47 protein-coding genes, 7 tRNA genes, 1 riboswitch and 1 other annotated feature (2 of these 56 cut by a window edge) are annotated in these 57,671 nt (G+C 28.6%); of the genes, 48 read left to right on the forward strand and 6 right to left on the reverse strand.

The window, feature by feature from the left end:
- The 9 genes from QP548_RS13130 to QP548_RS13170 form a co-directional block, all read left to right on the forward strand.
- A protein-coding gene (locus tag QP548_RS13130) for a TIM-barrel domain-containing protein (protein ID WP_061429215.1) crosses the window boundary here: on the forward strand, positions 1-1,821 show its 3' portion. It extends 327 nt beyond the left edge of the window; the window shows 1,821 of its 2,148 coding nt (coding positions 328-2,148); the start codon falls outside the window, past its left edge; its stop codon occupies positions 1,819-1,821.
- Between the two features lie 21 nt (positions 1,822-1,842).
- Positions 1,843-3,336 carry a 4-alpha-glucanotransferase gene (gene malQ / locus QP548_RS13135; protein ID WP_061429214.1) on the forward strand — a complete coding sequence of 498 codons (1,494 nt, stop codon included), beginning with the start codon at positions 1,843-1,845 and terminating at the stop codon, positions 3,334-3,336.
- Positions 3,329-5,692 carry a glycogen/starch/alpha-glucan phosphorylase gene (locus QP548_RS13140; RefSeq protein ID WP_061429213.1) on the forward strand — a complete coding sequence of 788 codons (2,364 nt, stop codon included), beginning with the start codon at positions 3,329-3,331 and terminating at the stop codon, positions 5,690-5,692. Before malQ ends, QP548_RS13140 begins: the two co-directional genes overlap by 8 nt.
- 343 nt (positions 5,693-6,035) lie before the next feature.
- Positions 6,036-8,054 carry an amylo-alpha-1,6-glucosidase gene (locus tag QP548_RS13145; RefSeq protein WP_061429212.1) on the forward strand — a complete coding sequence of 673 codons (2,019 nt, stop codon included), beginning with the start codon at positions 6,036-6,038 and terminating at the stop codon, positions 8,052-8,054.
- A 116-nt stretch (positions 8,055-8,170) separates the two neighbouring features.
- The gene (locus tag QP548_RS13150) at positions 8,171-9,010 is read left to right on the forward strand and encodes an AIM24 family protein (protein ID WP_061429211.1); all 840 of its coding nucleotides are present in this window, start codon (positions 8,171-8,173) and stop codon (positions 9,008-9,010) included.
- Between the two features lie 140 nt (positions 9,011-9,150).
- Positions 9,151-9,450, forward strand: a complete 300-nt coding sequence (locus QP548_RS13155; protein ID WP_003454163.1) for a YerC/YecD family TrpR-related protein — start codon at positions 9,151-9,153, stop codon at positions 9,448-9,450.
- A 65-nt stretch (positions 9,451-9,515) separates the two neighbouring features.
- Complete coding sequence (locus QP548_RS13160) at positions 9,516-9,833, forward strand: DUF1540 domain-containing protein (RefSeq protein WP_061429210.1); 318 nt, start codon at positions 9,516-9,518, stop codon at positions 9,831-9,833.
- 169 nt (positions 9,834-10,002) lie between these two features.
- The gene (locus QP548_RS13165; protein WP_061429209.1) at positions 10,003-10,695 is read left to right on the forward strand and encodes a response regulator transcription factor; all 693 of its coding nucleotides are present in this window, start codon (positions 10,003-10,005) and stop codon (positions 10,693-10,695) included.
- Positions 10,676-12,079: a sensor histidine kinase gene (locus QP548_RS13170; RefSeq protein ID WP_061429208.1), complete on the forward strand. Its 1,404-nt coding sequence runs from the start codon at positions 10,676-10,678 to the stop codon at positions 12,077-12,079. Before QP548_RS13165 ends, QP548_RS13170 begins: the two co-directional genes overlap by 20 nt.
- A gap of 261 nt (positions 12,080-12,340) precedes the next feature.
- Here QP548_RS13170 and QP548_RS13175 read toward each other — a convergent pair whose 3' ends face one another.
- A complete protein-coding gene (locus QP548_RS13175; RefSeq protein ID WP_061429207.1) occupies positions 12,341-13,633 on the reverse strand; it encodes a DUF349 domain-containing protein in 1,293 nt (430 codons plus the stop codon).
- A gap of 472 nt (positions 13,634-14,105) precedes the next feature.
- Between QP548_RS13175 and glmM the strand changes: the two genes are divergently transcribed.
- Entirely contained in the window at positions 14,106-15,452 is a 1,347-nt protein-coding gene (glmM, locus tag QP548_RS13180; RefSeq protein WP_061429206.1) for a phosphoglucosamine mutase, read from the forward strand.
- A gap of 153 nt (positions 15,453-15,605) precedes the next feature.
- Here glmM and QP548_RS13185 read toward each other — a convergent pair whose 3' ends face one another.
- Entirely contained in the window at positions 15,606-16,124 is a 519-nt protein-coding gene (locus tag QP548_RS13185) for a ferritin family protein (protein WP_061429205.1), read from the reverse strand.
- Between the two features lie 789 nt (positions 16,125-16,913).
- On the opposite strand from QP548_RS13185, the gene glmS reads away from it, so the two are divergent.
- From glmS to QP548_RS13210, 5 genes are all read left to right on the forward strand, one after another.
- Positions 16,914-18,746 carry a glutamine--fructose-6-phosphate transaminase (isomerizing) gene (glmS, locus tag QP548_RS13190; protein ID WP_003482332.1) on the forward strand — a complete coding sequence of 611 codons (1,833 nt, stop codon included), beginning with the start codon at positions 16,914-16,916 and terminating at the stop codon, positions 18,744-18,746.
- 19 nt (positions 18,747-18,765) lie between these two features.
- Complete coding sequence (locus QP548_RS13195) at positions 18,766-18,936, forward strand: hypothetical protein (RefSeq protein ID WP_003454473.1); 171 nt, start codon at positions 18,766-18,768, stop codon at positions 18,934-18,936.
- Positions 18,937-19,149: 213 nt separating this feature from the next.
- A complete protein-coding gene (locus tag QP548_RS13200) occupies positions 19,150-19,962 on the forward strand; it encodes a class I SAM-dependent methyltransferase (RefSeq protein WP_061429204.1) in 813 nt (270 codons plus the stop codon).
- 225 nt (positions 19,963-20,187) lie between these two features.
- The gene (locus tag QP548_RS13205) at positions 20,188-20,766 is read left to right on the forward strand and encodes a 5-formyltetrahydrofolate cyclo-ligase (RefSeq protein ID WP_061429203.1); all 579 of its coding nucleotides are present in this window, start codon (positions 20,188-20,190) and stop codon (positions 20,764-20,766) included.
- 95 nt (positions 20,767-20,861) lie between these two features.
- Positions 20,862-22,556 (forward strand): M3 family oligoendopeptidase, encoded by a 1,695-nt coding sequence (locus QP548_RS13210; RefSeq protein ID WP_061429202.1) that lies wholly within the window; start codon positions 20,862-20,864, stop codon positions 22,554-22,556.
- Between the two features lie 465 nt (positions 22,557-23,021).
- On the opposite strand, the gene thrS is transcribed toward QP548_RS13210, so the two are convergent.
- On the reverse strand, positions 23,022-24,953 hold the full coding sequence (gene thrS, locus QP548_RS13215) for a threonine--tRNA ligase (protein WP_061429201.1): 1,932 nt from the start codon (positions 24,951-24,953) through the stop codon (positions 23,022-23,024).
- Positions 24,954-25,034: 81 nt separating this feature from the next.
- Positions 25,035-25,254, reverse strand: a binding site (T-box leader).
- A 238-nt stretch (positions 25,255-25,492) separates the two neighbouring features.
- Between thrS and QP548_RS13220 the strand changes: the two genes are divergently transcribed.
- The 4 genes from QP548_RS13220 to QP548_RS13235 all read left to right on the forward strand — a co-directional run bounded on the left by QP548_RS13220 (position 25,493) and on the right by QP548_RS13235 (position 27,487).
- Positions 25,493-25,576: transfer RNA gene (locus QP548_RS13220), tRNA-Leu, on the forward strand.
- 4 nt (positions 25,577-25,580) lie between these two features.
- Positions 25,581-25,654, forward strand: a tRNA-Gly gene (locus QP548_RS13225).
- Positions 25,655-25,698: 44 nt separating this feature from the next.
- A tRNA-Lys gene (locus QP548_RS13230) sits at positions 25,699-25,774 on the forward strand.
- A 303-nt stretch (positions 25,775-26,077) separates the two neighbouring features.
- Positions 26,078-27,487 carry an SGNH/GDSL hydrolase family protein gene (locus QP548_RS13235; RefSeq protein WP_061429200.1) on the forward strand — a complete coding sequence of 470 codons (1,410 nt, stop codon included), beginning with the start codon at positions 26,078-26,080 and terminating at the stop codon, positions 27,485-27,487.
- 67 nt (positions 27,488-27,554) lie between these two features.
- Here the strand turns inward: QP548_RS13235 and QP548_RS13240 are convergent, their stop codons facing one another.
- A complete protein-coding gene (locus tag QP548_RS13240) occupies positions 27,555-27,959 on the reverse strand; it encodes an HNH endonuclease signature motif containing protein (protein WP_061429199.1) in 405 nt (134 codons plus the stop codon).
- 189 nt (positions 27,960-28,148) lie between these two features.
- Between QP548_RS13240 and QP548_RS13245 the strand changes: the two genes are divergently transcribed.
- The 7 genes from QP548_RS13245 to QP548_RS13275 all read left to right on the forward strand — a co-directional run bounded on the left by QP548_RS13245 (position 28,149) and on the right by QP548_RS13275 (position 32,005).
- Entirely contained in the window at positions 28,149-28,841 is a 693-nt protein-coding gene (locus QP548_RS13245; protein WP_061429198.1) for a hypothetical protein, read from the forward strand.
- 125 nt (positions 28,842-28,966) lie between these two features.
- A tRNA-Arg gene (locus QP548_RS13250) sits at positions 28,967-29,043 on the forward strand.
- A gap of 3 nt (positions 29,044-29,046) precedes the next feature.
- A tRNA-Gln gene (locus QP548_RS13255) sits at positions 29,047-29,121 on the forward strand.
- Between the two features lie 63 nt (positions 29,122-29,184).
- Positions 29,185-29,258, forward strand: a tRNA-Gly gene (locus QP548_RS13260).
- Between the two features lie 44 nt (positions 29,259-29,302).
- Positions 29,303-29,378: transfer RNA gene (locus QP548_RS13265), tRNA-Lys, on the forward strand.
- A gap of 134 nt (positions 29,379-29,512) precedes the next feature.
- Complete coding sequence (locus QP548_RS13270; protein WP_061429197.1) at positions 29,513-30,355, forward strand: pyridoxamine kinase; 843 nt, start codon at positions 29,513-29,515, stop codon at positions 30,353-30,355.
- Between the two features lie 73 nt (positions 30,356-30,428).
- A riboswitch (SAM riboswitch) is annotated at positions 30,429-30,592 on the forward strand.
- Between the two features lie 99 nt (positions 30,593-30,691).
- On the forward strand, positions 30,692-32,005 hold the full coding sequence (locus QP548_RS13275) for a Na+/H+ antiporter NhaC family protein (RefSeq protein ID WP_060671097.1): 1,314 nt from the start codon (positions 30,692-30,694) through the stop codon (positions 32,003-32,005).
- Between the two features lie 454 nt (positions 32,006-32,459).
- Here QP548_RS13275 and ispF read toward each other — a convergent pair whose 3' ends face one another.
- Entirely contained in the window at positions 32,460-32,930 is a 471-nt protein-coding gene (ispF, locus tag QP548_RS13280; RefSeq protein ID WP_003454443.1) for a 2-C-methyl-D-erythritol 2,4-cyclodiphosphate synthase, read from the reverse strand.
- Between the two features lie 349 nt (positions 32,931-33,279).
- Between ispF and QP548_RS13285 the strand changes: the two genes are divergently transcribed.
- From QP548_RS13285 to rluF, 3 genes are read left to right on the forward strand one after another with little or no spacing between them, the layout of a single operon-like run.
- Positions 33,280-33,945, forward strand: coding sequence for a class D sortase (locus QP548_RS13285; RefSeq protein WP_061429196.1), 666 nt, complete (start codon positions 33,280-33,282; stop codon positions 33,943-33,945).
- Positions 33,946-34,005: 60 nt separating this feature from the next.
- On the forward strand, positions 34,006-35,019 hold the full coding sequence (locus tag QP548_RS13290) for an anti-sigma factor domain-containing protein (protein ID WP_061429195.1): 1,014 nt from the start codon (positions 34,006-34,008) through the stop codon (positions 35,017-35,019).
- A gap of 21 nt (positions 35,020-35,040) precedes the next feature.
- Positions 35,041-35,946 (forward strand): 23S rRNA pseudouridine(2604) synthase RluF, encoded by a 906-nt coding sequence (gene rluF / locus QP548_RS13295; RefSeq protein WP_061429194.1) that lies wholly within the window; start codon positions 35,041-35,043, stop codon positions 35,944-35,946.
- A gap of 263 nt (positions 35,947-36,209) precedes the next feature.
- On the opposite strand, the gene QP548_RS13300 is transcribed toward rluF, so the two are convergent.
- Complete coding sequence (locus QP548_RS13300; RefSeq protein WP_061429193.1) at positions 36,210-37,151, reverse strand: alpha/beta hydrolase; 942 nt, start codon at positions 37,149-37,151, stop codon at positions 36,210-36,212.
- Between the two features lie 108 nt (positions 37,152-37,259).
- Between QP548_RS13300 and QP548_RS13305 the strand changes: the two genes are divergently transcribed.
- The 19 genes from QP548_RS13305 to QP548_RS13395 form a co-directional block, all read left to right on the forward strand.
- Entirely contained in the window at positions 37,260-37,970 is a 711-nt protein-coding gene (locus tag QP548_RS13305) for a DUF3298 and DUF4163 domain-containing protein (RefSeq protein ID WP_061429192.1), read from the forward strand.
- Positions 37,971-38,119: 149 nt separating this feature from the next.
- A complete protein-coding gene (locus QP548_RS13310; RefSeq protein WP_061429191.1) occupies positions 38,120-39,496 on the forward strand; it encodes an aldehyde dehydrogenase in 1,377 nt (458 codons plus the stop codon).
- 698 nt (positions 39,497-40,194) lie between these two features.
- A complete protein-coding gene (locus QP548_RS13315) occupies positions 40,195-41,574 on the forward strand; it encodes a glycoside hydrolase family 1 protein (RefSeq protein ID WP_061429190.1) in 1,380 nt (459 codons plus the stop codon).
- A 239-nt stretch (positions 41,575-41,813) separates the two neighbouring features.
- Complete coding sequence (locus QP548_RS13320; protein ID WP_061429189.1) at positions 41,814-42,884, forward strand: mannose-1-phosphate guanylyltransferase; 1,071 nt, start codon at positions 41,814-41,816, stop codon at positions 42,882-42,884.
- A gap of 228 nt (positions 42,885-43,112) precedes the next feature.
- Complete coding sequence (locus tag QP548_RS13325; RefSeq protein ID WP_061429188.1) at positions 43,113-43,679, forward strand: DUF3867 domain-containing protein; 567 nt, start codon at positions 43,113-43,115, stop codon at positions 43,677-43,679.
- A gap of 388 nt (positions 43,680-44,067) precedes the next feature.
- A complete protein-coding gene (locus QP548_RS13330; RefSeq protein ID WP_061429187.1) occupies positions 44,068-44,646 on the forward strand; it encodes a zinc dependent phospholipase C family protein in 579 nt (192 codons plus the stop codon).
- An 87-nt stretch (positions 44,647-44,733) separates the two neighbouring features.
- A complete protein-coding gene (locus tag QP548_RS13335) occupies positions 44,734-45,354 on the forward strand; it encodes a TrkA C-terminal domain-containing protein (RefSeq protein ID WP_061429186.1) in 621 nt (206 codons plus the stop codon).
- Between the two features lie 134 nt (positions 45,355-45,488).
- On the forward strand, positions 45,489-45,848 hold the full coding sequence (locus QP548_RS13340) for an ArsR/SmtB family transcription factor (RefSeq protein WP_061429185.1): 360 nt from the start codon (positions 45,489-45,491) through the stop codon (positions 45,846-45,848).
- 15 nt (positions 45,849-45,863) lie between these two features.
- A complete protein-coding gene (locus QP548_RS13345; RefSeq protein WP_061429184.1) occupies positions 45,864-48,080 on the forward strand; it encodes a heavy metal translocating P-type ATPase in 2,217 nt (738 codons plus the stop codon).
- A 465-nt stretch (positions 48,081-48,545) separates the two neighbouring features.
- Positions 48,546-49,184, forward strand: coding sequence for a redox-sensing transcriptional repressor Rex (locus QP548_RS13350; RefSeq protein WP_003454253.1), 639 nt, complete (start codon positions 48,546-48,548; stop codon positions 49,182-49,184).
- Positions 49,185-49,446: 262 nt separating this feature from the next.
- Positions 49,447-50,229 carry a short-chain-enoyl-CoA hydratase gene (locus QP548_RS13355; RefSeq protein WP_061429183.1) on the forward strand — a complete coding sequence of 261 codons (783 nt, stop codon included), beginning with the start codon at positions 49,447-49,449 and terminating at the stop codon, positions 50,227-50,229.
- 45 nt (positions 50,230-50,274) lie between these two features.
- Positions 50,275-51,414 (forward strand): acyl-CoA dehydrogenase, encoded by a 1,140-nt coding sequence (locus tag QP548_RS13360; protein ID WP_061429182.1) that lies wholly within the window; start codon positions 50,275-50,277, stop codon positions 51,412-51,414.
- Between the two features lie 18 nt (positions 51,415-51,432).
- Complete coding sequence (locus tag QP548_RS13365) at positions 51,433-52,212, forward strand: electron transfer flavoprotein subunit beta/FixA family protein (protein ID WP_003460115.1); 780 nt, start codon at positions 51,433-51,435, stop codon at positions 52,210-52,212.
- Between the two features lie 21 nt (positions 52,213-52,233).
- On the forward strand, positions 52,234-53,241 hold the full coding sequence (locus QP548_RS13370; RefSeq protein WP_061429181.1) for an electron transfer flavoprotein subunit alpha/FixB family protein: 1,008 nt from the start codon (positions 52,234-52,236) through the stop codon (positions 53,239-53,241).
- Positions 53,242-53,354: 113 nt separating this feature from the next.
- Positions 53,355-54,203 (forward strand): 3-hydroxybutyryl-CoA dehydrogenase, encoded by an 849-nt coding sequence (locus QP548_RS13375; protein ID WP_003454476.1) that lies wholly within the window; start codon positions 53,355-53,357, stop codon positions 54,201-54,203.
- A gap of 249 nt (positions 54,204-54,452) precedes the next feature.
- Positions 54,453-56,153, forward strand: a complete 1,701-nt coding sequence (locus QP548_RS13380; protein WP_061429180.1) for an ABC transporter ATP-binding protein — start codon at positions 54,453-54,455, stop codon at positions 56,151-56,153.
- A 141-nt stretch (positions 56,154-56,294) separates the two neighbouring features.
- A complete protein-coding gene (locus QP548_RS13385) occupies positions 56,295-56,795 on the forward strand; it encodes a signal peptidase I (RefSeq protein ID WP_061429179.1) in 501 nt (166 codons plus the stop codon).
- Between the two features lie 251 nt (positions 56,796-57,046).
- Positions 57,047-57,451 carry a C-GCAxxG-C-C family protein gene (locus QP548_RS13390; RefSeq protein WP_061429178.1) on the forward strand — a complete coding sequence of 135 codons (405 nt, stop codon included), beginning with the start codon at positions 57,047-57,049 and terminating at the stop codon, positions 57,449-57,451.
- 9 nt (positions 57,452-57,460) lie between these two features.
- Positions 57,461-57,671, forward strand: the 5' end (the start) of a protein-coding gene (locus QP548_RS13395; RefSeq protein ID WP_061429463.1) for a DNA-3-methyladenine glycosylase family protein. It continues 728 nt past the right edge of the window; only the first 211 of its 939 coding nucleotides appear in the window; its start codon is at positions 57,461-57,463; the stop codon falls past the right edge of the window.

Genomic DNA, 57,671 nt, shown 5'->3' on the forward strand with positions numbered 1-57,671 from the left:
ATAGATTATCCTGGAAGAGTAAAGTTTGATGTTGGATACACAAGAAGAGATGAATTAAAGATAGAAATTGATGATGAAAATTTTGCTTTATATATTATTGAAGGAGATACTTTAAAGGAAATAGCAAAAAGCTTTAGAGAGCTTATAGGTGAAAGTTACATAGCTCCTAAATGGGCCTTTGGTGCTCAACAAAGTAGATGGAGTTATAAGGATAGTAAAGAGGCTCTTGAAGTCCTAGATAATTTTAATAAATCAGAACTTCCTCTTGATTGTATATATCTTGATATAGATTATATGGAGGATTTCAAGAACTTTACCATAAATAAAGAAGCCTTCCCTGATTTTGAAAACTTTGTGAAGGAAGTTAAAGAAAGAGGAGTCAGACTTATTCCAATAATCGATGCTGGATGCAAAATTGAAGAGGGATATGATGTTTATGAGGAAGGTGTTAAAAATGGTTATTACTGTTTAGATGAGGAAGGAAAACCTTTTGTAGCAGCAGTTTGGCCAGGGAGAGTTCATTTTCCAGACTTTTTAAATAAGGATGCAAGATTATGGTTTGGAAATAAATATAAAGTACTTACTGATAAAGGAATAGAAGGCTTTTGGAATGATATGAATGAGCCTGCAATATTCTATTCTGAAAAAAGATTAAATGAAGCTTTTGAAAAAATATCAGAAGCAAAAGGAAAAAATTTAGGTATATATGATTATTTTGATGTTAAGGATACATTCCCAAGACTTCAAAATAGTATGGAAGATTATCAAAGTTTCTATCATAGAGTAGGAAATGAAAGAATAAGACATGACAAGGTTCATAATCTTTTTGGATTTAATATGACAAGAGCAGCAGCTGAAGGCCTTGAAAATATAGATGAAAATAAGAGATTTTTACTATTTTCTAGAGCGTCAACAGTTGGTATGCATAGATATGGAGGAATATGGACTGGAGACAACATGTCTTGGTGGGAACACATTAAGTTAAACCTTCAAATGATGCCAAATATTAATATGTGTGGATTTATCTATACAGGAGCTGATACTGGAGGATTTGGAGGCGACGCAACAGAAGATTTAGTTATAAGATGGTCACAATTTAGTATGTTTACACCTTTATTTAGAAATCACTCAGCTTTAGGTACAAGACATCAAGAACCATATTCATTTAGAGGTGAAAGTGTCAAAGTATTAAAAAATATATTGGAGTTAAGATATGTTATGGTTCCATATCTTTATAGTGAGTATATGAAAGCTGTTTTAAATAATGAAATGTATTTTAAACCATTAACATTTGAATATAATGATAACTTTGTAAAAAGAGTAGAAGATCAAATGCTTTTAGGAGATAGCTTAATGGTAGCACCTATATATGAGCAAAATGCTTTAGGAAGATATGTATATCTTCCAGAGGAAATGCTTTTATGGAGAGCTAAAAAATATGATGATGGAGATTATGAGGTTTTAGAAAAAGGACATCATTATGTTGAAGCTAAGTTAAATGAAATTCCTATATTTATAAGAAAAAATAAAATAGTAATAATGGCAAGTAAGCCAAGAAAAAGGGTAGAAGAAATAGATACTAGTGAATTAAATCTAATTGCTTTTGTTTGTGATGAAGCTGAGTATATTTATTACAATGATGATGGTATCACTAAAAATTATAAGAATGGTGAGTATGAAGAGCTAAAAATTAAGATTACAAAAGCACAATCAGATTATGATGTATTAGTAGAAAATAAAAATTCAAGGGTTAAAAAGTTAAATATAAAAATATTTGATTTAAATAAAAATATGATTGAAAAAGAGATATTAATTCAATAATAGTAACTAGGGGGAAGTAATATGAGAAGAGCAAGTGGAATAATAATGCATATTGCTTCCTTACCTGGAAAGTATGGAATAGGTACTTTTGGTAAGGAAGCATTTGAGTTTGTAGATTTTTTAAAGAAAGCTGGACAAGGATATTGGCAAATATTGCCCTTAGGTCCTACAAGTTATGGTGATTCACCATATCAATCATTTTCAGCATTTGCAGGAAATCCATATTTTATAGATTTTGATATTTTAAATAAAGAAGGATTACTTGATAAAAAAGATTACCAAGGAATTAATTTTGGAAATGATCCAGAAAAAATAGATTATGCTTTATTATTTGACAAGAAGATGAGAGTGTTAAGAATAGCATATGAAAAATCTTTAGATAAAAACAAAGAAGAAATTGAAAAGTTTAGAGAGGAAAATAAACTTTGGATTGAAGATTATGCTTTATATATGGCAATCAAAAATGAAAACGAATTAGTAAGTTGGCAAGAATGGGATGAAAAATTAAGATTAAGAGATAAAAAGACTTTAGAAGAATGTAAAGTTAAGTTAGAAAAAGAAATAAACTATTGGACATTCTTACAATATCATTTCTTTAAGCAATGGAATAAATTAAAAGAGTATGCAAATAGTTTTGGAATTAAGATAATTGGAGATATGCCTATATATGTTGCAGAGGATAGTGCAGATGTTTGGGCAAATCCAAAAGCATTTTTATTAGATGAAAATAATATTCCTAAAAAGGTTGCTGGATGTCCACCAGATGCTTTTTCAGAAACAGGTCAATTATGGGGAAATCCTATATATGATTGGAGCTACATGGATGACACAGGTTATAGTTGGTGGATTGATAGAGTAAGAGAAAGCTTTAAGCTTTATGACATATTAAGAATAGATCACTTTAGAGGGTTTGAAGCTTACTGGCAAATACCATATGGAGATGAAACTGCTGTAAATGGTGAATGGGTTAAAGGACCAGGAATAAAATTATTTAATGCAATTAAAGAAGAGTTAGGTGAGGTTAACGTAATAGCAGAAGACCTTGGTTATTTAACTCAAGAAGTTATAGATTTTAGAGATGAAACTGGATTCCCAGGAATGAAGGTTTTACAATTTGCATTTGATTCTAGAGAAGAAAGTGATTATCTTCCACATAATTATCCAGTTAACTCAATAGCTTATACAGGTACTCATGATAATGATACATTTAGAGGTTGGTTTGAAGTAACAGGAAATAGAGAAGATGTGGAATATTCTAAAAAATATTTAAAACTTACTGAAGAGGAAGGGTATAACTGGGGATTTATCAGAGGAGTTTGGAGCAGTGTATCACATACAGCTATAGCTCTAATGCAAGATTTCTTAAATTTAGGAAATGAGGCAAGAATAAACTATCCATCTACTCTTGGTGGCAACTGGCAATGGAGAGTTAAATATGATGCTCTAACTGATGAATTAGCAGAGAAGATATATGATATAACAAAATTATATGGAAGGGTGAATATTAATGAATAAAGAACAAATAAAGAGAGGAATCGAGAGATATCTAAAAGTAAAGTATGGTAAAAGTTCAATTAAAGATGCTAAGGATTTTGAAATTTTCAATGCATTATCACTAACTCTTTTAGAGGGAATTGTTGACGATTGGAATCATACAGAAGAACTTTATGAGAAAGAAAAGAATGCATATTATTTTTCAGCTGAATATTTAATGGGTAGAGCTTTAGGAAATAACTTAATAAGTTTAGGACTTTATAATGAAGTAAAAGAAGTTTTAGATGAACTTGGCTTTGATTTAAATAGAATTGAGGAAATAGAAGAGGATGCTGGTTTAGGAAATGGTGGATTAGGTAGATTAGCAGCTTGTTTTATGGATTCAGGAGCTTCATTAGAAGTACCTTTAAAGGGTTATGGAATTAGATATAATAATGGTTTATTCTCTCAATATTTTGAGGATGGATTTCAAAAAGAAGATGTAGATAGCTGGTTAAAATATGGAGAACCTTGGAGCATAAGAAAAGAGGATGAATTTGTAACTGTTGATTTTGATGATATGACAGTTAAAGCAATTCCATATGATACTCCAATTATAGGATACGCTAGTAAAAATATAAATACTTTAAGACTATGGAAATGTGAGCCTGTAAAAGAATTTGATTTTAAATTATTCAATGAACAAAAATATGATGAGGCATTAGAGCTTAAAAATAGAGCAGAAGACATATCAAGAGTTTTATATCCAAATGACTCAAATAGAGAAGGTAAATTATTAAGATTAAGACAACAATATTTCTTAGTAAGTGCTTCATTAAAAGATATAATAAGAAAGCATAAAGAGGTTTTTGGAAACGTTACTGAAGATTTTGCAAAGATGCATGCTGTTCAATTAAATGATACTCATCCAGTTTTAGCAATTCCAGAGCTTATAAGACTTCTTGTGGATGAAGAAGGATTTACTTTTGAAGAAGCTTACAATGTAGCTTCAAAAACTTTTGCTTATACAAACCATACTATATTAGCAGAAGCTTTAGAAAAATGGGATGTTGACTTAATAGAAGAATTATTCCCAAGAATATTAGAAATAATTGAAAAGATAGATGCTGAGTTCATAGTTAGCCTTGAAGAAAAAGGATACTCAGAGGAAGAGATAGAAGAGTTTAGAATAGTTAATGATGGAAAAGTTAGAATGGCTAACTTAGCAATACATGTAGGGTTTGCTGTTAATGGTGTTGCTAAGTTACACACAGATATATTAAAAAATATTGAGCTTAAAAACTGGTATGAATTATATCCAGAGAAGTTCCAAAACAAAACAAATGGAATAACTCCAAGAAGATGGTTAAGACTATGTAATCAAGAGCTATCAGCTTTAATCACTGAACTTTTAGGAAGTGAGGATTGGGTTAAAAATCTTGATTTATTAAAAGGATTAGAAAAATATAAAGATGATGAAGAAGTTTTAAAGAGATTTATGGATATTAAGCACACTAAAAAAGAGCAATTAGCTGCATATATTAAAGAACATGAAGGTGTTCAGTTAGATCCAAATTCAATATTTGATATACAAATTAAGAGATTACATGAGTATAAGAGACAATTATTAAATACTCTATATATCTTAGATTTATATTATAGATTAAAAGAAAATCCAGATATGGATATACCAAAGGTAACATTTATATATGGAGCAAAGGCTTTCCCAGGATATAAGAGAGCAAAATCAATAGTTAAATTAACAAATGAAGTTGCTAAACTTATAAATAATGATGAATCTATAAAAGGAAAAATAAAGGTTGTATTTGTAGAAAACTACAGAGTTTCTTATGCAGAAAAATTATTCCCAGCAGCAGATGTATCAAAACAAATATCAACAGCTGGTAAAGAAGCATCAGGAACAGGAAACATGAAATTCATGTTAAATGGTGCACCAACTTTCGGAACTAATGATGGAGCTAATGTAGAAATTGTTAGAGAAAGTGGAGCAGATAATAACTTTATCTTTGGATTAGAAGTAGAAGAGATAGAAGAATTAAAAGGAAAATATAATCCAGTTGCTTACTATGAAGCAGATGCAGATTTAAAGAGAGTTTTAGATTCATTAGTAGATGGTACTTTTGATGATGGTGGTACTGGTGACTTTGAGGATCTTTATAATTCATTATTAGAAGAAGGAGATCAATACTTCTTATTAGCAGACTTTAAAGCATTTAAAGATACTGAAGATAAGGTCTTTGAAGCTTATAAAGATAAATTAGGATGGGCTAAAAAAGCCTTTGAAAATACTTGTAATGCAGGTATGTTCTCAAGTGACAGAACAATACAAGAATATTGTGATGACATTTGGGGAATTGAAAAATGTACTAATAAATAATAGGGAAAATAACTTTATAAAAACATAATAAAGCTTACAAACATATTGAGAAAATTGCTAGATATTTTCTTCATATTGTTTGTAAGTTTTATGAAAAGTTGTTTTTATATATAACTAGGAAATATAAAAGTAATCAGAGGAATGGTTTTGCTAAAACTTGAAACTTAGTAGAAATTCAAATTATATTTGGATGTTAGGAATTTATGTTTTTATTAAAGTGTAAATTTTAAGTTTGGTTTTGAGTTTTTTTGCAAGGCCTTTTCTAAATTTATGTACAAGCTTAAAATTCATGAAATTTATTGTTAAAAGGGTACTTTAGTATTGAATTAAGGAGTGTCAATTTATGAAGTTTGGAAAAAAAGATTGGACTAGTTATGACAGAGGGATAGAAAAAGAGTGGATGCTTACTAATGGCATAAGTGGATTTTGTGGAGGAACTGCTATAGGAGCAAACTGTAGAAAATATCAAGGGTTATTAGTAGCATGTACTAATTCTCCAGAAGAGAGATACATGATTCTTTCAAATTTAAATGAGGAAATAAATATTAATGGAAAGCTTCACCAGTTGAGTTCTTGTAAATATACAGATAAAATAGTGGATGGCTTTAAAAATCTTCAAGGATTTTATTATGATGGACTACCTTATTTTAGATTTTTTGTAGATGGAGTAGTTATAAATAAAAAGATTGCTATGGAATATGGAAAGAACACTGTAGTAATAGAATATGACATATTAAATGGAAGTAAAGAATCAAAAATAAATATTGAACCATTATTTACTTTTAGAAATCCAGGAGTATGTAGTGGAAAAGAAAATTTAAAGTTTTCAAAAACTGTGGATAAAAATAAAATTCAACTTATTCCACAGCTAAATGAGGATATAAATATAAGATTTTTTACTTATGGTGGAAAAATAGTAGATAAATCTGAGAAAATTGTGGATAAAATTTATTATGATGTGGATAAAAGTACAGGTGATAAGTTTGTGGATAAATGTTACATTCCAGGAACTGTTGAAATAAATTTAAATCCTAAGGAAAGAAAAAAGGTTTATTTACTTTGTACTATAGAAAATCAAGAGAATTTTGAATGTGAAAAAATAATAGAAAATGAAGAGAAAAGAATAAATAATCTTAAAAATACCTTTGATGATTCAAGAATTTTAGCTAAATATCTTCCTATTGCAGGGGATCAATTTATAGTAAATAGAGAATCTATAAAGGGAAAAACAATTTTAGCTGGCTACCCTTGGTTTTTAGATTGGGGAAGAGATGCTATGATTGCTATTAATGGATTAACTTTATCAACTGGAAGATTAGAAGATGCTAAAGATATTATAAGAAGTTTTAGCCTTTATGAGAAAGATGGATTAATACCAAATATGTTCCCTGGAAAAGGACAAGAGCCACTTTATAATACAGTAGATGCTTCACTATGGTTTATAAATGCAGTTTATAATTATTTGCTTTATGCTAATAGTTGCGAATCTTTAGAATTTGTTGAGAAAGAAGTTTATAAAACTATAAAAAATATAATAAAGGCTTATAAAGAAGGTACTAAATTCTCAATAAAAATGGATGAAGAGGACTCTTTAATAAATGCTGGATCAGGATTAGACCAGGTAACTTGGATGGATGTTAGAGTAAATGGTATAGTGGTTACTCCTAGACATGGTAAACCAGTTGAAATAAATGCTTTATGGTATAATGCCTTAAAAATAGCAGCCTTATTAAAAGATAAGTTTGAAAAAGAAGAAAAGAATGAGTATGAAGAATTAGCTAAAAAGGTTAAAGATTCATTTAATAAGGCCTTTTGGAATGAGGATGGAAAATATCTTTACGATGTTGTAAATGATAATGAGAAGGATGATAGTTTAAGACCTAATCAGATTTGGGCAGTATCATTACCATTTACAATGTTAGATAGAGAAAAAGAAACGTATATTGTTCAAAAGGTTTTTGAAGAATTATACACTCCTTATGGATTAAGAAGTTTAAGTAGAGACAATAAGGATTATCATGGAATTTATATAGGAAAGCTTTTTGATAGAGATATGGCCTATCATCAAGGAACAACATGGGCATTTCCTCTTGGAGGATTTTTCACAGCTTATTGTAAGGTAAATGATTATTCTAAAGAAGCTGTAGATTTAGTTGATTCTTTAATGAGCGATATGAAAGATCATATTAAAGATCAATGCTTAGGAAGTATTGCTGAAATTTTTGATGGTGATAATCCTTATAAAGCTAGGGGATGTTATGCTCAAGCTTGGAGTGTTGGAGAAATGCTTAGAGTTTATTATGAGGATATTCTAGGAAACCACAAAAAATTAAAAAAAGTCCACAAAGATATATTTATATAAATGTTTTGCTAGAGATTAATTTAATGATCTCTAGCTTTTTTTAATTTTTGTAATTATTAAGTTTGTAATTTTAGGATATAATTAAAGGAAGAACTTAGCATAAAGGGGCGATGGATGTGAGAACATCATTAAATATAGAAAATAAAATTAATATGATAACTGAAATGAGAGGAGATTCTGTATTTCAGGTTTTAGAGTATGATAGTTTAAAGGGAGGAAATTCCTTAGAGCTTGCAGTTAAACTAAATCAAATGAAGGAAGCTAATATAAAGCTTAGACAAGTAAGAATTATTTTAGAAGATAGCTCTGTAAATATAGAAAAGGGAGCCTTAAGCTATATGAGAGGTCCAATATCTATGAAAAATAAGATTGGTGGGCCAATAGGCTTAGGTAAAAAACTTTTTTCTAGTAAAGTTACAGGAGAGAGTACATTTAAACCTAAATATGAAGGAACAGGGGATATATTTTTAGAACCTTCTTTTGGTCATTATGCCTTAATTGAATTAGAGGATGATGAAATAATAGTTGATGATGGATTATTTTATGCTTGCGAGAGTAGTGTAGAAATAACTGCTCACATGAATAAGTCTTTATCCTCTATGGTTTTAGGAAATGAGGGAGTATTTCAAACTAAGCTTTCAGGGGAAGGAATAGTGGTTTTAGAAATACCAGTGCCTGAGGAAGAAGTATTTAAATGTAAAATAAATAATGATGTGTTAAAGGTTGATGGAAATTTTGCCATATTGAGAACTGGAGATATTGAGTTTACAGTTGAAAAGTCATCAAAATCATTAGTATCTACGGCTACTGGAGGAGAAGGTCTTTTAAATGTGTTTAGGGGGACTGGAGAAGTATGGCTAATACCAACTAAATCTGTTTATGAAAAGCTTGAACATGGATGGAATTCCTTAAGACCATTAACAGATCCAAAGGGTAGCTCTAATACTAAGGTATAATTTATCAAGATTAAATTAGTTCTAATATAAGTATTATTTTATTTATTATGATAAAGATATATAATTAACTTATTAAAGAAAAAAATATTTAATTATTATAGAGTTATATTAATATACCAGTAGTTGAAGGAGAAGATTATATGAATGGAGTACAGTCTAAACTAAAAGGTAAGGATTTAGATTTTTTATTTGAGGCTATATTAAAGTTAGAAGATATAAATGAATGTTACAATTTTTTTGAAGATATATGCACTATTTCAGAATTGAAAGCATTAGCGCAAAGATTACATGTTGCAAAAATGCTTAGGGAGAAAAAAACATATACTGAAATTGCAGAGGAGACTAAGGCTTCAACAGCTACTATAAGTAGAGTAAATAGATGTTTAAACTATGGAGCAGATGGTTACAACAATATCTTAAATAGATTAGATGAGAAATAATTAGGAGAATAATTATTTTAAAAAGAGGCATACTACAATCATTAATATTTAAGGAGGGATATAGTATGCCAAATTTAAGTTGTGGTGTAGATAACTGTGCATATAATCAAAATGATATGTGTTCATTAAATTCAATAAAAGTAAATGGTTCATTTGCTAATCACTCAGAAGCTACTTGTTGTGGAAGCTTTGTTGAGAAAGGTGGATTTACTAACGCTGCTGTTGATATGGGGCCTGCAGAGCCATCAACTAGCGTTGAATGTGAAGCTGAGAAATGCTGTTACAATAAAAATTGTAAATGTCATGCTGAAAGCATAGATATTTCAGGTGATTATGCACAACACCAAGACAATACAGAATGTTCAACTTTTAGACAAGAATAATAAAATATTGATTTTACTAATTTAGAAGGAAGACTATATGATTTAGTCTTCTTTTTAAATAAATATATTTATTTTATTGGACAAGCTTATAATTCTACATATTATTTATATAGTTTTTAGTTTAAATATAACTAATGAAAATTCTAATTATTTATAAGAGGTGGAAAATTTGAATATATTATTAGTTGATGATGAAGAAAAAATCATTGAGGTATTAGAAGCTTATTTAAAAAAAGAAGGTTTCAATGTTTTTTCCTGTAGTAATGGAGAAGAGGCTTTAAAAATATTTGATAACAATAAAATAGATTTAATTCTTTTAGATCTTATGCTTCCAGATTTAAGTGGAGAAGAGGTCTGTAAGGTTATTAGAGCAAAGAGTTGTGTTCCAATAATAATGATAACAGCTAAGACTGAGGAAGAGGATTTATTAGAAGGCTTTGACATTGGAGCCGATGATTATGTTACAAAACCTTTTAGTGTGAAACAACTGATTGCTAGGATAAAAGCTATTATTAGAAGAAGCACACCATGTCCTAATGAGGGAAGTGATGTTTTAGTCTTTAATAATGGGGAGTTAAAAATTAATGTAGACACAAGAGAAGTATGGGTTAGAGGCGAATTAATAACTCTCACATCAACAGAGTTTAATATACTTCTTTGCTTAAGTAGCTATCCAAAGAAAATATTTACTAGAGACGAAATAATAGAGTTAGTATTAGGGGATAAAAGTGATAGCTTTGATAGAGTTATAGATTCTCACATAAAAAATTTAAGAGGTAAAATAGAAGAAAACACTAGAAAACCTAAGTTCATAGTAACTGTATATGGGGTGGGATATAAATTTGAAGGTAAAAAAATATAAAAGTTTAAATTTTAAGGTTATAGTTCCATCTATAGTTATTATAATAATTGTAACTTTACTTACTGTGGTTATATCTAAATTTTATTTTGATAAAAAATTTGGTGACTATATTATGATTAAAAATCAAAATACAGTACAAAATATTTTGATGGAGCTAAGTGAACAATATTCCGATAATGAGTGGAATTATAAGAATATAGAGAAGATAACTTATAATTCCTTAGATAAAGGGATTATAGTTGCTTTATATGATAAAGAAGATAAGGAAATAATGAACATAGAAAAAAACTCTAAGGATAAATGCAATAGAATTATGAATTTTATAAAAAGTTCTATGGAAGGAAAATATGGCTCTACAACAAGTCAGTTTGAACCTGTGTATTATCCTTTAATAAAGGGTGGAGAAAAAATTGGCGAGGTTAGGGTAAAATTTTATGGTCCTATATTTTATATGCAGAATGAATTAGTTTTTCTGGATATAGTAAATAAGATAATATTAGGTATTGGAGTTTTACTTATTTTAGCATCTACAATAATGGGATTTATAATTTCAAGGTCAATAACAAGACCAATAAATAAGCTCATGACAAAGGCAAAGTATATTTCTAAAGGAGAGTATGACAAGAAAATTGAGATAAATACAGATATTTTAGAGATAAATGATTTGATAAATTCCATAAATAATCTTTCACAAAGTATAAAAGAGCAAGAGAATATAAGAAAAAGACTTACTGGAGATATTTCTCATGAATTAAAAACTCCTTTAACCAATATACAGTCTCACTTAGAGGCCATGATAGATGGAATATGGGAACCTACAGAGGAAAGGTTACTAAGTGTTAAGGAAGAGGCAGAAAGATTATCATCCTTAGTAAGTGATATGCAAAAGTTAAATAAGTATGATGAGTCTTCTATTAAACTTAAAAAGGATAATGTGAATATAAGTGATATAATTTGCTTTGTAATATTTCAATTTTCTAATTTAGCAAAGAGCAAAAATATAAAGATAGAATATGAAAAAAAGAATATTAATTTGTATTGTGATAAGGATAAAATAACACAGGCTTTAGTAAATATTCTTTCAAATGCTATTAGATATTCAAATGAGGGAAGTACTATTTTTATAGAAGAAAAATTAAAAGATAACAAGGTTATAATATCCATAGAAGATCAAGGTATAGGTATTTCAGAAGAGGATTTAAAATATGTCTTTGAAAGATTCTATAGGGCAGATAAATCTAGAACTAGAGCTACTGGAGGAACAGGAATAGGACTAACCATAGTTAAATCCATAGTATCTTCTCATGGAGGAGAGGTTAAGTTAGAAAGTAAACTAGGTGAGGGAAGTAAGTTTACTATAATATTACCTAAGGAATATATATGATTATTTTATGAAAAAGTGATTTTATTTATAATTCTATATAAATAAGGAAGATACTTAGAAACTATATAATTTAATATGAAAATTTGAATTATATGATTATAAAAGTTTAAATTATATAGTTTATTAAAAAAATATACCCCTTAAGTAGATTTTAAAAGGTGGTTTTCTTGAATCTACTTAAGGGGTATTTTAAATATTTATAAGTTAATAACATAGAGAATAATATACAAAATATATTTTCCTATATCATAACCTATATTTTTATTTTAAATTGTTTAGTTCATTTCTTATTTCATGCATTTCATTTTGAACTTCTTTAACTTTAGCTTTATTGCTTTCAATTCTACCTTTGATATCTTCAACTATTTCTTGGTATTTTTCAATAGTTTCTAAAGAATTGTTTCCAGGTCTAACATTAAATAATCTGTTAGTAAAGTCAGAAAGTCTTTCTTCATCTTGGTTAATATATTTTTTTAGCTTTTTAACAAACTCATCTTTATTTTTTAGTAAAGAGTTTAAGAAATCTTTTTGTTTATTAGCTCTAGCAGCATTTATCTTATCAAAATATTCTTGTCTAGCAGCGTAGAAACCATCTCTTATTTCTTTAAACTCGTTTATAAGTTTTTCATTTTCTTCTTTTCCGCAAAATCCTATTTTAAAGAATTCATCACTTATTTCTTTAACCTTAGCAGAAGCTTCTTTCCAACTATCATTTTCATATAGTTTCTTTAAGTCTTCTATAAGAGCTTTTCTTTTTTCTATATTAACTTTGTTCTCAGCTTTTAGTGCATCAAAAAATTCTTGTCTCTTAGCAAAGAAAGCATCCTTAGCTTCTTTATATCCTAGAGAAATTTCTTCATTTCCTTCTTTTCCAGAGAAACCTATACCTTTGAATTCATCGCAAAGAGCATTGAACTTTTCAGTAGCTTCTTTCCAGTTTTCATTATTAACTAAAGCTTTAAGTTCTGAGATAATTTCTCTTTTTCTATCAGCTTTATTTCCGAATTCTTCTCTTAAGCTTTCCATAGCAGCTTTTCTAGTTTCTTGAGCTGCATTTCTAGCCTTTTTAAATCTATCATATAATTCAGTGTTTAATTCTTTACCAGCAAAGCCTATAGCATAGAATTCTTCAGATAAAGATTTAGCTAACATATCGCCAGCTTTTATATCACTTGTATATACTAAAGCTTCAAGTCTTTTTATAACATCTTCTTTCTTTTCAGCATTTTCTTTGAAACCTTCATTTGCTTTTTCAAAGAATTCTTTTCTAGCAGTATAGAATTCATTTTTAGCTTCTCTTAATTCACTTTTTAGTGTGTTCTCAGTTTCTTGGTCATAGTAATAAATATTGTTAAACTCTTCAAGAAGAGCGTTGAATTCTTTATTAGCTTCTTTCCAATTTTGAGCACTTTTTGCTAAGCTCTTTATTTTCTCAATTACTTCTTTTTTTCTCTTACAAGAATTTTTTTCTTCAGCAGCTAAAGCTTTAGCAAAATCTTCAGTTTCTATAGGATTTTTATTTTCATCTATGTAATTAGATTCATTAGTTGTCATGTAAATTATCCCCTTTCTTTTATATCACTCAATTAATATTTTAAGGCGTAACGAGACTTATGTCCATAATTAAAATGTTTTCACCAATATTTATGTAGGATATATAGAAATATAAAATTTATAGCTCTTTAAATAGACATAAATTTATTACCTTTATAGTTTCAAGTATATGCTAATATTGATGATATATTATATTAATATAAATAAATCTATGTAATAATTAGTGAAAATAATGTTAACTAAAACAAGCTAAAAATAATATTTTAGTAATAAATATATTTTATTCATGTGGTAACATAAAAAATGACTATAAAATATAAAGAAAATTTAAATTTTTAATAACTAATATTTGACAAATAGCATTACATACAGTATTCTTTGAAAGTGTAAAAAGTATTAATTAAGTAGCAAAATTATAGGTATTTTAATTAAATATAAGTATAATATAAATTTATTAGAGGGGTGACATAAATTGTCAAGATTATTTGGAACAGATGGAGTTAGAGGAATAGCAAATACTGAATTAACAGCAGAATTAGCATATAACTTAGGTAGAGCTGGAGCTTATGTTTTAACAGAGGGAACTCATAAACCTAAGATATTAGTAGCAAAAGATACTAGAATATCAGGAGATATGCTAGAGGCTGCTTTAGTTGCAGGTATATTATCAGTTGGAGCAGAGGCAGTATGCTTAGGAGTAGTTCCAACACCAGCGGTAGCTCATTTAACAAGAGTATATGGAGCAGACGCTGGAGTTATGATATCAGCTTCACACAATCCAGTTGAATATAATGGAATAAAATTCTTTGATGATAAAGGATATAAATTATCAGATGATTTAGAAGATGAAATACAAAGAGTTATAGAAAGTGGTTTTGAAAATGTACCTTCACCAACAGGAGCTAATTTAGGAAGAGAAATAATAGAAAAAGCTGCTTTAGAAGATTATATAAGCTTTGCTAAAGATACAATAGGAATATCTTTAGAAGGATTAAGAATAGCTTTAGATTGTGCAAATGGTGCGTCTCACGAAGCTGCTGTTAGAGCTTTCAGAGAATTAGGAGCAGAAATATTTGTAATAAATGATAATCCAGATGGAACTAATATAAATGAAAATTGTGGATCAACTCATCCAGAAGAATTAATGGAGTATGTTGTTAAGAAAAAATGTCATATGGGATTTGCTTTTGATGGAGATGCAGATAGATGCTTAGCTGTTGATGAGCAAGGAAACTTAGTTGATGGAGATTTCATCTTAACAATATGTGCTAAATACTTAAAAGAATTAGGTAGATTAAAAGATGATACATTAGTTGTAACTGTAATGAGTAACTTAGGATTAATGATAGCTTGTAAGAATGAAAAAATAAACACTGCAGTTACAAAAGTTGGAGATAGATATGTATTAGAAGAAATGTTAGCTAAAGGATATTCTTTAGGTGGAGAGCAATCAGGACATATCATATTCTTAGATCATAACTCAACTGGAGATGGACTTGTTACTGCACTTCAAGTAGCTAGCATAGTTAAGAGAACTGGAAAATCTTTATTTGAATTAAAAAATGTAATGAAGGTATTACCACAAGTTTTAGTTAACGCAAAAGTACCTAATAACATGAAAAATATTCATGAAGAAGATGAAGAAATAATAGCTGAAATTAAGAAAATGGAAGCTGCTTTAGATGGTTGCGGAAGAGTATTAATAAGACCATCAGGTACAGAACCATTAGTAAGAGTTATGCTTGAAGGTGAAAATCAAGCTGAAATAGATGAAATGGCTCATAACTTAGCAAAAATGATAGAAGCAAAATGTAATTAATATATTATATTTATTGAGATATAAAAATAATATATAAAGTGGTGAATTTATAAAAGCTATAAATACATGATAATTTTATTTAAAACTATTCATGTTATTTATAGCTTTTTATGATTTAAAATAGTCTTATTTGTTTGATTATAAAAAGTTATATTATTCAATTGGTCCATATTTATCTGAATCAAGTCTCATTAATGCAAGGGTAAGTTCTTCAACATGTTCTTTTTCATCCTTTGTTATATCTCTTATCATTTTAACAAGGCATTTATCTTCTATTTTATTTATTAAATCATCATAGAGTAATATGGCCTCGTATTCTCCTTTAATATTATCTCGTATTTTATTTAAAATACTATAAGCAGTTAATTTTTTATTTTCATGATATGTTTTCTTTAAAGGTTTATCTTTTATTTCTACATGATCAACTGATTCTACATAGACTTCAAATTCCTCTTTATCGTATCTTCTAAGAGCTTCTAAAAATTGGCCATAGTGTCTTTTTTCATCTTCCATTATGTGATGTAGTAATTCCTTTATCTCAACTAAAGCAATTTCGTCTATATGTTTACTGTAACCATTGATGGCAACTAATTCTGATATTAAAGCTTCCCTCAAAAATCCTTTTATGTCTAAAGCTTTTCCTTGAGGTTGCTTTTCTGTAGTATAGCTCATAAAAAATCTCCTAAATTATTTTTATAGTATTCATAATATGATTTTCACTAGGAAAAGGAACTATTAAAGGCAGATATTTACTTGTTCCAAGCTTTTTCATAAAAATAAAAGTATAAAAATTAATTGCTGTAAATAAGATAAACTTTTAAATGAGAAATTTTAATCAATTGAAAGCATTTAGATATAGGTGATACTTTAAAGTTAAAAATGAAAGAAATAAATATAAAAATTTCTTTTGTAATATGGAATTTAAAAAGTTAATTTAAAAATTAAATACTATAGATGTCTATACAACTATACATTAATATATTAAACGAAAGAAATATAGAGGTATAGACAGATAAATAAAAATATTTCTTAAAAATAAATGAAAATAACTAAAAATGAACTAAAATAAGCTTTAAAAGCTTGAATTTTTTTAAAAAAGTGTTAGAATAAGTTTGTGGCTTTTTAGAAAGATGATGCATAGAATATATTAACTTTCAAAATAATAGATCAAAGCGCCAGAACTTAAAGTTTTATTGATAGATTAATAAGTAATTTAACTTTAGTAGATTAAAATACTTATTAGGATTCTTAATAAATTTAAGTTGACGAGGTTGGGGAGTATCGAATTTTCGGCGGATGCCCCACGGTAAAGCACTACCGTAAAAGATTGGTTAAAGCTTAAAAGTGATTTTAAGGACAAAGCCAATTGGGTGTTTCAAACCTTCTATGCAGTAAGAAGTTATATAAAGCTTATTTTGAAAGTTAGAATATAATTTTACAAAAGGGAAGGAAGAAAACAATATGTGCGGAATAGTTGGATACGTAGGACAGAAAAAGGCAACAGATATATTAGTTGAAGGATTATCAAAATTAGAGTATAGAGGATATGACTCAGCTGGAGTTGCAGTTTTAGAAGATAATAAGATAAAAGCTGAAAAGCATAAAGGAAGATTAGCAAACCTAGAAGGAATGTTAAATGAAAATCCAATAGAGGGTGGAATCGGAATAGGACATACTAGATGGGCTACACATGGAGAACCATCAGATGTTAACTCACATCCTCATTTAAATAATAAAGAAACAATAGCTGTAGTTCACAATGGAATCATTGAAAACTACAATGAATTAAGAAACTGGTTAATGGAAAAAGGATATGAATTCAAATCAGAAACTGATACAGAAGTTATTCCAAACTTAGTAGATTTCTACTATAAAGGTGATTTATTAGATGCAGTTATGGAAGCTACTAAACACATGGAAGGTTCATATGCTATTGGAGTTATATGTAATGATGAGCCAGAAAAATTAGTAGCTGTAAGAAAAGATAGTCCATTAATAGTTGGATTAGGAGAAAAAGAATATTTCATAGCTTCTGATATCCCAGCAGTTTTAAATCATACAAGAGAAGTTTATCTTTTAGAAGATAAAGAGTTTGTAGTATTAACAAATGATGGAGTTACTCTTTTTGATGAAGAAAAAAATCCAGTTGAAAAAGAAGTTTACCACATAACATGGAATGTTGATGCTGCTGAAAAAGGTGGATATGAAGATTTCATGTTAAAAGAAATTAACGAGCAACCAAAAGCTATAAAAGATACAATGACTTCAAGAATAATGGAAGGAAAAGAAGTAACTTTAGATGATATATCAATAACTAAAGAATATTTAGATAATGTTGATAGAGTATATATAGTTGCTTGTGGAACAGCTTACCATGCTGGAGTAATTGGAAAATACGCTATAGAAAAATTAGTTAGAATACCAGTAGAAGTTGATATAGCTTCAGAATTTAGATATAGAGATGCTGTTATTACAGATAAAACTTTAATAATAGTATTAAGCCAATCAGGAGAAACTGCAGATACCTTAGCAGTTTTAAGAGATGGACAAGCAAAAGGTGCAAGAGTGTTAGCTGTAACTAACGTAGTAGGAAGCTCAGTTTCAAGAGAAGCTAACGATGTATTATATACATGGGCTGGTCCAGAGATAGCTGTTGCATCAACAAAGGCATATGTAACTCAATTAATTGCTATGTACACATTAGCATTACACTTTGCTGAATTAAAGGGAAGCAAATCAGTAGAAGAAATTGAGGAAATCAAAAAAGCAATGCTTGAATTACCAGAAAAAGTTGAAGAAATCCTTAAAAATACAGATTTAATAAAAGAGTTTGCAGTTAAAGCATCTACAGAAAAAGATTTATACTTCTTAGGAAGAGGTATGGATTATGGAGTTGCAATGGAAGGATCATTAAAACTTAAAGAAATCTCTTACATTCACTCAGAGGCTTATGCAGGTGGAGAACTTAAACATGGACCAATAGCTCTTATAGAAAAAGATATTCCAGTAATATCATTATTAACTCAAAGAGAGCTTATGGATAAAATGATAAGTAATGTTCAAGAAGTTGTTACAAGAGGAGCTAACGTTTTAGGTGTTTGCTTTAAAGGTGACATGGAAGAAAGTAAGAGAAAAATGTTTGAAGGATTAATAGAAATACCAGAAACATTAAGCTTATTATCACCAGTTTTAAGTGTTGTACCATTACAATTATTCTCATACTATGTAGCTAAAGCTAAAGGATTTGATGTTGATAAACCACGTAACTTAGCTAAATCAGTAACTGTTGAATAAAAAAAGGGGGATTTTGAATATGAATAATGAGAGTTTATTAAAATTATTAGCAGAGTATAAGGAAACTAAAAAGTGCCTTGAAACAGGATTAAACTGGTTAGAAGAGAAAGACTATGCTAAAGGTAAGTTAGATATAGTAAATGTAATAATAAGAGATTTAGAAGCAGCAATTGGTGCTGAAAGAATTTAATATAAAATTAGCTTAAAATTTTAACCTTATTTATATGTGTTAGGGGTGTTTAAATCATTAAAATAGTATTTAAAATGCTATAAAGTGATTTTAAACACTCCTTATTTTTAGTGAAAAATATATTGAAAAATGCTTTTTATTGAAGTATAATACTTTCGCTAAAACCTCATAATTCTGAGGAATAAGCTAATATTAATTAATGAGGTATTTACAGTGGAAAAATTTCAAGAAAATAATATTTTAGAATATAAAAAAGTATGTATAAATGAAAATGAAGAGGCTTGGAATAAAGAGACATATAATGCTTGGGTAAAGAGATTTGGAACTGCTAAGGAAGCCGCAGAGAAAATTAAATCTATGCCTGAGAAAAAATTAAATGTTTTATTAGATAAATTTGGAGATGTTAAAGGAAAGAAGATATTTAATCTTATGGGCTCTAATGGAAATAAGGCTGTTGCATTAGCTTTATTAGGGGCAGATGTTACTGTAGTGGATTTCTCAGAAGGAAATAGAAGATATGCTTTAGATTTAGCTGAGGCTTGCGGAGTAAAGATTAACTTCATTCTAAGTGATGTTTTAAAAATGCCTAAAGAAGTTATGAGTGGAGATTATGATATAGTATTTGCAGAGATGGGAATACTTCATTATTTCTCAGATTTATCTCCTTTTATGAATGTTATACATAGCTTGTTAAAGGATGAAGGAAAAGCTGTATTAAGAGATTTTCATCCTGTATCAACTAAACTAATAACTTCAAGGGGTTCTACAGCAAAGGTAAGAAAGCATAAGGTTACAGGAGATTACTTTGATACTTCATTAGAAGAGAAAGAAGTTGCTTACTCAAAATACTTAGAAGAAGGAGAAGTAGAAAAAGTATTTTTACGTAAGTGGAATTTAGGAGAAATAGTAACTGCTGTTGCCAATACTGGACTTAAGATAGAAAGTTTAACAGAGGAGCCTAATTTATCAAGTGATGTCTTTGATAAAGGGATTCCAAAGACTTTTACAATAGTAGCTAGAAAATAATTTAATAGACTTGGTCGTGTATCAAAATAGATTTTTATAAAACTTACAAACAGTATGAAGAAGTAATTCTCGGAATATGTTTGTAAGTTTTATTATTATATTTTAATACAGCACATTATTTTTTATTATGATGTATTTATACGAAAAGAATATTAAGTGTATTTATATAGTATTGCAATACAGAATATGGTAAAATTATTAAAAGTCTATGAGGAGGAATTTCATATGGATAAGGGAGAGTTAAGAAAAGAAATTAAGCTAAAAAGAGAAAATATAGATAGAAATACTAAGTTAAGGGCTGATGAAAAAATAAGAAAAACTCTTTTGGAAAGTGATATATATAAGAATAGTAAGGTTGTATTTATATATGTAAATATGGACTCTGAAGTAAATACAGTTGAGATAATAAAAGAATTATTATCTTCAGATAAAAAAGTTGCAGTTCCTAAAGTTATTCCTGTTAGTTTAAAAGAAAGACAAATGAAGGCTTTGAAAATAGAATCTTTACTTCAATTAAATGAAAGTGGTGCCTTTGGAATATTAGAACCAAGCATTGAATGTGAAGATATAAGTGAGGAAGTTGATTTAATTATAATACCTGGTTTAGCCTTTGATTTAAAGGGAAATAGATTAGGCTATGGGGGAGGATTTTACGATAGATTTTTAAGTAAATATTCTAATAGTAAAAGAGTTGCTTTATGTTATGATTTTCAAGTTTTTGATGAAATTCCACATGAATTCTTTGATGAGAAGGTTGATTTAATAATAAGTGAAGAGAAAATTATTAGTTTAAAAAAATCATAATAGTAAAATAATATTTTTGATAATTTTACTTTATTGATAATAAATTTTACTTATGTCAGAATTATATAAAATATAATTGTGAGGTGGGGTAAACAATGAAATTTGAAGATTTTAAATATGAAAGACCTAATATAGAAAAAGATAGAGAAGATATTAGATCTTTTATAAAAGAGTTAGAAAAAGCGAAGGACTTTAATGGGGCTAAAGAAGTAATAGGTAAAATCAATAAGATAAGAAATAATACATCAACTATGATGGCATTATCAGAAGTTAGACACACAATAAATACTGAGGATGAATTCTATAATGAAGAAAGTGATTTCTGGGATGAAAATTCTCCTCTTATTGAAGAAGTTAATAATGAATTCTATAAGGCATTATTAAGCTCACCTTTTAAGGATCAAATAGGTGATTATTATGGTGAAACTATAATAAAAGAGGCAGAGTATTCTCAAAAGAGTTTTTCAAAAGAAGTAATAGAAGATATGCAACTTGAAAATAAATTAGGTAGTCAATATCAAAAACTTATTGCTTCAGCTAAAATTGACTTTGATGGAGAGGAAAGAACCTTAGCGCAATTAGTTCCTTTTGTAACATCAGAAGATAGAGAAGTTAGAAAAAGAGCATCAGAAGCTAAGTACAACTTCTTTGTTAAGCATGAAGATGAAATAGATGATATTTTTGATAAACTTGTAAAGGTAAGAACAAAAATAGCTAAAAAGCTTGGTTTTAATAACTTTGTGGAATTAGGATATGTAAGAATGAGAAGATATGACTATAATAAGGAAATGGTTGAAAACTTCAGAAAACAAGTTGAAGAGTTTATAGTTCCTATAGATAGTAAATTATATGAAAGACAAGCTAAAAGATTAGGGCTTGAAACTTTAAAATATTATGATGAAAAATTTGAATTCTTAAGTGGAAATCCAACTCCAAAGGGAGATTCAAAGTGGATAGTTGAAAATGCAAAGGTAATGTATTCAGAGCTTTCAAAGGAAACTAAAGAATTCTTTGATTTTATGGTTGAGAATGATTTAATGGACTTAGTTGCTAAGAAAGGAAAGGCAGCTGGAGGGTATTGTACTAATTTCCCTAACTATAAAGCTCCATTTATATTCTCAAACTTTAATGGAACAGCTGGGGATGTAGATGTATTAACTCACGAGGCTGGTCATGCATTCCAAAACTTTAGAAGTTCTTGGATAGAAATGCAAGAGTGTCAATGGCCAACTATGGAAAGCTGTGAAATACACTCAATGAGTATGGAATTTTTTACTTGGCCTTGGATGTATTTATTCTTTAAAGAAGATACAGATAAATATAAATTCTATCATTTAGGAGATGCCATTAAATTTATTCCTTATGGAGTAACAGTGGATGAATTCCAACACTTTGTATATGAAAATCCAGAATGTACACCAAAGGAAAGAAAAGATGCATGGAGAAGAATAGAGAAAAAATATCTTCCACATAAAAACTATGATGAATGTAATTTCCTAGAAAGAGGTGGTTGGTGGTTCCAACAAAACCATATATTCTTATCACCATTCTATTACATTGATTATACTTTAGCTCAAATATGTGCACTTCAATTCTGGAAAAAAGATAGAGAAAATCATGAAAAAGCATGGGAAGATTATTTAAATCTATGTAACATAGGTGGAACTAAGACATTCTTAGGCTTACTAAAATATGCTAACTTAAAATCACCATTTGAAAATGGATGTGTTGAAAGTGTAGTAGGAGTAGTAGATGAATACTTAGAAAGCATAGACGACAGCAAATTTTAGTTTTTTAAAACAAAATTTATGATTTATTTAGAGTATGATTAAGTAAGTTTATTATGAATATAGATTAAACTTATCAAAATTAATAATAACTATAAAATACTATTAATTTTATTAAGTATAGATATGTTTGCTTAATATTTAAAATTAATGTTTTCTTTAAAATAAAAAACTTGGAGTATTCCTTATGGATTTCATAGGAATACTTCCAAGTTCTTTTGATTATAAATCAAAATGTTATTGATATAAGCTTATTAAAAATATAAATAGTATGAAGAGGATATATGTATGAACTTTAGAATTTAAGTAATCATGGAGAGAAATTTGCGTTAAGAAGATTGAATGTTCGACGCGAAGCTAGTTTTCAATCTTTAGTAAATTTCTTGGAATGATTACTATAAATTCTTAGTGAAATACATTAATCCTCGGAATATATTTATATTTTAGTTAATTAGGCTTTACAGAGTATTAGTTTTCTCTATTAGCTATTTCAAGAACTATTCTGTTTACGAAGTCAGCTAAAGGCATAGCACCTTCTTCACCGTTCTTTCTGCTTCTTACAGAAACTTCTTTGTTTTCAGCTTCTTTTTCTCCAACAACTAAGATGTAAGGAGTTCTTTCTAATCTAGCTTCTCTTATTTTATAACCGATTTTTTCAGCTCTGTGGTCAGCTTCAACTCTAACTCCTCTTCTTCTTAATTCTTCAACAACTTCATTTGCATAATCAGCATATTTATCTGATAAAGGAAGAACTTTAGCTTGAACTGGAGCTATCCAAGTTGGAAGAGCACCTGCATATTTTTCTATAAGCATTGCTAGAGTTCTTTCATAACATCCAATTGAACTTCTATGAATGATGTAAGGACGTTTCTTTTCTCCATCTTTATCGATGTAGTACATTCCAAATCTTTCAGCTAAAGCGAAATCTATTTGGATAGTGATGATTGTATCTTCTTTTCCATGAACATTCTTGAATTGGATATCAAGTTTTGGACCATAGAAAGCAGCTTCATCATCAGCTTCAGTAAAGTCTATATTTAAGTGGTTTAAGATTTCTCTCATTATATTTTGAGTATTTTCCCAAGCTTCAGGATCATTGATGTATTTCTCAGTATTGTTTGGATCCCATTTTGAGAATCTGTAAGTAATATCATCAGCTATTCCTAAAGTTTCCATAACATATTTAACTAAGTCAACAGTATTTTTGAATTCATCTTCTAATTGCTCTGGAGTACATACTATGTGTCCATCAGCAAGAGTGAATTGTCTTACTCTTATAAGACCGTGCATTTCTCCTGAAGATTCATTTCTGAATAGAGTAGAAGTTTCAGCAAATCTTACTGGTAAGTCTCTATAGCTGTGTTGAGTTGAGTTATATATTGCATATTGGAATGGACAAGTCATAGGTCTTAAAGCGAATACTTCACTATCCTTTTCCTCATCACCTAAAACGAACATACCATCTTTATAGTGATCCCAGTGTCCTGAAATTTTGTAAAGGTCACTCTTAGCCATTAAAGGAGTTTTAGTTAAAACATATCCTCTTCTTTGCTCTTCGTCTTCTATCCATCTTTGAAGAGTTTGGATTATTCTAGCTCCTTTTGGCATTAATAATGGAAGTCCTTGACCTACATTTTCATCAGTAGTAAAGATTCCAAGTTCTCTACCTAATTTATTATGGTCTCTTTTTTTAGCTTCTTCTAAAGCTTCTAAATAAGCATCTAATTCTGATTTCTTAGGGAAAGCAGTTCCATATACTCTTGAAAGCATTTTGTTCTTTTCGTCACCTTTCCAGTAAGCACCAGTAGATCTTAATAATTTAACTGCTTTTATTGGTTTAACAGCCATTAAATGAGGTCCTGCACAAAGGTCAACAAAATCACCTATTTGGTAGAATGAAATTACTTCACCTTCTGGAAGATCATTTATAAGTTCAACTTTGTAAGGTTCATCCTTCATAAGTTCTAAAGCTTCGTTTCTAGGAAGTTCAAATCTTTTTATTTCAGGATTTTCCTTTATTATTTTTTTCATCTCTTCTTCTAATTTGTTTAATTGGTCAGCAGAGAATGGTTTTTCAGTATCAAAATCATAATAGAAACCATTATCTATTGATGGTCCTATAGCTAATTTATCTTGAGGGAATAATCTTTTAACTGCAGCTGCTAATACATGAGAAGCAGTGTGGTTAAAAGCATGTTGACCTTCTTTAGAATCGAAAGTACAGATTTCTAATGAAGAATCTTCATTAACTATAAATCTTAAGTCCTCAACTTTTCCGTTTAATATACCACAACAAGCATTTCTTGCTAGTCCTTGGCTTATGCTTTGAGCTATTTCAAAAATTGATAGTCCAGATTCAACTTCTTTGATTGAACCATCTTTAAGTGTAATTTTTATCATATTAATTTCTCCTTTCAAAATAAATTTCTTTTAATTTTCATTCATATAAAATAAAAACTCTCATCCCTCTTCTAAATATAGAAAAGGGACGAGAGTGTATATTCCCGTGGTTCCACCCAAATTGTACTTTAATAATTAAAAATAAAGTACCACTTAAAATTAATCGTAACGTGATTATGACGGACTGGATTAGAGTCACTCAGAGGTAGTTTTCAACTAATTCCATTTAAAAGTACTTACAGCTACTGTACCTTCTCTCTGAAAATGTACCAAAGTTTACTCGTCTCTTCATTGTGTTAATAAATTTATAATATTTACTTTAGATTATAAGTTTAATATTTTTGTATGTCAATGGATAAAATAAAAATAAATTCTAATTGGAAATATAAGATATTATAAGGGTTTAGGTGGAAATAAGTTCTCAATATTATAAATTTTAATTCAAAAAAGTTATTAGGTTAATTAAAGTTTTTAGAAAATAATTTGCAAAAAAATCTTGAAATGGAATTTGAAAAATATTATAATAAAAACATAGTTTTGCAGGTGTGGCGGAATTGGCAGACGCACTAGACTTAGGATCTAGCGCCTACGGCGTGGGGGTTCGACTCCCTTCACCTGCACCACTAAGCGGGTGTAGTTCAATGGTAGAACACCAGCCTTCCAAGCTGGATACCCGGGTTCGATTCCCGGTACCCGCTCCATTTTTTTAAGATATACTGTAAAATTATTTAAAAAAATATAATATGCACCATTAGCTCAGTTGGTAGAGCACCTGACTCTTAATCAGGGAGTCCAGGGTTCGAATCCCTGATGGTGCACCAAGCATCGATTTATAATCGATGCTTTTTTGTTTTTAGAGATTTTTTAGAAGACTTCATAATTTTATTGAAGTCTTTTTTTATTAAAATTAAATGTAGAGATGATTTGCTTAGGAACAATTAAATTTTAAGCATATTAATATTTTTATATTAATAAACATATAAGGGGAGAGGATTAATTAAATAGTAACCTACAAAATATATAAGTAGTTTATAGAGAATTAAGTTTTTAAGAAATATTATTTTTAGTGAAAATAAAGGGGATTATAAATTAAAGTTAGAGGATAAAAGAAAGAGGGAATTAGAATGATTAGAGGAGATAAAAGGTTAAGCATTGTTTTTACTGGAGATAGTATAACTCATGGTCCGCTTCATACTAAAGGATATAGAAGTTATACAGAACATTTTAGAGAAAGATTAAAAGAGAAATTTATAAATAATATTATTAAAGAGGATATTATGGTTTTTAATACAGGAGTTTCAGGAGCTACAACTAGAGACATAATAAGAGATTTTAATATCTGTGTTAATATATATGATCCTGATATTGTTTTTATAATGCTTGGAATGAATGATTCATCAAATGAAATTGTTCCTTTAGAAGAATATAGAAAAAATATATTAGAACTTATTAATAAAGTTAGAGAAATTGGAGCAATACCAATCCTTCAAACAAGTAACATAATAAAAATGGATTTCAGTAGGAAAAGTCTTAATTTTTATATGGATGTTCTTAGAAAGATTGCTAGAGAAAATAATTTAATGCTAATAGATCATTATAGTCATTGGGGGGGATTGGAAAAAGAAAATTCTAATATTAAAAATGAGCTTCTTAATGATTTAATACACCCTAATGAAAAGGGTCATTTAGAAATGGTTAAATTTATTTTTAAGGAGTTAGATATTTTTGAAGAAGACAGTTATACCTGTAATTTAAGTTATCCAATAAAAGCAGAAAATTATTTTGAAAGTAAAGTTAATATTAAATATAATCAAAAAATTATTAATACCACAAGTAATAAAAATTCATTACAAGAAGAATCAATTAAAGATACTAAAGAAAATTTAAATGATAATTTAGAAGAAATAAGAAATTTAATAAATGAAGACGAAAATGGTATATGGGTGTTTTTAGGGGATGGAGATATAAATGGTACGGGAGATACCTTTGGTTATAAAAATTATGTTGAATATGTGGAAGAGAGAATTAGGTGGGAATTGAATGATGGATGTATAAATAAAAGAGAAAAATTTATGATTAATTTTGGTACAGAAAAAGTTGATTCAGAATATTTAATGAATAACTTTGAATATTTAGTATCAAAATATAATCCTAAAGCTGTTTATATTATGGTTGGAGGAAATGAAAAAATTACTCAAGAGGAATTTAAATATAATTTAGTTAATATAGTAGGAAAGGTTAAAAGTATAAACTCCATACCTATCTTACAAAGTCCAATAAAAAATGGAAAAGATATAGGGGAGTATGTAAAAGTTATAAGAGAGGTTTCTAAGGAAGAGGAAATATTCTTAATAGATCATTATGAGTATTGGGATAGGTCAAGCAAATGTGAAGAATGGCTTGTAGAACCATGGTTAGTAGAAGGAAGGGCAAATCATAGAGGACATTTAGAAATAGCTAAGAAGATTTTTAAGGATTTAAAGATATATGATTATAATAGTTTAATATGTGGTTTTACCATAGAAAAATCTTAGGAGAAATATATCAAAGATACTAAAAAATAAAGCTGCATCAAAACTGAAGTAGCTTTGATACAGCTTTTTATATACAACTTATTGCTTTTTGCAATATGAAATCTTCGATATATTCTTCTGAATAAACTTTTCTTCCCATGAGATTAAATATTAGATCATCACTAGAGTATCCTTCTTTATAAAGTTTTAAGTTCTTAGTTAATTTTTTTAAAGAACCAGGGGTAAGACCTAACATAATTTTTATGTCATTACCAGTGTAAAAACTTTTTATAAAGAGTTCTCTTAATTTATTTTGCATTTCAAGTTTATAATTTAAATCTACAATTTTGTCTCTATGGGGACCTATTTTAGACCTATGATGTTTTTTACACAAATACTTGTAATTAAGTTTAAAATCTAAACCGCCTTCTGACCTATGAACTATGTGATGAACATCTGCATAATCACCACAAATTTCACAATAATAAGACATATAATCCTCCTTAACATTTTAATACCCATTTATAGTAATAAAATAGCATAAAAAAACAGTTTAATCAATATAACGGAGCTTTTTAGATGAAGATGAAGGTATACAAAGGAATTTAGGATTTTTTACACTTTGATGTTAAAAAAAGTTAGCAATATAATTAAAATATAAAGGATATAAGGGGGTTTTGAGATGCATAACTTATTTCGTAAAAGATCAAAGATAGAAGAAAATCCCGAGAAATTTTGGAGGGAATTAATAACAAAAAATGAAACCCTAAAAGGAAGAATGTTTAAAGATGAACCTATAACTGAAGATACGAAATATCTACATTATGTAATATTCAATAGAAAAGTTGGATTTCAAAATGTTTGGGTTATGGTACCTAACTTTAACAGATTAATAGAGTTTATAGAGTATGTATTTATGCCAGAAGCATACTATAAATGGGTTGAAGGAAAAAAGAAATTAATAACTCAAATACCTTCAATTGATGTAGAAAAAATAATTTCTATGATAAATAGAAAATCAACTGAAGAAGAAAAAGAAAAAATGAAAAATGACATTTTAGCATTAAGAAAATTAAAAGGATTAAGTGCTGATAATGGAATGAGAAAAATGAAAATATTCTGTAGTAGATTTAATAATAATTGGCTTGGAGATGATGATGAGTTTTTATATTTAAGAGCTTTTGGAAGTGCTGAAGAGCTAGGAAAGTTTGTAGTAGAAACTAATCTTCAAACAGATAGTGAGGATTCATATGAAAAAACTATAGGAATGACTACAGAAGAATGGTTTAAAGTTTGTGAAAATGCTCATAAGAATAAAGAAGATGAGGAAAAATTTAAAAAAGTTTTATTTAAACACTTAGAAGATATTGTATAAAATTAAATTTTCTTGATATTTTAAAATTGAAATCGCTTAGTATTAATAAAAATATAAAATAAATTGAAAAAAATGTTGACATTTTTTTAATAACTATGTATAATAATTTTTGTTGATTCAAGTTTGTATCTTTAGCTCAGCTGGATAGAGCAACGGCCTTCTAAGCCGTGGGTCAGGGGTTCGAATCCCTTAAGGTACACCATACTGGGATATCGCCAAGCGGTAAGGCAACGGACTTTGACTCCGTCATTCGCAGGTTCGAATCCTGCTATCCCAGCCATTTTTTACTTGGTTTAAAAACTTGACAACATATTAACAGTATGTTAATATATAAACATACTAAGCGGGTGTAGTTCAATGGTAGAACACCAGCCTTCCAAGCTGGATACCCGGGTTCGATTCCCGGTACCCGCTCCATTTTTTAAAGTTTTACTGTAAAATTATTTAAAAAAATACAATATGCACCATTAGCTCAGTTGGTAGAGCACCTGACTCTTAATCAGGGAGTCCAGGGTTCGAATCCCTGATGGTGCACCAAGCATCGTTTTATAAGCGATGCTTTTTTTATTTTATATAAAAATATCGATACATTTGATATAAGAAATTTTAATTAATATAATACTAGGTAATAAGAATTTTATTTAAGAGCAGATTTTTGAAGGGAGATAGAAATGAAACCTATGAATAAAATCGCTGCTATTCATGATATTTCATGCTATGGGAGAGCAGCATTAGCAACAATAATCCCTATATTATCTTCAATGGGAAATCAAGTGTGTCCACTTCCAACAGCAGTATTGTCAACACATACAGATGGATTTGGAAAACCTGCAATTAGAGATTTAAGTGATTTCATATATGAAACTAAAGAACATTGGAAAAGACTTAACTTAAATTTTCAATGCATATATAGTGGATATTTAGCTGATCCTAATCAAGTTAAATTTGTTGAAAGATTTATAGAAGATTTTAAGGAAGATGATACTCTAATAGTTATAGATCCTGTTATGGCTGATAATGGTAAGCTTTATGATGGTATGAGTGAAAAAATGATTGAAGAAATGAGAACTTTAATAAAAAGTGCAGATATAATCACTCCAAATATTACAGAAGCTTCTTTTCTTTTAGGGAAAGAATATAAAGAATCTCTAAATGAAGATGAAATAAAAGAATATTTAGTAGGTCTAGGGAATTTAGGACCTAAAATAAGTATAATAACAAGTGTAGCAAGTTCAAGAGGAAATGAATATATTGATACTGTACTCTATGATAGAGAAGAAAAAATGTTTTATACCTATTCTCATAAAAGAATAAATGCTTTTTATTGTGGAACAGGTGATGCTTTTGCCTCATTGCTAATAGGATGGATATTAAGAGGTGAAAGTACTGAAAAAGCATTGGAGAAGTCATGCAATTTTATTGCAGAGGCTATAGAATATAGCGAAAAATTTGATTATCCTCCAAATGAAGGAATATTACTTGAAAGTTTGTTATATAAATTAATAAGTAAATAAATTATTAAAGTCAAAAAAATAAATTGACAAAGTAATTTTAGAATGATACTATTAAAAAAACAAAATTTAATAAATCTTATCAAGAGAGGTGGAGGGACTGGCCCTGTGAAACCCAGCAACCGGTAATTCTTTGCGGTTAAAACAATGCTGATTTTAAAATAAAAAAATCAGTAGTAATTTCCTATGCAAAGATTTATAGCGGTGCTAAATCCTGCGGTAGAAACTGAGAGATAAGAAAGAGAGTCTGTAAGAATAATAACTTCTATCCTAGGATAGGAGTTTTTTTATTTTGTAGGATAAAGGATAGATTTATTAAATGGATTAGGAGGAGAGAAAATGAAAAAAGGAAAGTTTTCAGCATTATTACCATTAATAATTTTTGTATCGATTTATTTGGGAACTTCATTAGTAATGAAAGATTTCTACTCTGTATCTGTTTTAGTTCCAGGAATAATTGCAGTTTTATTTGGAATATTTACAAATAGAAAAAGAGGACTTGAAAAGAACATAGAGATATTTTGTAAGGGGGCTGGTAATAGTAATATAATTTTAATGTGTTTAATATTTATATTAGCTGGTGCCTTCGCAGAGGTTGCTAAAAATATGGGAGCTGTAGAATCTACAGTAAATTTAGGGCTAACAATATTACCTAAAAATATATTAGTAGCAGGAATATTTATAATATCATCATTTATAGCTATATCTTTAGGAACATCAATGGGAACAATAGCTGCTATAGTTCCAATAGCAATGGGGATTGCAGATAAGACTAATATAGCATTACCACTTATAGTTGGGGCAGTAGTAGGTGGAGCTATGTTTGGGGACAATCTATCAATGATTTCTGATACAACAATAGCAGCAACAAAAACTCAAGGGTGTGAAATGAAGGATAAGTTTAAAATAAATTTTAAGGTTATATTACCAGCTGCTATCTTAGTAATTGTAATATATACATTCTTAGGAAGTGGGGCTAATACATCAGTAGGTCAATATGATTATAATTTTATTAAGATTATTCCTTACTTAGGTATTTTAATAGCTGCATTAATGGGGGCTAATGTAATTGCTATATTATCAGGTGGAATAGTATTAGCTGGAGCAATTGGATTCTTCACAGGATCTTTAGATTTAAAGACTTTCTTTACTTCAATATCAACTGGTATAGGGGGAATGAGTGAACTTATATTAATTTCAATAATAATTGGGGGAATTGTTGAAATAATAAAAGAAAATGGTGGTATAGATTATGTATTAAACTTAGTTACTAAGAGAATCAATGGCAAAAAAGGGGCTGAATTTGGTATTGGATTATTAGTAAGTTTAGTTGATGCATGTACTGCAAATAACACTATTGCTATAGTTACAGTTGGACCTTTAGCAAAGGATATTTCAGATGAATATAACTTAGATTCAAAAAGAATTGCAGGAATATTAGATATGTTCTCTTGTGCAGTTCAGGGAATAATTCCATATGGAGCACAATTAATGTCAGCGGCGGCTTTAACTGGATTAAGTTCATTTGAAATAATGAAATTTTTATTCTATCCATATTTAATGGGTATAAGTGCAATAGCATTCATAGCATTTTTCCAAAAGAAAGAAAGTGCTGAAAAAAGTGGGGAGTTAAATGCTGTAGCAGTTGAATAAAATATTAAAAAGCAATAAGCATTAAAAAGGGGATTTATATAAAAGTGGTTTAATAAATTTTAGTATAAAGTAAAAAAGGGCGTGTATCAAAATAACTTATTAATAAAACTTACAAACAGTATGAAGAGAATATCTAGATGAGCTTTAGAATTTAAATTATTACGTAGAAAATATCACTTTAAAAAGCTGAGACTGTTAATTCCTTAGGAATACAATCTCACAAAGTTCGATTGCATAAGTTCAAGACTCCAAATTCAAAATTTGGACTTTCACTTAAGTTTCGAAGCTTTAGTGATATTTTCGAAGTAATTATTATTCAAATGACTTCAATGTAACTAAAGTTCCATTGGATAAGTTCAAGCTTCCAAATTAAAATTTGGACTTTCACTTAAAATCTAGTAATTCTCGGAATATGTTTGTAAGTTTTATTATTATATTTTGATACAGCTCCTTTTTACTTTATTAAAAGACAAATACTTTGAGATGAGATTCCTTCTCCAGAACCAGTAAAACCAAGTCCTTCCTCAGTAGTTGCTTTAACATTTATTTGATCTAAGTCTATATTTAATGCTTTAGCTATATTTTCTCTCATAGTAGGTATATGAGGAGCCATTTTTGGTCTTTGAGCTATTATAGTTGCATCTATATTTGATATTTTGTAGTTATTTTTATTTAAAAGTTCACCTACAAATTCTAGAAGTTTTATGCTATCAGCACCCTTATATTTAGGGTCTGTATCCGGAAAATGCTTTCCTATATCTCCTAAAGCCGCTGCTCCTAAAAGTGAATCCATTATTGCGTGTAATAATACATCAGCATCTGAATGGCCTAAAAGTCCTTTTTCATAAGGAATTTTTACTCCACCTAATATTAAATCTCTATTTTCAACTAATTTATGAACATCATATCCCATTCCTATTCTCATTTTTATCACCTCTTAGATTTATTTTTTCAATGAAAATTTATTTTTATGGTTTAATTATATATAATTCTGTTATGTTATCAAAGCATCAATAGCTATTAAAGAAAATTAAACTTAATTGTAACAAAAATATAGCTTTATAAGATTAAAATCTTTATATGTTTTAATTATGTAAAAGATGTATTTATAATATAAAATTTTATATAGATATCATGGGGGCTATGGTATAATAAATTGAGATTTAATTAAAGAGAATAGCTTATAATAGTTGATTAGAAATAACTTTAGTCTATATGAATATTATTAGAAGCTTTATGTAAAAGGGATTTAAATAGAAAGGGTGAATTGAGAATTGTGGGGAAAAATTAGAAATGTATTAGGTATTCTTTTAATAGTGGCAGGAGTATCACTTATTGGAGTAACTATTTGGATGAAATATGATACTTATAGACAGCAGCAAGCTGTTTTAGATAGCTTTAGAAATTTACAGTTTGATGTTCCAGAGGGTGAAAAGAAAGATACGGAAGCGTTAGAAGAAGAAAATACTAAGGAAAATAGCGATGAAAAGAATAAAGCTGATAAGGTTGAATCTGAAAAAGACAAAAAGCCAGAAAAAGCACAACTTGAAGAGGGAAAAGGAATTGGTATTTTAAATATTCCAAAGATAAACTTAGAAATAGGTATAATAGAAGGCGTTAGGTATGAAGATATAAAGTATGTAGTAGGTCATTTCCCTGGTTCACCAATGCCAGGGGAAAAAGGTAATTTCTCCATAGCAGGACATAGAATATCATATTTTGGACAAGCTTTTAAGGATATTGATAAGCTTGAAAAAGGGGATAAAGTCAAAGTTACTTACAATGGAAAAGAGTACACTTATGAAGTAACTGATATGTATGAGGTTACTCCAAATGAAACTGAGGCTTTAAATCCAACAAAAGATGCCACTATAACTATAGTTACATGTACAACTGACGCTAAAAATAGGGTTATAGTAAAAGGAAAGTTAGTGGAATAAGACTGGGTTTTTGCCTTAGTCTTATTTTTTATAAAATATACATAAAGGAGTGTCGCTTGAGTGAGTGAAGTAACTTTTAGAAAAGATAAATATATGTTTTCTACTAGAAATATAAAGAAAAATCTAGATAAAAACATATTGAAAAAAGAAATAAGTACTTTCATAAAAGAGCTTAGAAAATTTAAAGTTGATTTAAAAAGTCTTTCAAGTGAAGAGTTTAATCTTGAGGAAAGAAATCTAATTCTTAATATAGCCTATTTCCTAGTGGATGAAGAAGTATTATTAAGAAAGATAATAAATAGAAGAGAGTTAAAAACAAAGGTTATAGCTAAAAAAACAGGATTTAGTAATGAAAAGATTATAAGTTGGTCAAATTATTTAATAGCTTATTTAATTTTATTATATAATGCAGATTATACAAATTTAGCTATGTATTTAAATATAAATTTTAAGGACTTAGAAAACTTAGCTGTTATAAAGGGTACAAAAGGGGAAGAAATTGTTCATAAAGGTTTAGTTATGTTAGAAGGTAAAAAGAGTACCATAATATTAACTAAAGAAGGACAATTTATAAGAATAAAAACAAGATGTGAAAATAAAGTTGGAGAAGAATTATCAGGAAAAGAGAAGAAAACTTTAAGGCATTATAGGACCTTAATAGTTAGCGTGGCTTTAATTGCATTTGTTCTTATAGGAAGTGTCACTTTTCTTTATAAACAACAGGAAACTACCATATTAATTCAAGGAACATCAAAGGTTAAAATTGGATTAAATAGGTTTGATAGAATAGTTTATAGTTATTCTCCAACAGAAAAGGGAACTATATTAATAACAGAACTAAAATTAGAAAACAAAAAATTTGAAGATGGTATGATCTCAATTTTAAAAGGTTTTGAAGAAGAGGATATGCTTCCTCCTAATAGAATTGTGGATGTTTATATAACTGGAAAAATGGTCGACACTGTAGATTTAAATAAGGTTACAGAATATGTTGAGAGTGTAAATAAGGATGATAATGCAAAGAATAATTTTAGAATAAAAATAAATAATTCAGGCTATGAGAAGAAAAATTAATTAAGGAAAGGATTATTTATAGTGAGAAAAGCATCAAAAAATAACAATAGAAGAGACAAGAGTTTATCTAATAAAAAGTTTAAGAGTGAAGATAAAAATTTAAATAAAACTAATAAAAATAATAAAAATAATAAACAAAAAGTAGCTAAAAAAGCTTCAGCAAAAAATACTATTATAGTATCAAATAAAAATGAGATAAGAGATGAAGTTAGATTAAATAAATATATAAGTGAAACAGGATTTTGCTCAAGAAGAGAGGCTGATAAGCTTATAGAACAAGGAAGAGTTAAGATAGATGGGGTAAAGGCTACAACTGGTATGAAGGTTTCTAAGGGGCAAAGTGTATCTATTGATGGAAAACCTCTAAAGGTTGAAAATGAACTAGTTTATATAGCTTTAAATAAGCCTGTTGGAATAACTTGTACTACTGAGAGTAAGATAAAAGGAAATATAGTTGACTTTATAAATCATGAAAAAAGAATTTTCCCAATAGGAAGACTAGATAAGGATTCTCAGGGATTAATATTTATGACTAATGATGGTGATATAGTTAATAAGATATTGAGAGCTGGGAATAATCATGAAAAAGAATATATTGTAACTGTAAATAAGACTATAACTGATGAGTTTATAAAAGGAATGAGCAATGGAGTGCCTATACTAGGAACAGTTACTAAGAAATGCTTAGTTAAGAAAGAAAGCAAAAACTCATTTAGAATAATATTAACTCAAGGGTTAAATAGACAGATAAGAAGAATGTGTGAGTATTTTGGATATGAGGTCAAAAAATTAGAAAGAATAAGAATAATGAATGTTAGCCTAGGAAACCTAAAAATAGGATCTTGGAGATACTTAACTAAGAAAGAATTAGCTGAAATAAACAGGTTAACAGAAAACTCTTCAAAGACTGAAGAGGCCTCAATTTAATAATTAAGTGATATATATCAAAAGTTAATAATAAAACTTACAAACATATTCCGAGAATTACTAGATTTCGCTAAGAATTTATAATCATTACTCCAAAGATATTACTAAAGCTTCGAAACTTGCTACGCTTCGAACAGTCTCAGCTTTTTAACGTAATATCTTCTCCGTAATGATTTAAATTCTAAAGCTCATCTAGATATTATCTTCATACTGTTTGTAAGTTTTATTAAAACATGTCTTGATATAGCATTTAAACTTTTACTTTACTTATATAAAGATAATGATTTTTCGATAAAGGTCATTATCTTTTTTTCGTATAGAATTTTATTAACTTCTAAGGCTTCAGCATGTTTGGCACCTTCAACTAGGTAAAGTTCTTTATAGCCTTTAGTTTTAGCTTTGTATAAATCTACTGCCATATACCATGGGACAAAATAATCTTCTTTTCCATGTACAAACATCATTGGTAATGAGGTTGAAGATACTATATCTATAGGTACTATTTTTTTCATAGAAAACTTAGCTTTAGTTTTCATAAAGAAGTTTGCAAATATAAGGCTTGGACGAAGAATTTTTCTAACAAGTCTATTTTTATATGCATGTGTTATTTGAAATCCTATAAGTTCGTGAAAGTTAGAGTAACCACAATCTTCAATTACAAATTTTATGGAATCATTTAGAGGAATAGTCTCCATAACCGTTCCTGCCCCCATTGATTCACCATGAAGACCTAAAATTATATCATTACCAAATCTAGATTTTAAGTATTCTATCCACATGTTTACATCATATTTTTCGTAAAAACCATATGTGGAATATTTTCCTTCGCTTTTTCCATGTCTTCTTTGATTCACTATAAGAATATTAAAGCCATTTTTATAGAATATATCAAAATATTTTAAAGAACCAACATAACAAATAGAAACCCCATGGACTAATACTATAAATTTATTTGTAGGATTTTCATTCATTATAAGTGTTGAGGTTAAATTAAGACCATCAAAGGATTTTAAAGTAATATCTTCCTTAGAAGCAGAATTATATAAGGCTTCGTCAAAAAGATTATTTTCTACATATCTAGTATAACTTTTCTCTATATCGTGAAGTTCTCTAGTTACAGTAGATTTAAATATATATAGACCTGTTGCTAAAAAAAAGACAATAACTATAATAGCAATAATTATCAATATAATAATATAGGTCACTTATATCACTCCAATCAGCTTTTAATAGATTTTATTTATACATTATACATAATTATAACACTTAAGAGAAAAATAAAATTAGCCAAATATAAAGTGGAGGTTTATTTTATGAAATTTAAAAAAATTTTTTTATGCCTTATGTCATTGCTTCTTATTTTTTCTACTGTAGTTTTAGGAGAAGAAATAAATAAAATAGAAGTTATAGAAAAATCTATAGAAGAAAATACTGAAAAGTATGAAATTAAAGTTAAATATCCATCAATTCAAGGTGGAGAAAAAGAGGTTACAGATAAAATAAATAAAACTATAGAGGATTATACTTTAGATTGGATAAATGACATTAAGTTATTAGGAGAAGAGTACAGCAAAGAATATGAAAAGGCAGGAAAAGAAATGCCTAAAATGGAGGCATATAGTCTTTTTGAAGCATTTAATACAGATGAAGTAATTAGTTTGCCAGTTACATATTATCAATATACTGGTGGAGCTCATGGGTTAACAACTAAAGTAAGTTATAATTATAATCTTAAAACAGGAAATGAGCTTAAACTAAAAGATTTATTTAAAGAGGGATTTGATTATAAAAGTATAATTGATAAAAAGGTAAAAGAAGATATTGAAAAAGAGAAGGAGCTTTATTTTGATAATGGAGCTTTGTTTAAGGGAGTTAATGAAAATCAAGCTTACTATTTAAATAGAGATGGAATTATAGTATATTTTCAACAATATGAAATTGCTCCATACTCTTCAGGTATTAGAGAATTTAAAATTCCTTATGGAGAATTAAAGGAAGGGTTAATTTATAAATTAGGAAATTAATATTAAGAGCGTGTATCAAAGTATATTTATTATTAAATTTTGATACACGCTTTTTGTGATTAATTTTAAAAGGATATCTTTTATTATTAAATAAAATAGGTCTATAATAAATTAAAAAAGGAATTGGAACAATGGGGAGGGGAAATTCTATGGAAACCTTAAGAGAAAAAATAAATAAACAGAGGGAATATTTTAGTACAGGTGAAACTAAGGATATAAATTTTAGAATAGAGAAACTAAAAAAGTTAAGAGACGTTTTAAAAAGTGAGGAAGAGAAAGTTTTTGAAGCCTTAAAAAAAGACTTAATGAAATCTAGCTTTGAATCCTATGTTACAGAAGTAGCAATGGTATATGATGAAATAAATATGCACATTAAAAATATAAAAAAATGGAGCAAAAAAAGAAGAGTAAAAACTCCATTAGTACAATTCCCTGCAAAAAGTTTTATACAGTTAGAACCTTATGGAGTTGTTTTAATAATAGGCCCTTTTAATTATCCTTTTATGCTTACAATGGATCCTTTAATTGGAGCAATAGCAGCTGGGAACACAGCAGTTATAAAGCCCTCTGAATCAGCACCAGAGACATCTAAAATTCTTAAAGAAATATTAGAAAAAGTATTTGATGAAAAGTATGTTCTTCATGTTAATCCAGAAAGAGGAAAAGAAGTTGTAGAAGAACTTTTAAAAGAAAAATTTGATTATATTTTCTTTACTGGAAGTGCTACTGTAGGAAAAATAGTAATGAAGGCAGCTTCTCAATATTTAACCCCTGTAACTTTAGAACTTGGAGGAAAAAGTCCTTGTATTATTGATAAAGATTGTAAGTTAGAATTAGCAGCTAGAAGAATAGTTTGGGGAAAATTATTGAATTCAGGACAAACTTGTGTTGCGCCAGACTATTTATATGTTCATAAGGATATTGAAGAAGAATTTATAAAAAAATTAGAGGAAGAAATAAAAAATCAATTTGGAGATAATCCTTTAGAATCTGAAGATTATTCTAAAATGGTAAATGAAAGAGAATTTAATAGAGTACTTTCATATATAGATAAAGAAAAATTAGTTTTTGGAGGGAATTATAATAGAAAAACTTTTCAAATAGAACCAACTATATTAAAAAATGTGACTTGGAATGATCCTGTTATGGAAAGAGAAATTTTTGGACCTATATTTCCAATTTTACCTTTTGAAAATTTAGATGAAGTAATAAGATTAGTAAATAGTAAGGACAAGCCTTTAGCAATATATTATTTTTCAGAGGATAAAAATAAAATTGAAAAAGTTCTTAATAGTACATCATCAGGAGGAGTAACAATAAATGATACCTTAGTTCATGTATCATCCTCATATCTACCTTTTGGTGGAGTTGGAAATAGTGGTATGGGAGAATATCATGGTAAGTATAGTTTTGACTTATTTTCCAATAAGAAGGGCATTATGAATAGAAAAACATTCTTAGACTTAAAGATTAGGTATGCTCCTTTCCAAAATAAGTTAACAATTGTTAAAAAAATCATGAAATAAATAAAAAATGAATGAATATGAGTGGATTTGTATGGAAATGATTAAAAAAGTTATGTATAATATACTTAAAGATTGTATATGTTTTCAATGAGCGGATAAAAAGTATTTAAAATAAAGTGTTCAATTTATGCTAAAAACATATAACTAAATTAGGAATACAATCTTTGAAAGTTACGTCTATGTACTAATGCCTGTTATTTATAGATGAACTTCTGACAAGCCAATAATGGTATGATAAGCATATTTAAGATTAAGTTTTTAAGCTTTAAGGTTTGGGGGAGCCTTCTAGTACAATTACTATTGAAAATATGAGTAAATTTTATTTTAAACTTAAGAATAAGAATTTGTTATTACATGAATTTTATAAGCTTCGATGGGGAAGAAGCTAGAATATCTTTCAACTTATGAATAGATATTAGGGTATTTATATTGAGAAATTATTTTTATTATTGAATTTTGAGAGAATTTATTAAGTATGGTCATTTAAAGGGGACGTTATGAGTTTAAATTAAAATTTATACAGTTATATTTACAATATTGGTTTGCTAAAAAAAAGGTCTAAGTTATACTTAGATCTTTTTTTCTTGAAATTAACCACTTTTTTTGGAATTAAGCCATATAAGAACCCTAGAAAAAAGTTTCTTTAAAATATACAATTAAGTAGAGAAAAAGTTTACAAAGGTATAGGGGGTTTTCACATGAAATATACTTTCCCAGAAAACTTTTGGTGGGGAGCCGCAACTTCAGGACCTCAGTCAGAAGGTAGATTTAATAAAAAACATGATAATGTATTTGATCACTGGTTCGATATAAATCCAGAGTTATTTCACAATGGTATAGGACCAAATATAGCATCAAATTTTTATAATAGTTACAAAGAAGATTTAGCAATGCTAAAAGAAATTGGATTAAATTCATTTAGAACTTCAATTCAATGGACAAGGCTAATTAAAGATTTTGAAACTGGTGAGCCAGATGAAGATGGAGTAAGATTTTATAATGGTGTAATAGATGAATGTTTAGCAAATGGAATAGATATAATCATGAATTTACATCACTTTGATCTTCCTGTTGAATTATATGATAAATATGGTGGATGGGAATCAAAGCATGTTGTAGAATTATTTGCGAAATTTGCTAAGACTGCCTTTAGTTTATTTGGTGATAGGGTTAAGAAGTGGGCTACATTTAATGAACCTATAGTTATTATTGAAGGACAGTTTTTATATAAATGGCATTATCCTTGTATAGTTGATGGAAAAAGAGGGCTTCAAGCTGCCTATAATATAGCATTAGCTTCTGCTAGAGCTATAGAAGAGTATAGAAAATTAGGACAAGATGGAGAAATAGGAATAATAGTTAACTTAACCCCAGCATATCCAAGAAGTGAATCAAAAGAAGATTTAAGAGCGGCTGAAATTGCCAATGCTTTCTTCAATGAGTTATTCTTAGATCCAGCAACTAAAGGAGAATTTCCTAAGAACTTAGTTGAGGTTTTGGAAAAAGATGGAGTAATGTGGGATTCAACTAAGGAAGAATTACAGGTTATAAAAAATAATACTGTGGATTTCTTAGGGGTAAACTACTATCAACCAAGAAGAGTTAAAGCTAGGGAAGAGGAATATAGTGGAGAAACATGGGCTCCAGAAAAATATTTTGATAATTATGATATGCCAGGAAAGAGAATGAATCCCCATAGAGGATGGGAAATATACCCTAAGGCAATTTATGATATAGCTAAAAATGTTCAAGAGAACTATGGCAACATAAAATGGTTCATTTCAGAAAATGGAATGGGTGTTGAAGGAGAAGAAAAATTCAAAAATGCTGAAGGTATAATTGAAGATGATTATAGAATTGAATTTATAATAGAGCATTTAGAATGGCTTCATAAGGCTATTGAAGAGGGTTCAAATTGTGTGGGATATCATTTATGGACTCCAATAGATTGTTGGTCATGGTTAAATTCATATAAGAATAGATATGGATTTATATCATTAGATTTAGAAACTCAAAAGAAAACTATTAAAAAATCAGGAAGATGGATAAAAGAAGTTTCTAAGAATAATGGTTTTTAAAATTTTGAAGTTACTTAGCTTAGATTAATTCTAAAATAAATTTTTTGCGTTAATATGATTATGTAAAAAAAGTTTTTTATTATAAAATTATAAATAAAATAAATTAATATGAATAAATGAGGAAAGGCTTTAGTTATGGTGTTTTTACTTAAACTAAAGCCTTAAATTTTTTTAGTACTCACATAATGGGATATTTTCACATAAAATACACTATAACAATTAACGGAGTTGAAGGCAACATGCTTTACTCATTAATTTTAGCAGGAGGAAAGGGTACTAGACTTTATCCACTTTCAAGAAGTTCAAACCCTAAACAATTTCTTAGCATACACAATAATGGGAAGAGTTTTTTAAGTAATACTGTGGATAGAATTAGACCTATAATCCATAAAGATAATATTTATGTAGTGACAAACCAGGAATATGAAGACAAAATAAGAGATGAACTTAAAGACATAAGAGAAGAAAATATCTTTACTGAACCTGCTAATAAAGAAACTGCAACCTGTATAGGTCTTTCAGCAGCTAAGCTTTTAAAGAAAGATAAGGATGCAGTTATGATTGTATTGCCTTCAGACCATTATATAGAAGGAGATAAAAGTTATCTTCAAACTCTGGAACAAGCCGTAGAGATTGCGGATAAGAAGAGAGCTATTGTTACCATAGGAATAGAGCCAACTAGACCAGAGACAGGTTATGGCTATATAGAAATGGGCGATAGAGTCAATGGACACATTCCTACCTTCAAGATAGCAAGGTTTACAGAGAAACCTAATTTAGAAGTAGCAAAGGACTTCTTATTAAAGGGGACTTATTTATGGAATAGTGGAATGTTTATATTTAGAGCTGATGTTATATTAAGAGAAATTGAAAAATATATTCCTAAGATGTATAAATGTTTAATGGAGATATATCAACACATTGGAGAAGAGGATGAGGAAGAAGTAATAAAAGAGCAGTATTCTTTAATTGATGGAATATCTATAGATTTTGGAGTAATGCAAAAAACAAGAAGATCCTTTGTTGTAAAATGTGATTTTTCTTGGGATGATATAGGTACTTTCTCAGCTCTAAGTAGATTTTTAAGACCTAATGGAAATAATAGAACTTCAGATAATGTTTTTTTAGAGGAATGTGAGAATTGTTCCGTTTTTGGAAAGGAAAAATTAATAATAGGATTTGGAATAAAAGATCTAGTATTAGTTGATGCAGGAGATGTTATTTTGGTCATGGATAAGGGTAGGGACCAAGAGATTAAGCATCTATTAAATTCTATTAGTGGTAAGAAGGAATTTAAAGAATATCTATAAGTTTATAAGCTTATGTAAAAAAAGTCCTATATCATATACTTTAGGTGTATGATATAGGACTTTTTAGTTAATTTTAATATCTACAATTTAGTTAAGAAGACATAAAATTATTTGAAACTTAAATTTAATTAAAATATAACTAATTTTAATCCTTAAAATATGTTATAAAGATATTTTTATGTTATTATAGTAATAATATAAGTTTGAACTTTACGGAGGTATTGTTTTATGAGTGATAGAATTGTAGATTTTAATGAGTTAAAAAATAAAGCAAGAGATAAAGATATAGATAAATTTGAGTCATATATTTATGATTTATATTATTCAGTAGCTCAAGGAAAAATGAGTATGATGGATCTTTCTAGAGAGATAACTAAATATATGAATGAAAATAATATTTCTCAAGAAAAGTTTTTAAATATTCAAACAGAAATGCTTAAGAGATATGGCTTTGATATGGGTGATATTGAAGGGCAAATGAAAAATTTAGGCATAGATATGAGCAACTTAGGAATTCAAGGTGGGGATTATGAAAATTTAAGAAAAACTTTGAGTTTTCAAGAGAAGTATAAGGGAAAAGTAAAAACATCTACTGTTACTACATATTTTATTAAAAACGAAAAAAATGATATTGAGTTAATTTTAGAAAATAATAAAGTTCTTATAACTAGTCCTAAAAATATAGATCTTCAGGACAGTGAATTAAATGAATTCTTATGTTCATACAAAAAAACTCTTTCAGATGATCTTTTAGATATAAGAATTTGTGAAAATGTAGGACAATATAATTATTAATTTGTATTTTATAAGCTAGGAATGGAAGTTTTTCATTCCTAGCTTTTGAATTTTAGGCACTTTTATTTTTTATAGAAAAATAGTGTTTTTTTTTAATTAAAATTCATTTTAAATAGAGCAAATATTAAAAGAAATCTTCTTTTAAGCATTACGAGATAAAAAGCAAGATTGGAATATAAATAATAATTATCTTTAAAATGTAATAATTTTAAGAATTATATAGGTGAATTGGGTTAAAACTGTAGATAAGGGAGCATTTCATACAATAAATAAACCGTTTATTAATAATTAATTAATAAATTTAAGGGGTTTTTGTAATATACTTTTAATTGATATGAAATATCATATTAATAAGAAACTTTTTTAAAGAGATTAGAGGTAATAAATTATGTTAATGAACACTCATATTCTTATTGCACAAAATATATTGAGAGATGTTGACGTAGATTTTAAAATAAGTGATAAAAACTTTATATATGGAAATGTAAAACCTGATATGGTTTCAAAATATAAATTAAAGAAGCATTATTTAGATGAATCTTTTGATATGATAGTTAATAAGATAAAAAAATTAGCATCACTTAGTATGTATGATTTTAAAAAGAAATTTTCAGTTAGTAGATTTAGTCAGGAGTTAGGAGTTATATGTCACTTTATATGTGATTTTTTCTGTATTCCTCATAGTGAAAGATGGGAATTTAAGCATAGTATGAATAAACATGTTAAATACGAAAAAGAGTTAGCTAGTTTTGCTAAAACATATACTCCATCACAGGATTATTTTAAAATATGGGGTAATATGTCTGTGAAGTTTTTCTTAGAAGAAGCTCATAAGTTATATAGAAAAAGAGAAAGTTATGAGAATGATATGCAATATGCATACTTTGCATGTAGAAGTATAGTTAAATATATAAGTGATTGCATAACTAGAAATACAAAGGCAGTCTATTCTGAAGCTATAGCTTAATACAAATATTTCCTTTAGATGATAAAATATGTTAAAATCAATTATATATATTGATTAAAGTAATTTTTATAATAGAAAGGAAATGAGATGGAGAGTAAGGTAAATGAACCTATATATAAGCAAATTGCTTTAGATATTGCAGGTAGGATATATAATAATGACATAAAGGTAGGACAAAAGATACATGGTAGGTCAACTTTAGCAAGTAGTTACAATGTATCACCAGAAACAGTTAGAAAAGCTGTTAAATTATTAGAAGACATGAAAGTAGTATCATCAAGCAAGGGTAGCGGAGTAACAATTATTTCAAAAGATAATGCTTATAATTTCATAAATAGGTTTCATTCAATTGAAAGTGTAACATCTTTAAAACATGATATAGAATCCTTAATGGAAGAAAAAAAGGCTATAGAAAAAAATATAGGTGAAATGATAGATAAAATAGTGGATTACTCTAACAGACTTAGATATACAAATCCTTTAACACCTATAGAAATAGAATTACCAAAGGATTGTACTCTTATAGGTAAGAGTGTTTCAGAGTCGAAGTTTTGGCAAAATACACAAGCTACTATTGTTGCCATAAGAAGAAAAGGAGAGCTTATAATATCTCCAGGACCATATTTAAAATTTGAAAAAGATGATAATTTACTTGTAGTAGGAGAAGAAGACATATTGAAAAAAATAGAAATATTTTTAAATAAATAATGGGAAAAGGTTGTATCAATAAAATTTTTTGATATAGCCTTTTTTAGTTGCATTTTTTGTAGAATAGACATATAATAAAAGTGAACATATGAACAAATGCTCATATGTAAAATTGAATAATAGGAGTTAAAGATATGGATAATAATAAAATAGAAAGTTGTAACTGTTCTTATATCCATGAAGATATATTAAGTAGGGTAAAGGAACATTTGCCAAAGGAAGAAGTACTTTATGAATTAGCAGAAATATTTAAAGTTTTTGGAGATTCAACAAGAATAAAAATTTTATGTGCTCTTTTTGAAGGAGAAATGTGTGTGTGTGATATGGCTGAACTATTAGGAGTAAGTCAATCAGCAGTATCTCATCAATTAAGAGTTCTAAAACAAGCTAGATTAGTTAAATTTAGAAGAGAGGGTAAGATAGTTTATTACTCTTTAGCTGATGATCATGTTAAACACATATTTAATGAAGGTTTAAATCACGTTTTAGAGTAAAGGAGGTATTTAGACATGAAAGATATAAAACTTTATTTAGACGGCTTAAATTGTGCAAACTGTGCTGGAAAAATTGAAGATAAAGTTAATAAACTTACTGATGTTGATGAAGCTGTTCTTAATTTTTCAACAAAACTTTTGCTTATAACTCCTAAAGAGGGTGTTTCAGAAGAAGAGTTAGAAGAGAAAGTTGAAAAAATAGTTTTAGATTTAGAGCCAGATGTGAAAGTTCTAAAGGACAAAAATAAAATGAAATCTTCAGTTAATACATGTAATGATGGATGTTGTGGAGAAGGTGAATCTCATAAACACAATAATGGAGAGAGCCATTCACATTCTCATGAACATGGACATTCTCATAGTCATGGAGGAAACTCAGGTATAGAAAAGAAGGAGCTTTTTAGACTAGGAATAGCTTTAACCTTATTTATAATAGGAATGATAGTTAATTTAGATAAAATGTATGAATTTATTATTTTTGGTGTAGCTTATATTATAGCAGGTGGAGAAGTTCTTTTAAGAGCATTTAAGAATATTTTAAGAGGACAAGTATTCGATGAAAACTTTTTGATGGCTATAGCCACAATTGGAGCTTTTGCTATAGGAGAATTCCCAGAAGGGGTAGCAGTAATGCTTTTCTATGAAGTAGGAGAAATGTTCCAAGATTATGCTGTAAATAAATCAAGAAAATCAATATCTGATTTAATGAATATAAGACCAGACTTTGCAAATTTAATTGATCTAAATGGAGAGGAAAAAAGAGTAGCTCCAGAAAGCGTTAATGTTGGATCAATAATAGTGGTAAGAGCAGGAGAAAAAGTTCCTCTAGATGGAGTAGTTTTATCAGGAGAGGCAACTCTTGATGTATCTGCATTAACAGGAGAATCTTTACCAAAAGAAGTTGAGGCAAAAGACGATGTATTAGCAGGATCAATAAACAAAAGTGGATTATTAAAAATAAAAGTAACAAAAAGTTTTGGAGAATCTACAGTTTCTAAAATATTAGATTTAGTTGAGAATGCAGGAAATAAAAAATCACCAACAGAGAAATTTATAACTAAGTTTGCAAGATATTATACACCAGTAGTTGTATTCTCTGCATTAGCCCTTGCAATTATTCCACCTTTAGTAATAAGTGGAGAAAGTTTTTCACCATGGATTTCAAGAGCTTTAATATTCTTAGTTGTTTCATGTCCTTGTGCTTTAGTAGTATCAATACCACTTGGATATTTTGCTGGAATTGGTTTAGCTTCTAAAAATGGTATTTTAATAAAAGGAAGTAACTATTTAGAGGCACTAAATAATGTGGAAAGTATAGTTTTTGATAAAACGGGAACACTAACAAAAGGTACATTTAAAGTTAGAAAATCAGAGAGCACAAGCAAGTTAACTAATGAAGAATTATTAAAGTTAGGAGCTTATACAGAATATTACTCAAATCATCCAATTGCGAAATCTATAGTAAGTGAGTTTAATGAAGAAATCAACAAAGACTTAATTTCAAATTATGAAGAAATTTCAGGAAAAGGAATAAAAGTAGACATTGATGGAGAAACATTCTTAGCAGGTAATTCAAAATTAATGGATATGTTTAATATAAAAATTACTCCAATTCATGAAATAGGCACTGTTGTTTATTTAGCAAATGAAAATAGTGAGCTAGGATATATAGTTATTTCAGATGAAATAAAAGAAGATTCTAAAGAAGCTATAAGTGGATTAAAAGAAATAGGAGTTAAGCAAACAATTATGCTAACTGGAGATAATGAGAAGGTTGGAGATAGTGTTGCCAAAGAATTAGGCTTAGATAAAGCATATTGTAGTTTATTACCACAAAATAAAGTTGAAAAATTAGAGCAAATTTTTGAAGACAAGAGCAAAGGTAAAAAAGTTGCTTTTGTTGGAGATGGAATTAACGATGCACCTGTATTAGCTAGAGCAGACATAGGAATAGCTATGGGGGGAGTTGGATCAGATGCAGCTATAGAAGCAGCAGATGTGGTAATAATGGATGATAAGCCAAGTAAGATAATAAAAGCAATAAAAATAGCTAAGAAAACAAATAAAATTGTATGGCAAAATATAATTTTTGCTTTAGGCGTTAAAATTATAATATTAATATTTGGTGCTTTAGGAATGGCTAATATGTGGGAAGCTGTATTTGGAGATGTAGGTGTAACATTAATAGCAGTAATAAATTCAAGTAGGATATTAAAAAATAAAAATTTATAGGCGTGAAATTTGTCTAATGTTGTTGACAAGAGCTAGTTTTTTTGCTATCTTAATATGGTAAGAATACTTTCAGGCATAGGGTATAGATTGTAAATAATTCCCTTAAACTTTTATATTAAACATTATGAAATGTTTAAATAGGCTTGTGTGCACGTAGGGTTTTAGCCACGCAAGCCTTATTTTTTTTGTAGAAATTTATTAAAAAGATAGTTTATAATAGAATCACATAAATTTAATAATATTAATTAATAATATAAAAAATGCAATTAAATGTAAAAAATACACTTTAATACATATATTTTTGATAGTGAAACCAAAAGAATGTTAAAATATAGACAAACTTTTTAGGGTATGGTAATATTTTAGAAGGTTAAATTTGTAATTTTATCATTTGATTTTAGAATACAGTCTAAAAAGTAATTGCTTTTTAAAAAAAGAACAATTTTAGAAAGAGGTGCTATTAAAATGGAAAAGAAAAAAGGCATATCTATGGCTGTTATAAAAAGATTGCCTAAATACCATAGATATTTACAAGAATTAATGGAAAATGATGTTGATAGAATATCTTCAAAAGAGTTAAGTGAAAAAATAGGCTTCACTGCTTCTCAAATAAGACAGGATCTTAATTGTTTTGGAGATTTTGGGCAACAGGGATATGGATATAATGTAAAAGAGTTATACAATAACATAGGGAGTATATTAGGGCTTACAAGAGACTATAACACAGTTATAATTGGAGCTGGTAACATAGGGCAGGCTATTGCAAACTACAATAGTTTCAATAGATTAGGCTTTAAATTAAAAGGTATTTTTGATGCTAATCCAAGAATGTTTGGAATAAAAATAAGAGATGTTGAGATACAAGATGTTGAAAAATTAAAAGATTTCGTAAAAGAAAATGATATTGAAATAGGTATAATCTGTGTTCCAAGAACAAATGCTCAAAAGGTATGTAATGACCTTGTTGAAGGTGGAATCAAAGGTATATGGAACTTTGCGCCTATAGATCTTGAGGTGCCAAAAGATATAAGAGTAGAGAATGTACATTTAAGTGAAAGTATGATGACTTTAGTATATCTTTTAAATCACAATGATGTAAAATAAATTGGATTTATTTTATAAAAATTTGTTTAATATGGAAAAATAGTATTAGATTTTCAAAAAAATATATTGAAAAATTTACTTTTAAGTTTTATAATTTAATTGAAGTACCGAGTACTTCAATTATTTTTTTGCCTTTGCTTGTTACAAAATTAACAATAAATTCTGGAAAAAGCATAGGATAAAAAATATTAAGTTGTTAGTTATTAGTTGTTAAGTTATTTAAAACCATATATTCGCTATGGTATATGAGGGAGGAAATACAATGGAATTAAATAATGTAATCTTTGAAAAAGAGGGAAACATTGGGGTTTTAACAATTAACAGACCTAAGGCATTAAATGCACTAAACTCAGAAACTTTAAAAGACTTAGATACTGCTATAGACCATATAGAAAAACAAGATGATATATATGTTGTTATTTTAACAGGTGCTGGAGATAAAGCATTTGTTGCAGGTGCTGATATAGCAGAAATGAAAGATCTAAATGAAGAAGAGGGTAAAGAATTTGGACTTTTAGGTAATAAAGTGTTTAGAAGATTAGAAAAATTAGACAAGCCTGTAATCGCTGCTATAAACGGTTTCGCTTTAGGCGGTGGATGTGAAATTTCTATGGCTTGTGATATACGAATAGCAACTACAAAGGCTAAGTTTGCTCAACCTGAGGTTGGATTAGGAATAACTCCAGGATTTGGTGGAACTCAAAGATTACCAAGAATAGTTGGACCTGGTAAGGCTAAAGAACTTATTTACACTGGAGATATGATAAAAGCTGATGAAGCTTTAAGAATTGGTTTAGTAAATAAGGTTGTTGAACCAGAGAATTTAATGGAAGAAGCAATGTCAATAGCTAAGAAAATAGCTACTAATGCACCAATAGCTGTTAAGTTATGTAAAGATGCAATTGATAGAGGGATTCAAGTTGATATAGATTCAGCAGTAGTTATAGAAGCTGAAGATTTTGGAAAATGTTTTGCTACAGAAGATCAAACAGAAGGTATGAGTGCTTTTGTAGAAAGAAGAGAAAAGAACTTTAAAAACAAGTAATTTTTTAAACAAAATGGTTGTGTGGATTTAAGGAGGGTAATTAAAATGAACTTTCAATTAACAAGAGAACAAGAATTAGTTAAGCAAATGGTTAGAGAATTTGCGCAAAATGAAGTTAAGCCAATAGCTGCAGAAATAGACGTAACAGAAAGATTCCCTATGGAAAATGTTAAGAAAATGGCTAAACTAGGAATGATGGGAATTCCTTTTAGTAAAGAATATGGCGGAGCTGGTGGAGATACTTTATCTTACATCTTAACTGTTGAAGAATTATCAAAAGTTTGTGCTACTACAGGGGTTATAGTTTCAGCTCACACTTCATTATGTGCTTCATTAATAGATCAATTTGGTACTCCAGCTCAAAAGGAAAAATATTTAACTCCACTTGCAAAAGGTGAAAAATTAGGTGCTTTTGGATTAACTGAACCAGGAGCAGGTACAGATGCTGCAGGACAACAAACTACAGCTGTATTAGAAGGTGATAATTACATCTTAAACGGAAGTAAAATCTTCATAACTAATGGTGGAGTTGCAGATACTTTCATAATCTTTGCTATGACTGATAAGAGTCAAGGTACAAGAGGAATTTCAGCTTTCATAGTTGAAAAGAATTTCCCAGGATTCTCAATTGGTAAGTTAGAAGACAAAATGGGTATAAGAGCTTCTTCAACAACTGAGTTAATCATGGAAAACTGTGTTGTTCCAAAAGAAAACTTAATCGGAAGAGAAGGAAAAGGATTTGGAATAGCAATGAAAACTTTAGACGGTGGTAGAATAGGTATCGCTGCTCAAGCATTAGGTATAGCAGAAGGAGCTTTAGAAGAAGCTGTTGCTTACATGAAAGAAAGAAAACAATTTGGTAGATCATTATCTGCATTCCAAGGATTACAATGGATGGTAGCAGAAATGGATACTAAAATCGAAGCTGCAAGATTTTTAGTATATAAAGCAGCTTGCTTAAAAGAAGAGGGTAAACCATATTCTATAGATGCTGCAAGAGCTAAATTATTCGCTGCGGATGTAGCTATGGAAGTTACAACTAAGGCAGTTCAATTATTCGGTGGATATGGATATACTAAGGAATACCCAGTAGAAAGAATGATGAGAGATGCTAAGATAACTGAGATTTATGAAGGAACTTCAGAAGTTCAAAAAATGGTTATCGCAGGAAGCATATTAAGATAATTTTAGGAGGGCTTTGAGATGAAAATAGTAGTTTGCTTAAAACAAGTGCCAGATACAACAGCTGTTAAAATAGATCCAAAAACAGGAACTCTTATAAGAGATGGAGTTCCATCAATAATAAACCCAGAGGATAAACATGCTTTAGAAGCTGCATTACAATTAAAAGATAATAATGGAGCAGAAGTAACTGTATTAAGTATGGGACCACCTCAAGCTAAATCAGCTTTAAGAGAAGCCTTATGTATGGGAGCTGATAAAGCAATTCTTATAACTGATAGAGCATTTGCAGGTGCAGATACATTAGCTACTTCAAAGGCTTTAGCTGGAGCATTAAAGAAATTAGAATATGACATAATATTTGCAGGAAGACAAGCTATAGATGGAGATACTGCACAAGTTGGTCCAGAAATAGCTGAACATTTAAATATTCCTCAAGTAACTTATGTTCAAGGCGTTAAAGTTGAAGAAGATGGATTATTAGTAAATAGAGCTTTAGAAGATGGATATGAATTAATAAAAGTTGAGGCTCCAGTACTTTTAACTGCTATAAAAGAGTTAAATGAGCCAAGATACATGAATGTTAAAAATATATTTGAAACATCTGATGATGAAATCTTAGTATGGTCAGCTGATGACATAGATGTAGATAAAGCTGAATTAGGATTAAAAGGATCTCCAACAAAAGTTAAGAGATCAATGACTAAAGAAGCTAAAGGTGCAGGAGAAATAGTTAAGGAATCACCTAAAGATTCAGTTACTTATGTACTAGGCAAATTAAAAGAAAAACACTACATCTAAGGATTATGGGAGGTATTTAAGATGAATAAAGCAGATTTCAATGGCGTTTGGGTTTTTGCAGAGCAAAGAGAAGGTCAATTACAAAAAGTTTCATTAGAATTATTAGGTGAAGGTAGAAAAATCGCTGATAAATTAGGATCAAAATTAACAGCGTTATTAATAGGAAATAAAGTTCAAAATTTAGTTGAAGACTTATCAAGACATGGTGCTGATGAAGTACTAGTTGTTGATGCTCCAGAATTAGAACATTACACAACTGATGGATATACAAAAGCTATATGTGAATTAGCTAATGCTAAAAAACCAAATATAATTTTCATAGGAGCAACATTCATAGGAAGAGACTTAGGTCCAAGAGTTGCTGCAAGATTAGAAACTGGTTTAACTGCTGATTGTACATCTTTAGATGTTGATGTTGAAAGTGGAGATTTATTAGCAACAAGACCAGCATTTGGTGGTAACTTAATGGCTACAATCGTATGTCCAGATCACAGACCACAAATGGCTACAGTAAGACCTGGAGTTTTTGAAAAACTTCCACTAGGAGAAAATGATGCAACTGTAGAAAATGTTGAAGTAAAATTCAACTCTAATGATATAAGAACAAAAATTGTTGAAATAATTAAAGAACACAAAGATATCGTTGATATATCAGAAGCTAATGTATTAGTTGCAGGTGGTAGAGGTATTGGTTCAGAAGAAAACTTCAAAATGCTTAAAGAATTAGCAGAAGTTATGAATGGATCAATAGCAGCTTCAAGAGCAGCAGTAGAAAAAGGATGGGTAGATAAAGATTACCAAGTTGGACAAACAGGAAAAACTGTTAGACCAAATATATATGTAGCTTGTGGTATATCAGGAGCTATTCAACATGCCGCTGGTATGCAAGATTCAGATATGATAATAGCTATAAATAAAGATGCTAATGCTCCAATAATGAAGATTGCTGACTATGCAATAGTTGGGGATGTAAATAAAGTTGTTCCAGAATTCATAGCTCAATTAAAAGCTATGAAGGAAGAAGTTTAATTAATAAATAATATAACAAGGGTAAACTTATAAAATTTTTCAATTAATGGTGTAGGGCTTTTCTGTTAAGTCAGAAAAGTCCAATTAAAGAGAGTATTTAGGAGGAACTTAATATGGAAAAGATTTTTGTAATTGGTGCAGGTACAATGGGTGCTGGAATAGTTCAAGCATTTGCACAAAAAGGATATGAAGTTATCGTTAGAGATATCAAAGACGAGTTTGTTGATAGAGGAATAGCTGGAATCAACAAAGGTCTTACTAAATTAGTTTCTAAAGGAAAAATAACTGAAGAAGATAAAGAAGCAGTATTATCAAAAATCACTGGAACTACTGATTTAGGATTAGCTGCTGACTGTGATTTAGTTATAGAAGCTGCAGTTGAAAATATGGAAATTAAAAAACAAATTTTCGCTGAATTAGATAAAATCTGTAAAGAAGAAACTATATTAGCTTCAAATACATCTTCATTATCAATAACAGAAGTAGCATCAGCTACAAACAGACCTGATAGAGTTATAGGAATGCATTTCTTTAACCCTGCAACAATAATGAAACTTGTTGAAGTAATAAGAGGTATGGCTACTTCACAAGAAACTTTTGACAAAGTAAAAGCTATGTCAGAAGCTATAGGAAAGACTCCAGTAGAAGTTGCTGAAGCACCAGGATTTGTAGTTAATAGAATACTTATCCCTATGATAAACGAAGCTATTGGAATATATGCAGAAGGAATAGCTTCAGTTGAAGATATAGATACTTCAATGAAATTAGGAGCTAATCATCCAATGGGACCTTTAGCTTTAGGAGATTTAATAGGATTAGATGTTTGCTTAGCTATAATGGACGTATTATTTAAAGAAACTGGAGATAGTAAATACAGAGCTCACAGTCTTTTAAGAAAATATGTTAGAGCAGGATGGTTAGGTAGAAAAACTGGTAGAGGATTCTACAACTACAACGCATAATATTGAAAGTTTATAAGGTATAAATTTTCTATAGTATAAATCTGATATTATTAAATATTTTAAGATATATATTATAGGAAGAGATTGAAGTAAAGCAAGAGATTGATATTTTATCAATCTCTTTTTCTTTTATAAAAAGCTTTTTATTTAAATTATTTTATCAGGTTGATTTAATTTAGAAAGTTCATTATAATTAAAAGAATGAAAATTGGTGTTAATTAATAATTTTTATCATTAAAAGGAGGTAGTATGTTAAAAAGCTTTATACGTTATTATAAACCATATAAGAAATTATTTATTTTAGATTTATTAGCGGCATTTTTAGTTTCAGCTTGTGACTTATTTTATCCTATGATTACAAGAAATATAATTAATGATGTTATTCCAAATAAACAGATAAAATTATTGTTTGTTTTCGCAATTGTACTTACTCTAATATTCTTAATTAAGGCAGGCTTAAACTATTTTATGCAATATTGGGGACATGTAGTTGGGGTTAGAATGCAGGCTGATATGAGAAGAGACTTATTTGATAAGTTACAGGATATGCCTAATAGGTATTTTGACAATAATAAAACTGGAGTTATTATGTCTAGAATAATAAATGACCTTCTAGATATATCAGAATTAGCTCACCATGGTCCAGAGGATTTATTTATATCCTTAGTTATGTTAGTGGGATCCTTTATAATTTTATGTACAATAAATGTACCTTTAACAATTATTACTTTTGCTATAATACCTTTTTTACTTTTTTATACTATTCATAAGAGAAATAAAATGAAAAAAGCATTTAAAGAGACAAGAGTTAAAACTGGTGAAGTAAATGCTACTATAGAAAATAGTATTTCAGGAGTTAGAGTAACTAAATCTTTTGGTAATAAGTCTTATGAAATGGAAAAGTTTGATAAGAGCAATGGAATCTTTAAGAAAGCTAGAGAACATGCTTATAAGGCAATGGCTGAATATTTTTCAGGGATGTTCTTCCTTGTAGATATGCTTGAACTTATAGTTTTAATAGCAGCTGGATATTTTACTTACTTAGGAAAAATAAATGTAGGAGATTTTGCAGCATACTTACTATATATAAAGATGTTCCTACAGCCTATTAGAAAGCTTATAAATTTCAATGAAATGTTCCAAAATGGAATGTCTGGTTTTGAAAGATATGAAGAGATAATGAATGAGGAAAATGAAAAAGAAATTCCTAATGCAAAGGATCTTAAAGATGTAAAAGGAAAGATTACAATAAAAGATGTTACTTTTAGATATGATAATAAAGAAAGTATTTTAGAGAAGTTCAATTTAGATATTGAAGCAGGTAAAATGGTTGCTTTAGTTGGACCATCAGGTGGAGGAAAGACAACAATATGTAATCTTATACCTAGATTTTATGACTATGAAAGTGGTCAAATTTTTATTGATGATGTGGATATAAGTACTGTTACTTTAAAGTCCTTAAGAGAAAATATAGGTATAGTTCAACAAGATGTATTTTTATTTACAGGAACTATAAAAGAAAATATAATGTATGGAAATCCTAATGCTACAGATGAGGAAGTTATAGAAGCCGCTAAGAATGCATGTCTACATGATTTTATTATGGGCTTAGAAGATGGATATGATACATTTATAGGTGAAAGAGGGGTTAAGCTTTCTGGAGGACAAAAGCAAAGAATTTCAATAGCTAGAGTATTCTTAAAGAACCCAGCAATATTAATATTAGATGAAGCTACATCTGCTTTAGACAATGTTACAGAATATGAAATACAAAAAGCTTTAGAAGAATTAAGTAAAGATAGAACAACCCTTGTAGTTGCTCATAGACTTTCAACTGTTAAAAATTCTGATGAGATAGTGGTATTAACAGATAAAGGAATAGAAGAAAGAGGAACACATGAAGAGCTTATGAAGCTTGGTGGCGTTTATAGCAATCTTCATAACTTATAATTTAGTTTAATTAAAACTGTATTAAGAGTAATTTTATTTACTTTTAGTGCAGTTTTTATTTTTATATAGGAATACTTTACATAATCTTTGAATATAAATATAATAGGAGAATTATATTTTATATTTTGCAAGGGTGAATTTATGAATAGTAAAAACATTTTTAATACAATATATTACATAGTTATTTTTATGTTAGTTATAATATTAGTAAATAATTTTATGAGTAAGTCAGATTCAATATTTAAAGCTGTTGGATTTAGAACATATTCAATATTAAGTGGAAGTATGGAACCAGAGATTAATACTGGAGATTTGGCTATTGTTAAGAGCGTTGATGCTGAGGATGTTAAAGTTGGAGAGATAATAACGTTTAAATATGAGGGGAAAGTAGTTACCCATAGAGTTGTTGAAAAAAATGAAGAGGGATTTATAACAAAGGGTGATAATAATAATGCTAATGATACTGAAATAGTTAGAAGAGAAGACTTAATAGGAAAAGTTTTATTTCATATGCCTTTCTTAGGGTATGTTACAGTATTTTTATCAAAGCCTATAGTAATATCAGGACTTATGGTCCTAATTGCAATAAGCATACTTTGGGATACTTTTAAAGTTGATAAGAAAAAAACAATAAAGGCTTAGCTTAATAACATGGAGGGTGATTCGAAAGAACACCTATCCGTGTTTTTCTTTTTATATTATATAAAAAGACTATTTATTAATAACTTTTATTAGTATAATATTATTAGTATAAGGTTTTAAAATTATCGCTTAAAATATTGATGTTTTAAGTTTAAATCTTATTTATATGTATTTTTAAAAATAAAGTTTTTATTTATAATAACTAGAAGATAGAAGTTTATAGTAATAAAACTTTATTTTGGAGGGATAATATGTTAGTTGAAAAAGCAAGAGAAAAGTGGGATAAGAAACATGATTTAAATTGTGCAGAATGCATAATGTATGCTGCAAATGAAGAATATAATTTAAATTTATCAAAGGAAACTTTAAAAGTAATGTCTTCTTTTGGTGGAGGATTAGCAATAGGAAATGTATGTGGAGCGGCAACTGGGGCAGCAGGTGTTCTAGGACTTATATTTACAGAGGATAGAGGACATCAAAGTCCACAAACTAGAGCATTAACACAGGAATTTATGGAAAAGTTTTATGATAAATTGGGATACTATAATTGTACTGACTTAAAAGCTAAGTACAAAAAAGATGATGACAGAAGATGCATAGTTATGATAGAGACTGCAGCTGAGGTTTTAGATGAAATCGTAAGAAGAGAAAGATAGGTGAAAAGAATGGATTTTAAAAGTGTAGAATATGGAGAGAACAAAGTAATATTAAAAGATGCAAAAAACTTTAATATAAAACAAGTTTTTGAATGTGGTCAATGTTTTAGATGGGAAAGAACAGAAAGTGGTTCATACATAGGAGTTGCCTTTGGGAAAGTTATAGAGTTAGCTCAAGAAGGCGATGATGTAATAATATACAATACTAACAAAGAAGATT

The organism is Clostridium sp. UMB9555A (assembly GCF_030222355.1).
GTDB classification, from domain to species: domain Bacteria; phylum Bacillota; class Clostridia; order Clostridiales; family Clostridiaceae; genus Sarcina; species Sarcina perfringens.

Bases quoted from the DNA above. Each gene is read 5' to 3' on its own strand.
- malQ (WP_061429214.1), top strand. From the start codon at position 1,843: ATGAGAAGAGCAAGTGGAATAATAATGCATATTGCTTCCTTACCTGGA.
- QP548_RS13140 (WP_061429213.1), top strand. From the start codon at position 3,329: ATGAATAAAGAACAAATAAAGAGAGGAATCGAGAGATATCTAAAAGTA.
- QP548_RS13145 (WP_061429212.1), top strand. From the start codon at position 6,036: ATGAAGTTTGGAAAAAAAGATTGGACTAGTTATGACAGAGGGATAGAA.
- QP548_RS13155 (WP_003454163.1), top strand. From the start codon at position 9,151: ATGAATGGAGTACAGTCTAAACTAAAAGGTAAGGATTTAGATTTTTTA.
- QP548_RS13160 (WP_061429210.1), top strand. From the start codon at position 9,516: ATGCCAAATTTAAGTTGTGGTGTAGATAACTGTGCATATAATCAAAAT.
- QP548_RS13175 (WP_061429207.1), bottom strand. From the start codon at position 13,633: ATGACAACTAATGAATCTAATTACATAGATGAAAATAAAAATCCTATA.
- QP548_RS13185 (WP_061429205.1), bottom strand. From the start codon at position 16,124: ATGAGCTATACTACAGAAAAGCAACCTCAAGGAAAAGCTTTAGACATA.
- glmS (WP_003482332.1), top strand. From the start codon at position 16,914: ATGTGCGGAATAGTTGGATACGTAGGACAGAAAAAGGCAACAGATATA.
- QP548_RS13195 (WP_003454473.1), top strand. From the start codon at position 18,766: ATGAATAATGAGAGTTTATTAAAATTATTAGCAGAGTATAAGGAAACT.
- QP548_RS13205 (WP_061429203.1), top strand. From the start codon at position 20,188: ATGGATAAGGGAGAGTTAAGAAAAGAAATTAAGCTAAAAAGAGAAAAT.
- QP548_RS13210 (WP_061429202.1), top strand. From the start codon at position 20,862: ATGAAATTTGAAGATTTTAAATATGAAAGACCTAATATAGAAAAAGAT.
- thrS (WP_061429201.1), bottom strand. From the start codon at position 24,953: ATGATAAAAATTACACTTAAAGATGGTTCAATCAAAGAAGTTGAATCT.
- QP548_RS13235 (WP_061429200.1), top strand. From the start codon at position 26,078: ATGATTAGAGGAGATAAAAGGTTAAGCATTGTTTTTACTGGAGATAGT.
- QP548_RS13240 (WP_061429199.1), bottom strand. From the start codon at position 27,959: ATGTCTTATTATTGTGAAATTTGTGGTGATTATGCAGATGTTCATCAC.
- QP548_RS13245 (WP_061429198.1), top strand. From the start codon at position 28,149: ATGCATAACTTATTTCGTAAAAGATCAAAGATAGAAGAAAATCCCGAG.
- QP548_RS13270 (WP_061429197.1), top strand. From the start codon at position 29,513: ATGAAACCTATGAATAAAATCGCTGCTATTCATGATATTTCATGCTAT.
- QP548_RS13275 (WP_060671097.1), top strand. From the start codon at position 30,692: ATGAAAAAAGGAAAGTTTTCAGCATTATTACCATTAATAATTTTTGTA.
- ispF (WP_003454443.1), bottom strand. From the start codon at position 32,930: ATGAGAATAGGAATGGGATATGATGTTCATAAATTAGTTGAAAATAGA.
- QP548_RS13305 (WP_061429192.1), top strand. From the start codon at position 37,260: ATGAAATTTAAAAAAATTTTTTTATGCCTTATGTCATTGCTTCTTATT.
- QP548_RS13310 (WP_061429191.1), top strand. From the start codon at position 38,120: ATGGAAACCTTAAGAGAAAAAATAAATAAACAGAGGGAATATTTTAGT.
- QP548_RS13315 (WP_061429190.1), top strand. From the start codon at position 40,195: ATGAAATATACTTTCCCAGAAAACTTTTGGTGGGGAGCCGCAACTTCA.
- QP548_RS13320 (WP_061429189.1), top strand. From the start codon at position 41,814: ATGCTTTACTCATTAATTTTAGCAGGAGGAAAGGGTACTAGACTTTAT.
- QP548_RS13325 (WP_061429188.1), top strand. From the start codon at position 43,113: ATGAGTGATAGAATTGTAGATTTTAATGAGTTAAAAAATAAAGCAAGA.
- QP548_RS13330 (WP_061429187.1), top strand. From the start codon at position 44,068: ATGTTAATGAACACTCATATTCTTATTGCACAAAATATATTGAGAGAT.
- QP548_RS13335 (WP_061429186.1), top strand. From the start codon at position 44,734: ATGGAGAGTAAGGTAAATGAACCTATATATAAGCAAATTGCTTTAGAT.
- QP548_RS13340 (WP_061429185.1), top strand. From the start codon at position 45,489: ATGGATAATAATAAAATAGAAAGTTGTAACTGTTCTTATATCCATGAA.
- QP548_RS13345 (WP_061429184.1), top strand. From the start codon at position 45,864: ATGAAAGATATAAAACTTTATTTAGACGGCTTAAATTGTGCAAACTGT.
- QP548_RS13350 (WP_003454253.1), top strand. From the start codon at position 48,546: ATGGAAAAGAAAAAAGGCATATCTATGGCTGTTATAAAAAGATTGCCT.
- QP548_RS13355 (WP_061429183.1), top strand. From the start codon at position 49,447: ATGGAATTAAATAATGTAATCTTTGAAAAAGAGGGAAACATTGGGGTT.
- QP548_RS13360 (WP_061429182.1), top strand. From the start codon at position 50,275: ATGAACTTTCAATTAACAAGAGAACAAGAATTAGTTAAGCAAATGGTT.
- QP548_RS13365 (WP_003460115.1), top strand. From the start codon at position 51,433: ATGAAAATAGTAGTTTGCTTAAAACAAGTGCCAGATACAACAGCTGTT.
- QP548_RS13370 (WP_061429181.1), top strand. From the start codon at position 52,234: ATGAATAAAGCAGATTTCAATGGCGTTTGGGTTTTTGCAGAGCAAAGA.
- QP548_RS13375 (WP_003454476.1), top strand. From the start codon at position 53,355: ATGGAAAAGATTTTTGTAATTGGTGCAGGTACAATGGGTGCTGGAATA.
- QP548_RS13380 (WP_061429180.1), top strand. From the start codon at position 54,453: ATGTTAAAAAGCTTTATACGTTATTATAAACCATATAAGAAATTATTT.
- QP548_RS13385 (WP_061429179.1), top strand. From the start codon at position 56,295: ATGAATAGTAAAAACATTTTTAATACAATATATTACATAGTTATTTTT.
- QP548_RS13390 (WP_061429178.1), top strand. From the start codon at position 57,047: ATGTTAGTTGAAAAAGCAAGAGAAAAGTGGGATAAGAAACATGATTTA.